This is a genomic window from Polaribacter sp. YIW18 (genome assembly GCF_057219325.1).
Window position 1 is genome coordinate 1 of sequence record NZ_JBXVVE010000004.1, and the last position, 57671, is coordinate 57671.

Annotated in this window: 56 protein-coding genes, 2 tRNA genes and 2 rRNA genes (1 of these 60 running past the window's edge); 37 read left to right on the forward strand and 23 right to left on the reverse strand. The window is 29.5% G+C overall.

Annotation, left to right across the window (positions count from 1 at the left end):
* The 4 genes from AC2D6T_RS05420 to cmk form a co-directional block, all read left to right on the forward strand.
* Nucleotides 1-88 (forward strand): 23S ribosomal RNA (locus AC2D6T_RS05420); the annotation flags it as partial.
* A 193-nt stretch (nucleotides 89-281) separates the two neighbouring features.
* A 5S ribosomal RNA gene (gene rrf, locus AC2D6T_RS05425) occupies nucleotides 282-391 on the forward strand.
* Nucleotides 392-581: 190 nt separating this feature from the next.
* Complete coding sequence (gene porQ, locus AC2D6T_RS05430; RefSeq protein WP_484680740.1) at nucleotides 582-1613, forward strand: type IX secretion system protein PorQ; 1032 nt, start codon at nucleotides 582-584, stop codon at nucleotides 1611-1613.
* Between the two features lies 1 nt (nucleotide 1614).
* Nucleotides 1615-2304 carry a (d)CMP kinase gene (gene cmk, locus AC2D6T_RS05435; RefSeq protein WP_484680741.1) on the forward strand — a complete coding sequence of 230 codons (690 nt, stop codon included), beginning with the start codon at nucleotides 1615-1617 and terminating at the stop codon, nucleotides 2302-2304.
* 146 nt (nucleotides 2305-2450) lie between these two features.
* On the opposite strand, the gene AC2D6T_RS05440 is transcribed toward cmk, so the two are convergent.
* On the reverse strand, nucleotides 2451-3080 hold the full coding sequence (locus AC2D6T_RS05440) for a 7-carboxy-7-deazaguanine synthase QueE (protein ID WP_484680742.1): 630 nt from the start codon (nucleotides 3078-3080) through the stop codon (nucleotides 2451-2453).
* Between the two features lie 482 nt (nucleotides 3081-3562).
* Between AC2D6T_RS05440 and rpsA the strand changes: the two genes are divergently transcribed.
* From rpsA to AC2D6T_RS05455, 3 genes are all read left to right on the forward strand, one after another.
* Nucleotides 3563-5398, forward strand: a complete 1836-nt coding sequence (rpsA, locus tag AC2D6T_RS05445; RefSeq protein WP_484680743.1) for a 30S ribosomal protein S1 — start codon at nucleotides 3563-3565, stop codon at nucleotides 5396-5398.
* A 323-nt stretch (nucleotides 5399-5721) separates the two neighbouring features.
* Nucleotides 5722-7110 carry a phosphoglucosamine mutase gene (gene glmM, locus AC2D6T_RS05450; protein WP_484680744.1) on the forward strand — a complete coding sequence of 463 codons (1389 nt, stop codon included), beginning with the start codon at nucleotides 5722-5724 and terminating at the stop codon, nucleotides 7108-7110.
* Nucleotides 7111-7120: 10 nt separating this feature from the next.
* Nucleotides 7121-8587 carry an aminotransferase class V-fold PLP-dependent enzyme gene (locus AC2D6T_RS05455; RefSeq protein ID WP_484680745.1) on the forward strand — a complete coding sequence of 489 codons (1467 nt, stop codon included), beginning with the start codon at nucleotides 7121-7123 and terminating at the stop codon, nucleotides 8585-8587.
* Between the two features lies 1 nt (nucleotide 8588).
* On the opposite strand, the gene AC2D6T_RS05460 is transcribed toward AC2D6T_RS05455, so the two are convergent.
* Nucleotides 8589-9479: a lysophospholipid acyltransferase family protein gene (locus tag AC2D6T_RS05460; RefSeq protein ID WP_438988186.1), complete on the reverse strand. Its 891-nt coding sequence runs from the start codon at nucleotides 9477-9479 to the stop codon at nucleotides 8589-8591.
* 83 nt (nucleotides 9480-9562) lie between these two features.
* Here AC2D6T_RS05460 and AC2D6T_RS05465 point away from each other — a divergent pair, with 83 nt between their 5' ends.
* Nucleotides 9563-10219 carry a rhomboid family intramembrane serine protease gene (locus AC2D6T_RS05465; RefSeq protein WP_484680746.1) on the forward strand — a complete coding sequence of 219 codons (657 nt, stop codon included), beginning with the start codon at nucleotides 9563-9565 and terminating at the stop codon, nucleotides 10217-10219.
* Between the two features lie 47 nt (nucleotides 10220-10266).
* Here the strand turns inward: AC2D6T_RS05465 and AC2D6T_RS05470 are convergent.
* Nucleotides 10267-10339, reverse strand: a tRNA-Gly gene (locus AC2D6T_RS05470).
* A 311-nt stretch (nucleotides 10340-10650) separates the two neighbouring features.
* Nucleotides 10651-10724: transfer RNA gene (locus tag AC2D6T_RS05475), tRNA-Met, on the reverse strand.
* Between the two features lie 108 nt (nucleotides 10725-10832).
* Between AC2D6T_RS05475 and AC2D6T_RS05480 the strand changes: the two genes are divergently transcribed.
* Complete coding sequence (locus AC2D6T_RS05480) at nucleotides 10833-11216, forward strand: START-like domain-containing protein (RefSeq protein WP_484680747.1); 384 nt, start codon at nucleotides 10833-10835, stop codon at nucleotides 11214-11216.
* Nucleotides 11217-11316: 100 nt separating this feature from the next.
* Entirely contained in the window at nucleotides 11317-12150 is an 834-nt protein-coding gene (locus tag AC2D6T_RS05485) for an aminotransferase class IV (protein ID WP_484680748.1), read from the forward strand.
* Here the strand turns inward: AC2D6T_RS05485 and AC2D6T_RS05490 are convergent.
* From AC2D6T_RS05490 to AC2D6T_RS05510, 5 genes are all read right to left on the reverse strand, one after another.
* Nucleotides 12147-12704: a YqgE/AlgH family protein gene (locus tag AC2D6T_RS05490; protein ID WP_273518658.1), complete on the reverse strand. Its 558-nt coding sequence runs from the start codon at nucleotides 12702-12704 to the stop codon at nucleotides 12147-12149. The genes AC2D6T_RS05485 and AC2D6T_RS05490 overlap by 4 nt on opposite strands.
* A gap of 90 nt (nucleotides 12705-12794) precedes the next feature.
* On the reverse strand, nucleotides 12795-13094 hold the full coding sequence (locus tag AC2D6T_RS05495; protein WP_273518661.1) for an HU family DNA-binding protein: 300 nt from the start codon (nucleotides 13092-13094) through the stop codon (nucleotides 12795-12797).
* Nucleotides 13095-13255: 161 nt separating this feature from the next.
* A complete protein-coding gene (gene fmt / locus AC2D6T_RS05500) occupies nucleotides 13256-14200 on the reverse strand; it encodes a methionyl-tRNA formyltransferase (protein ID WP_484680749.1) in 945 nt (314 codons plus the stop codon).
* A gap of 2 nt (nucleotides 14201-14202) precedes the next feature.
* Nucleotides 14203-16098, reverse strand: a complete 1896-nt coding sequence (locus tag AC2D6T_RS05505) for a RecQ family ATP-dependent DNA helicase (RefSeq protein ID WP_484680750.1) — start codon at nucleotides 16096-16098, stop codon at nucleotides 14203-14205.
* Nucleotides 16095-16634, reverse strand: coding sequence for an AAA family ATPase (locus tag AC2D6T_RS05510; protein WP_484680751.1), 540 nt, complete (start codon nucleotides 16632-16634; stop codon nucleotides 16095-16097). The genes AC2D6T_RS05505 and AC2D6T_RS05510 overlap by 4 nt, the downstream gene beginning before the upstream one ends.
* Nucleotides 16635-16720: 86 nt before the next feature.
* On the opposite strand from AC2D6T_RS05510, the gene AC2D6T_RS05515 reads away from it, so the two are divergent.
* From AC2D6T_RS05515 to AC2D6T_RS05535, 5 genes are read left to right on the forward strand one after another with little or no spacing between them, the layout of a single operon-like run.
* Complete coding sequence (locus AC2D6T_RS05515) at nucleotides 16721-17002, forward strand: DUF493 family protein (RefSeq protein WP_484680752.1); 282 nt, start codon at nucleotides 16721-16723, stop codon at nucleotides 17000-17002.
* Nucleotides 17003-17010: 8 nt separating this feature from the next.
* A complete protein-coding gene (locus AC2D6T_RS05520) occupies nucleotides 17011-18642 on the forward strand; it encodes a peptidylprolyl isomerase (protein WP_484680753.1) in 1632 nt (543 codons plus the stop codon).
* A gap of 6 nt (nucleotides 18643-18648) precedes the next feature.
* A complete protein-coding gene (locus AC2D6T_RS05525; RefSeq protein WP_484680754.1) occupies nucleotides 18649-19494 on the forward strand; it encodes a hypothetical protein in 846 nt (281 codons plus the stop codon).
* A gap of 28 nt (nucleotides 19495-19522) precedes the next feature.
* Nucleotides 19523-20842, forward strand: coding sequence for a peptidylprolyl isomerase (locus AC2D6T_RS05530; RefSeq protein ID WP_484680755.1), 1320 nt, complete (start codon nucleotides 19523-19525; stop codon nucleotides 20840-20842).
* Nucleotides 20842-21795, forward strand: a complete 954-nt coding sequence (locus AC2D6T_RS05535) for an AAA family ATPase (protein ID WP_484680756.1) — start codon at nucleotides 20842-20844, stop codon at nucleotides 21793-21795. Before AC2D6T_RS05530 ends, AC2D6T_RS05535 begins: the two co-directional genes overlap by 1 nt.
* A gap of 3 nt (nucleotides 21796-21798) precedes the next feature.
* On the opposite strand, the gene rsmD is transcribed toward AC2D6T_RS05535, so the two are convergent.
* From rsmD to AC2D6T_RS05550, 3 genes are read right to left on the reverse strand one after another with little or no spacing between them, the layout of a single operon-like run.
* Nucleotides 21799-22353 (reverse strand): 16S rRNA (guanine(966)-N(2))-methyltransferase RsmD, encoded by a 555-nt coding sequence (gene rsmD / locus AC2D6T_RS05540; RefSeq protein WP_298949309.1) that lies wholly within the window; start codon nucleotides 22351-22353, stop codon nucleotides 21799-21801.
* Complete coding sequence (locus AC2D6T_RS05545; RefSeq protein ID WP_438988197.1) at nucleotides 22350-23171, reverse strand: DUF3822 family protein; 822 nt, start codon at nucleotides 23169-23171, stop codon at nucleotides 22350-22352. Before AC2D6T_RS05545 ends, rsmD begins: the two co-directional genes overlap by 4 nt.
* A complete protein-coding gene (locus AC2D6T_RS05550; RefSeq protein WP_484680757.1) occupies nucleotides 23155-23883 on the reverse strand; it encodes a hypothetical protein in 729 nt (242 codons plus the stop codon). Before AC2D6T_RS05550 ends, AC2D6T_RS05545 begins: the two co-directional genes overlap by 17 nt.
* Before the next feature lie 102 nt (nucleotides 23884-23985).
* On the opposite strand from AC2D6T_RS05550, the gene AC2D6T_RS05555 reads away from it, so the two are divergent.
* On the forward strand, nucleotides 23986-25404 hold the full coding sequence (locus tag AC2D6T_RS05555; protein WP_484680758.1) for an ATP-dependent DNA helicase: 1419 nt from the start codon (nucleotides 23986-23988) through the stop codon (nucleotides 25402-25404).
* A gap of 4 nt (nucleotides 25405-25408) precedes the next feature.
* On the opposite strand, the gene AC2D6T_RS05560 is transcribed toward AC2D6T_RS05555, so the two are convergent.
* The gene (locus AC2D6T_RS05560) at nucleotides 25409-26359 is read right to left on the reverse strand and encodes a lipid A deacylase LpxR family protein (protein ID WP_484680759.1); all 951 of its coding nucleotides are present in this window, start codon (nucleotides 26357-26359) and stop codon (nucleotides 25409-25411) included.
* Between the two features lie 92 nt (nucleotides 26360-26451).
* Here AC2D6T_RS05560 and ppk2 (AC2D6T_RS05565) point away from each other — a divergent pair, with 92 nt between their 5' ends.
* Both ppk2 (AC2D6T_RS05565) and ppk2 (AC2D6T_RS05570) read left to right on the forward strand, forming a co-directional pair.
* Entirely contained in the window at nucleotides 26452-27312 is an 861-nt protein-coding gene (ppk2, locus tag AC2D6T_RS05565) for a polyphosphate kinase 2 (RefSeq protein WP_347186789.1), read from the forward strand.
* 5 nt (nucleotides 27313-27317) lie between these two features.
* Nucleotides 27318-28103: a polyphosphate kinase 2 gene (ppk2, locus tag AC2D6T_RS05570; protein ID WP_484680760.1), complete on the forward strand. Its 786-nt coding sequence runs from the start codon at nucleotides 27318-27320 to the stop codon at nucleotides 28101-28103.
* On the opposite strand, the gene AC2D6T_RS05575 is transcribed toward ppk2 (AC2D6T_RS05570), so the two are convergent.
* Complete coding sequence (locus AC2D6T_RS05575) at nucleotides 28100-28732, reverse strand: low molecular weight phosphatase family protein (protein WP_438988202.1); 633 nt, start codon at nucleotides 28730-28732, stop codon at nucleotides 28100-28102. The genes ppk2 (AC2D6T_RS05570) and AC2D6T_RS05575 overlap by 4 nt on opposite strands.
* Before the next feature lie 64 nt (nucleotides 28733-28796).
* Here AC2D6T_RS05575 and AC2D6T_RS05580 point away from each other — a divergent pair, with 64 nt between their 5' ends.
* Nucleotides 28797-29345 (forward strand): Smr/MutS family protein, encoded by a 549-nt coding sequence (locus AC2D6T_RS05580; RefSeq protein ID WP_484680761.1) that lies wholly within the window; start codon nucleotides 28797-28799, stop codon nucleotides 29343-29345.
* Nucleotides 29346-29369: 24 nt separating this feature from the next.
* On the forward strand, nucleotides 29370-30506 hold the full coding sequence (locus AC2D6T_RS05585) for a cysteine desulfurase family protein (RefSeq protein WP_484680762.1): 1137 nt from the start codon (nucleotides 29370-29372) through the stop codon (nucleotides 30504-30506).
* A 101-nt stretch (nucleotides 30507-30607) separates the two neighbouring features.
* Here AC2D6T_RS05585 and yidC read toward each other — a convergent pair whose 3' ends face one another.
* Together yidC and pyrG are read right to left on the reverse strand one after the other, a co-directional pair.
* On the reverse strand, nucleotides 30608-32491 hold the full coding sequence (gene yidC, locus AC2D6T_RS05590; protein ID WP_484680763.1) for a membrane protein insertase YidC: 1884 nt from the start codon (nucleotides 32489-32491) through the stop codon (nucleotides 30608-30610).
* 156 nt (nucleotides 32492-32647) lie between these two features.
* Nucleotides 32648-34261, reverse strand: a complete 1614-nt coding sequence (gene pyrG / locus AC2D6T_RS05595) for a CTP synthase (RefSeq protein ID WP_298949289.1) — start codon at nucleotides 34259-34261, stop codon at nucleotides 32648-32650.
* A 226-nt stretch (nucleotides 34262-34487) separates the two neighbouring features.
* Here pyrG and rpmH point away from each other — a divergent pair, with 226 nt between their 5' ends.
* Together rpmH and carB are read left to right on the forward strand one after the other, a co-directional pair.
* Entirely contained in the window at nucleotides 34488-34649 is a 162-nt protein-coding gene (gene rpmH / locus AC2D6T_RS05600) for a 50S ribosomal protein L34 (protein WP_298949287.1), read from the forward strand.
* A gap of 111 nt (nucleotides 34650-34760) precedes the next feature.
* Nucleotides 34761-37616: a carbamoyl-phosphate synthase large subunit gene (gene carB / locus AC2D6T_RS05605; RefSeq protein WP_484680764.1), complete on the forward strand. Its 2856-nt coding sequence runs from the start codon at nucleotides 34761-34763 to the stop codon at nucleotides 37614-37616.
* Between the two features lie 265 nt (nucleotides 37617-37881).
* Here carB and AC2D6T_RS05610 read toward each other — a convergent pair whose 3' ends face one another.
* A complete protein-coding gene (locus tag AC2D6T_RS05610; RefSeq protein WP_484680765.1) occupies nucleotides 37882-38802 on the reverse strand; it encodes a DUF2911 domain-containing protein in 921 nt (306 codons plus the stop codon).
* 105 nt (nucleotides 38803-38907) lie between these two features.
* Between AC2D6T_RS05610 and AC2D6T_RS05615 the strand changes: the two genes are divergently transcribed.
* Both AC2D6T_RS05615 and AC2D6T_RS05620 read left to right on the forward strand, forming a co-directional pair.
* Entirely contained in the window at nucleotides 38908-39573 is a 666-nt protein-coding gene (locus AC2D6T_RS05615) for an MIP/aquaporin family protein (protein ID WP_298949281.1), read from the forward strand.
* Between the two features lie 18 nt (nucleotides 39574-39591).
* Nucleotides 39592-40356: a Rossmann-fold NAD(P)-binding domain-containing protein gene (locus tag AC2D6T_RS05620; RefSeq protein WP_484680766.1), complete on the forward strand. Its 765-nt coding sequence runs from the start codon at nucleotides 39592-39594 to the stop codon at nucleotides 40354-40356.
* A gap of 16 nt (nucleotides 40357-40372) precedes the next feature.
* Here AC2D6T_RS05620 and gldG read toward each other — a convergent pair whose 3' ends face one another.
* Genes gldG through AC2D6T_RS05640 form a run of 4 tightly spaced genes read right to left on the reverse strand, consistent with a single transcriptional unit; the run spans nucleotide 40373 to nucleotide 43909 of the window.
* The gene (gene gldG, locus AC2D6T_RS05625) at nucleotides 40373-42013 is read right to left on the reverse strand and encodes a gliding motility-associated ABC transporter substrate-binding protein GldG (protein ID WP_484680767.1); all 1641 of its coding nucleotides are present in this window, start codon (nucleotides 42011-42013) and stop codon (nucleotides 40373-40375) included.
* A complete protein-coding gene (gldF, locus tag AC2D6T_RS05630) occupies nucleotides 42006-42722 on the reverse strand; it encodes a gliding motility-associated ABC transporter permease subunit GldF (protein WP_484680768.1) in 717 nt (238 codons plus the stop codon). The genes gldG and gldF overlap by 8 nt, the downstream gene beginning before the upstream one ends.
* A gap of 27 nt (nucleotides 42723-42749) precedes the next feature.
* Nucleotides 42750-43046, reverse strand: coding sequence for a putative quinol monooxygenase (locus AC2D6T_RS05635; protein WP_484680769.1), 297 nt, complete (start codon nucleotides 43044-43046; stop codon nucleotides 42750-42752).
* A gap of 2 nt (nucleotides 43047-43048) precedes the next feature.
* Entirely contained in the window at nucleotides 43049-43909 is an 861-nt protein-coding gene (locus AC2D6T_RS05640) for an SAM hydrolase/SAM-dependent halogenase family protein (protein WP_484680770.1), read from the reverse strand.
* A gap of 126 nt (nucleotides 43910-44035) precedes the next feature.
* Here AC2D6T_RS05640 and AC2D6T_RS05645 point away from each other — a divergent pair, with 126 nt between their 5' ends.
* The 6 genes from AC2D6T_RS05645 to AC2D6T_RS05670 all read left to right on the forward strand — a co-directional run bounded on the left by AC2D6T_RS05645 (nucleotide 44036) and on the right by AC2D6T_RS05670 (nucleotide 48541).
* Entirely contained in the window at nucleotides 44036-44989 is a 954-nt protein-coding gene (locus AC2D6T_RS05645; protein ID WP_484680771.1) for a PhoH family protein, read from the forward strand.
* Between the two features lie 76 nt (nucleotides 44990-45065).
* Entirely contained in the window at nucleotides 45066-45383 is a 318-nt protein-coding gene (locus AC2D6T_RS05650; protein WP_484680772.1) for a hypothetical protein, read from the forward strand.
* Between the two features lie 49 nt (nucleotides 45384-45432).
* Complete coding sequence (locus AC2D6T_RS05655; protein ID WP_484680773.1) at nucleotides 45433-46380, forward strand: phosphoribosylaminoimidazolesuccinocarboxamide synthase; 948 nt, start codon at nucleotides 45433-45435, stop codon at nucleotides 46378-46380.
* Between the two features lie 64 nt (nucleotides 46381-46444).
* Nucleotides 46445-47638, forward strand: a complete 1194-nt coding sequence (fabV, locus tag AC2D6T_RS05660) for an enoyl-ACP reductase FabV (RefSeq protein WP_484680774.1) — start codon at nucleotides 46445-46447, stop codon at nucleotides 47636-47638.
* 56 nt (nucleotides 47639-47694) lie between these two features.
* Nucleotides 47695-48177, forward strand: a complete 483-nt coding sequence (locus AC2D6T_RS05665) for a hypothetical protein (protein WP_298949261.1) — start codon at nucleotides 47695-47697, stop codon at nucleotides 48175-48177.
* A complete protein-coding gene (locus tag AC2D6T_RS05670; RefSeq protein WP_484680775.1) occupies nucleotides 48170-48541 on the forward strand; it encodes a glyoxalase in 372 nt (123 codons plus the stop codon). Before AC2D6T_RS05665 ends, AC2D6T_RS05670 begins: the two co-directional genes overlap by 8 nt.
* Before the next feature lie 213 nt (nucleotides 48542-48754).
* Here the strand turns inward: AC2D6T_RS05670 and AC2D6T_RS05675 are convergent, their stop codons facing one another.
* Complete coding sequence (locus AC2D6T_RS05675; protein ID WP_484680776.1) at nucleotides 48755-49546, reverse strand: TerC family protein; 792 nt, start codon at nucleotides 49544-49546, stop codon at nucleotides 48755-48757.
* A gap of 76 nt (nucleotides 49547-49622) precedes the next feature.
* The gene (locus tag AC2D6T_RS05680; RefSeq protein WP_484680777.1) at nucleotides 49623-50381 is read right to left on the reverse strand and encodes a sulfite exporter TauE/SafE family protein; all 759 of its coding nucleotides are present in this window, start codon (nucleotides 50379-50381) and stop codon (nucleotides 49623-49625) included.
* Between the two features lie 113 nt (nucleotides 50382-50494).
* Between AC2D6T_RS05680 and AC2D6T_RS05685 the strand changes: the two genes are divergently transcribed.
* The 7 genes from AC2D6T_RS05685 to AC2D6T_RS05715 form a co-directional block, all read left to right on the forward strand.
* Entirely contained in the window at nucleotides 50495-50914 is a 420-nt protein-coding gene (locus AC2D6T_RS05685; protein ID WP_298949254.1) for an IS1/IS1595 family N-terminal zinc-binding domain-containing protein, read from the forward strand.
* 102 nt (nucleotides 50915-51016) lie between these two features.
* On the forward strand, nucleotides 51017-52240 hold the full coding sequence (locus AC2D6T_RS05690) for a hypothetical protein (RefSeq protein ID WP_484680778.1): 1224 nt from the start codon (nucleotides 51017-51019) through the stop codon (nucleotides 52238-52240).
* Between the two features lie 11 nt (nucleotides 52241-52251).
* The gene (locus AC2D6T_RS05695; protein WP_298949250.1) at nucleotides 52252-52512 is read left to right on the forward strand and encodes a DUF4212 domain-containing protein; all 261 of its coding nucleotides are present in this window, start codon (nucleotides 52252-52254) and stop codon (nucleotides 52510-52512) included.
* Between the two features lie 31 nt (nucleotides 52513-52543).
* Nucleotides 52544-54310 (forward strand): sodium:solute symporter family protein, encoded by a 1767-nt coding sequence (locus AC2D6T_RS05700; protein ID WP_298949249.1) that lies wholly within the window; start codon nucleotides 52544-52546, stop codon nucleotides 54308-54310.
* A gap of 246 nt (nucleotides 54311-54556) precedes the next feature.
* Nucleotides 54557-57241, forward strand: coding sequence for an ATP-binding protein (locus AC2D6T_RS05705; protein ID WP_484680779.1), 2685 nt, complete (start codon nucleotides 54557-54559; stop codon nucleotides 57239-57241).
* Between the two features lie 2 nt (nucleotides 57242-57243).
* Nucleotides 57244-57606 carry a response regulator transcription factor gene (locus AC2D6T_RS05710; protein WP_298949245.1) on the forward strand — a complete coding sequence of 121 codons (363 nt, stop codon included), beginning with the start codon at nucleotides 57244-57246 and terminating at the stop codon, nucleotides 57604-57606.
* 5 nt (nucleotides 57607-57611) lie between these two features.
* Nucleotides 57612-57671 carry the 5' end (the start) of a hypothetical protein gene (locus AC2D6T_RS05715; protein ID WP_484680780.1) on the forward strand. It continues 168 nt past the right edge of the window, so only the first 60 of its 228 coding nucleotides appear in the window; the start codon lies at nucleotides 57612-57614; its stop codon lies beyond the right edge, outside the window.

Below are 57671 nucleotides of genomic sequence, written 5' to 3' on the forward strand. Positions count from 1 at the left end.
CGTTGGAGATGACAACGTTGATAGGCTATAGGTGTAAAGGCAGTAATGTCATAGCCGAGTAGTACTAATAACCCATAGACTTATGTACGCTTCCCGAGCTTCGGCTCGGGAGACACTCTTTTTTTCTTGTACTGAACTTGTTTTAGTATCTAATGAAACTTACAATATTATTTTACCATATGTTAACTTATTGCAAGCCTAGCTTGCAGTTGTTAGCTTTTAGTCTTTAGACGTTAGTTTTTTACTAACGACTATCAACCAATAACTAATAACCAAATTCTTAGGGTGGTTATAGCATTGGGGCTCACCTCTTCCCATACCGAACAGAGAAGTTAAGCCCAATAGCGCCGATGGTACTGCATTTTTGTGGGAGAGTAGGTCGCTGCCTTTCTTTAAGTTTCTGACTTATCAGAAATTACAAAACCTCATATCATACGATATGAGGTTTTTTTTTTAAACTCCTTTTTAGTTTTTGTTATCGTAGCTTTATTATATACATTAGTATAATTAAATTAAGTATTTAAAATATATTGATTTATTTTCGTTACTATTATAATACTTTGTTTCTTTGTTATAGGTTTATGAAATTACCTTTATTTTTTCTGTTTATAAGTATTCTTTTTATTTTTCCTACAAATGGACAAGTTGGAGGGGAACAGGCTTACCAGTTTTTAAATGTTTCTACTTCTGCAAGACAAATTGCTTTAGGAGGTAAAACAATTAGTATTAAAGATGATATTAATCAACCTATTTGGAATCCTTCTTTTATAAATAGTAATTTAGATAGAAAATTGTCTGTAAATTACTCTAGTTATTTAGCAGGAATCAATATTGGATCTATTTCTTATGCAAGAGAAATATCTAGAAGATTTGGTACCATTCACGCTAATATAAAATATTTGAATTATGGTTCTTTAATAGGTGCTGATGCACAAGGAAACGAAACAGGTAGTTTTAGTGCAAATGATATTGCTTTATCCGTTGGTTATGCTTATAATTTACCAAATACTAATTTTTATTTTGGAACTAATTTAAAGTTAATTACTTCTACAATTAGTAATTTTAATTCTACAGGTGTAGCGTTAGATTTTGCATTATTATATTCTAACCCATTTAAACCTTTTTCTGTTACTTTAGTTGCTAGAAATATTGGTACACAGATTACCTCTTATCATACAGTGAAAGAAAAATTTCCATTAGAAATTTCTTTAGGTGGAAGTTATCAGCTACTGTATGTTCCTTTAAAATGGTATTTTACATTAGATAATTTACAAAAATGGGATGTTTCAGTACCTAATCCTTCAGAACAAATAACAGATTTACAAGGTAATGTAACATCAGAAAAAATAGGATTTATTAATAATACATTAAGACATTTGGTAATTGGTGCCGAATTATTTCCAGAAAAACTTATAAATATTAGAATGGGCTATAATTTTAGAAGAGCTGCAGAATTAAAGTTACAAAATGCAAGAACTTTTAGTGGCATTTCTTTTGGATTTGGTATAAAAATGAATAGATTTAAATTTAACTATGCAAATTCTAGATTTCATGCTGCTTCAAATGTAAGCACATTTAGTTTAGAAATTGATTTAGATAGTAGAAGAAGATAATATGAATAAAAAAATAACGATTGCTATAGACGGGTTTTCATCAACTGGAAAAAGTACTATTGCTAAATTAATTGCAAAAAAATACAATTTTATTTATGTAGATACTGGTGCTATGTATAGAGCTGTTACTTTATATGCATTAGAAAATAACTTTATTGGATCTGATTTTTTTAATGTAGATTCATTGGTTTCAAACCTTAAAAAGATCTCTCTTAAGTTTATTTTTAATGAACATTTAAGTTTTGCAGAAATGTACTTAAATGATATAAATGTTGAAAAAGAAATTAGAAGTCTTAAAGTTTCTCAATTTGTAAGTAAAATTGCTGAAATTACTGCAGTTAGAAAAAAACTTGTTTTAGAACAACAAAAAATGGGAGAAAATGGTGGTATAGTAATGGACGGAAGAGACATTGGAACCGTTGTTTTTCCTAATGCAGATATAAAGTTATTTATGACTGCATCTGCTGATAAAAGAGCTACAAGACGTTACAAAGAGCTTATAGATAGAGGAGATAATGTTAGTTTTAAAGACATTTTATTTAATGTTCAAGAAAGAGATCGTATAGATTCTACTAGAAAAGATTCGCCATTAGTAATGGCAGAAGATGCTATTGAGTTTGATAATTCTGATATGGGAATTGATGAGCAATTTGAAAGAATTTGTATTTTAATTGACAAAAAAATATCTTAAATCGAATTAGATACAAACAGATTAAACCTTTCACCGAGCCTCAAACAGGCTATTTATTTGAAATCTTTTTTGATTTTTCTTTAAAAAGACTGAGGACTGAAAGCAAGATAAAGTTTTGATAAAACTAGCTAAACAATTTTATTATGTTAAGGAATCTGCAAATATTTATGGGTTTGTAAAGAAATTTTCCATTTTGGATTTTTCATTACATACTCAACAATTTGCTCTGTTATTTTTTCTTTTTTACTCCATTCTGGTTGCAAAAAAAGTTGACATTTTCTGCCTACCTTTACTGCTTCTTGTTCTGCAAAATCAAAATCAGATTTGTTATGAATAATCATTTTTAATTCATCTGCTTCTTTGTAAACTTCATCTAAAGGTAACTTTGTTTTTTTAGGAGAAAGACAAAACCAATCCCATTTTCCAGAGAAAGAGTAAGCACCAGAAGTTTCTATATGGGTTTTTATGTTGTTTTTTTGAAGTAATTCTGTAATATAATCCATAGACCACATTAGTGGCTCACCACCAGTAATAACCACAGTATTTGCATATTTTTTAACATTTTCTACAATGGTGTCTGCCAAAGTTGGTGGGTGCAAATCTGCATTCCAACTCTCTTTTACATCACACCAATGGCAACCAACATCGCAACCACCAACTCTAATAAAATAAGCAGCTGTACCTGTGTGAGAACCTTCACCTTGTATGGTGTAAAATTCTTCCATTAATGGCAACATTATTCCTTTATCTACTAAATCTTGTGTTTTTTTATCCATGCTTTACTTTCTTGCAGCAACTATTTAAATCTTAATTTGTGCAGCTCCAACCAAATAGATTGCAAAGGTAGTTCTTGCGGGTATATTATCCTTAAAAAAGTACGATAAATTACATTCGTTATAGAAAAATCATTATTATTTATTAGTAAAACTTTATGTTTTTCAACATCTTTAAAACTTAACTTATGTTGCTTTATACAGCTTCAATTTTTTTAAAGTTTGTTTTATTTCTGCTTCTGTTTTACCTTTAATTCTTTACATGTGGTATAATTTTTACCAATTTTTCTTTCAGAAAAACACAAATTATGAGATTTTTTTAAAAGTAAGTCTTTAAAAATCAAGTATTTTTTGTAAATTTGCACTCCTTTTTACGAGAACAGATAAAGAAAAGGAAACAAAGAAAATAATTTATAAAAACATCTCTTTGCGTTTTAATCGTTAATAATCTGTAAAACAAAAAGATACAAATTTAATTTAGACATATGTCTGAAGAAACAAAAAACACTGAAGAGCAGGTTGCTGCTACAGAAGTACAAGAAACAGCAACTCCTGCTGTAGAAGAAAAACAAGACCCAAAACAATTTTTAGCAGACTTTAACTGGCACAAATATGAGCAAGGTATAGAAGCTGTTGATGAAGCAAAGTTACAAGAGTTTGAAAAAGCTTTAGAAGGAACTGTAGGTTTTGTAAACGAGCGTGATGTAATCGAAGGAACTGTAATTAGAATTACAGATAGAGATGCAATTATAGATATCAACTCAAAATCAGAAGGAGTTATCTCTTTAAACGAATTTCGTTACAACCCAAATTTATCAGAAGGAGATACAGTAGAAGTATTAGTAGACAAAAGAGAAGATTCTTCTGGTCAATTAGTATTATCTCATAAAAAAGCAAGAGTAATTAAAGCTTGGGAGCGTGTAAACAACGCACATGAAACTGGTGAAGTAGTTAACGGTTTTGTTAAGTGTAGAACTAGAGGTGGTATGATTGTAGATGTTTTCGGTATCGAAGCATTTTTACCAGGTTCTCAAATTGATGTAAAACCAATTAGAGATTACGATCAGTATGTAGAAAAAACAATGGAATTTAAAGTTGTGAAAATCAACCACGAATTTAAAAACGTTGTAGTTTCTCATAAAGCTTTAATTGAAGCAGATATTGAATTACAGAAAAAAGAAATCATTGGCCAATTAGAAAAAGGACAAGTATTAGAAGGTGTTGTTAAAAACATTACTTCTTACGGTGTGTTTGTAGATTTAGGTGGTGTAGATGGTTTAGTACATATTACCGATTTATCTTGGTCTAGAATTAATCATCCTAATGAGGTTGTAGAATTAGACCAAAAATTAAACGTTGTTATTTTAGACTTTGATGATAACAAATCTAGAATTCAATTAGGTTTAAAACAATTATCTGCTCATCCTTGGGAAGCTTTAGATAACGAATTAAAAGTTGGCGATAAAGTAACAGGAGAAGTTGTTGTAATTGCAGATTATGGTGCATTTGTAGAAGTAGAACAAGGAGTAGAAGGTTTAATACACGTTTCTGAAATGTCTTGGTCTACACACTTACGTTCAGCTCAAGATTTCGTAAAAGTTGGAGATAAAGTAGAAGCACAAGTTTTAACTTTAGATAGAGAAGACCGTAAAATGTCTTTAGGTATGAAACAATTACACCCAGATCCTTGGACAGACATTACCACTAAATATCCAGTTGGCTCTACACACACAGGTACCGTAAGAAATTACACAAACTTTGGTGTATTTGTAGAATTAGAAGAAGGTATAGACGGTTTAGTGTATATTTCAGACTTATCTTGGACTAAGAAAATTAAGCACCCATCAGACTTTGTAACTGTTGGAGACCAATTAGAAGTACAAGTATTAGAGTTAGATGTAGAAAACAGAAAATTAAACTTAGGTCATAAGCAAACACAAGATAACCCTTGGGATGCACATGAAGCTACCTACACAATAGGTTCTACACACGAAGGTACTATTAAAGACAAGAACGATAAAGGAGCAGTGGTAACTTTTGTAGATGGCGTAGAAGGTTTTGCACCAACTCGTTTCTTAGAAAAAGAAGACGGTTCTAAATTAGGAAAAGGAGATACAGTAGACTTTATTGTAATGGAATTTTCTAAAGAATATAGAAGAGTTGTAGTTTCTCATACTTCAATCTTTAGAGAAGAAGAAAAGAGAAATATTAAAGCTGCTGCTAAAAAATCTGCAGATGCAGAAAAAACTACGTTAGGAGATATTGGAGGTTTAGCAGACTTAAAAAAGCAAATGGAAGCTGGCGCAAAAAAGAAAAAATAATTTTCTTCCAGTTGTCATTCCTGTGTAAACAGGAATCTAAATATCCAAAAAGCCGATACAATTTTGTATCGGCTTTTTTGTATTCTGAACTCGTTTCAGAATCTATAAATAACTAATAACTATAATTTGGGCGTTCCCTAAAGGTCGGGCTTTACGTACTCGCTTCACGCAAAAAAGCGTGAGAGCTCAAACAAACACTTCAATCCCTAACGCTCTTATTTAGAAACTAAAAGCAATTGAAACTTACTACTTGTTAATTTATTTTAAAGACTCATTTAATAGAATTATCTTTGTGAAATCGATAAAAAAAGACAACCAAAATAATGACATTAATAAAATCAATTTCAGGAATTAGAGGAACCATTGGAGGCAAAACAGCAGACAATTTAACACCAATAGACGCAGTAAAATTTGCATCTGCTTATGGTGCCTTTATTAAAGAAAGAAATAAAGGAAAAGAAAGTATTAAAGTTGTAATTGGTAGAGATGCACGTATTTCTGGTAAAATGATTTCGAGCTTGGTTGCTAATACTTTAGTTGGTTTAGGGATAGATGTTGTAGATTTAGGTTTATCAACCACCCCAACTGTAGAAGTGGCTGTACCCTTAGAAAAAGCAGATGGTGGTATTATTTTAACAGCATCTCACAACCCAAAACAATGGAATGCCTTAAAATTATTGAACGAAAAAGGAGAATTTCTAAATGGAGCAGAAGGAGAAAAAATTTTGGCACTAGCAGAAAGTGAAGATTTTGAATTTGCAGCAGTAGACGATTTAGGAGTTTATACTAAAGACACAACTTATTTACACAAACATATACAAGAAGTTTTAAATTTAGAATTAGTAGATGTAGAAGCTATTAAAAAAGCAAATTTTAAAGTAATTGTAGATGGTGTAAATTCTACAGGAGGTATTTTTATTCCAGCTTTGCTGAAAGAATTGAATGTAGAATGTGTAGAGTTATATTGTACCCCTAATGGGCAATTTCCACACAACCCAGAACCATTAAAAGAACATTTAACAGATATTTCTAATTTAGTTGTAAAAGAAAAAGCAGATTTTGGTATTGTTGTTGATCCAGATGTAGATAGATTGGCTTTAATTTCAGAAGACGGTTCTATGTTTGGAGAAGAATATACTTTAGTAGCGTGTGCAGATTATGTGTTAGGTAAATTAGGAGGTGGAAACACCGTTTCTAACTTATCATCCTCTAGAGCATTAAGAGACGTTACCCAAAAACATGGAGGAACTTACTCTGCATCTGCAGTTGGTGAAGTAAACGTGGTTATCAAAATGAAAGAAACCAATACCGTAATTGGTGGAGAAGGTAATGGAGGAATCATTTACCCAGCTTCTCATTATGGAAGAGATTCTTTAGTGGGAGTTGCTTTATTTTTATCGCATTTAGCTCATAAAAAAATCTCTTGTAAAGCATTAAGAGATTCGTATCCAAGTTATTTTATGAGTAAAAATAAAATTACGTTAACACCAGCAATAGATGTAGATAGTATTTTAGAAACTATGGCGTCTAAATACGCTAATGAAGAAGTGAATACAATAGATGGTGTAAAAATAGATTTTGCAGATGAGTGGATTCATTTAAGAAAATCGAACACAGAACCTATTATTAGAATTTATACAGAAGCAAAATCGCAACAAGCTGCAGACGATTTGGCAAATAGATTTATTGCAGAAATAAAAGAACTTATTTAAACATTCTTATATGGATTTAGAAAAGTATTTTAATCAATTTAGAAAAAATATAGTCGGTATCAATCAAACTTTTACATCTCCTTATGGAGAGCAAAAATTAATGTATACAGATTGGACTGCCAGTGGTAGACTATATAGACCTATTGAAGGAAAAATGCTTGAAAAATTCGGTCCATTTGTAGCCAATACACATACAGAAACTTCTACTTCTGGTGCAGCTATGACTTTGGCTTATCACGAAGCTAGAAAGATTATAAAACGTCATGTAAATGCCAATGAAAATGATGTCTTAATCACCTCAGGTTCTGGTATGACAGGAGTTGTAAATAAATTTCAACGTATTTTAGGATTAAAAGTTACCGAAAATTTAAAAAACCATACAGCCATTCCAGAAGATATAAAGCCAATTGTATTTATATCTCATATGGAACATCACTCTAACCAGACCTCTTGGTTAGAAACCATTGCAGATGTAGTTGTTGTACCTTGTAATGATGACGGTTTAGTTTGTTTAAAAAACTTCGAAAATTGTATTAAGAAACACAAACATCGTAAAATTAAAATAGCTTCAATAACTTCTTGTTCTAATGTAACAGGCATAAAAACGGACTATCATAAAGTAGCAAAATTAATACACAGTTACAAGGGCTTGTGTTTTGTAGATTTTGCTTGTTGTGCACCTTATGTAGATATAAATATGCATCCAGAAAATGAGGATGAATATTTAGATGCTATTTTCTTTTCTCCCCATAAATTTTTAGGAGGTCCTGGTTCTTCAGGGGTTTTAATTTTCAACAAAAAATTATACAAAAATACCATTCCAGATAATCCTGGAGGTGGTACTGTAAGCTACACAAATCCTTGGGGACAACATGATTATTTTGATGATGTTGAAACTAGAGAAGATGGTGGTACCCCAGCTTTTTTACAAACCATTAGAGTTGCTTTGGCTATTCAATTAAAAGAAGAAATGGGAGTAGAAAATATAAAAAATAGAGAAAAAGAAATAAATAAGGTAATTTTTAAAACTTTAGAAAGTTTACCAGAAGTTAAAATTTTAGCTCCACAGCATAAAAATAGGCTAAGTATTTTTTCTTTCTACTTTACAAAATATCACTTTAATTTAGTGGTAAAATTATTAAATGATCGTTTTGGAATACAAACTAGAGGTGGATGTTCTTGTGCAGGAACTTATGGACATTTTTTACTGAATGTAGACCAAAAAACTTCTAACAAAATAAAAGATCAAATTTTGCATGGTTGTAATACTGAAAAACCTGGTTGGATTCGTTTGTCTGCGCATCCTACTATGACAAATAAAGAGTTAGATTTTATTTGCAGATCGTTAAAAGAATTAGCAAATAATATAGAAACTTGGGCTAAAGATTACGAGTATAACTCCATTAAAAATGATTATGCACACAAGTCTATTGCACCTGTTGAACATTTATTAGTTAAAAGCTGGTTTGGGTTGTAATTTATAGAAATTCCGCAGGAACATTATTGCTATGTTTAAATCTTTTATGAGACCATAAGTAGAATTCTGGTTGCTCTAAAATGTTTTTTTCTGTTAACTCGGTATAGCGATCTGTAACTTGATAATTTTCAAACTCTTTAGGTTGGTCTGTTATAAGCTGAAACTCCACTTCATAATGTCCTCTTTTTACTTTTTTGGCAACATAGTTTATTACTACCAAATCAAAACGTTTAGATAGCATTTCTGCACCTGTATGTACTGGAACTTTTATGTTAAAAAACTCTCGCCAATAATACGTTTTATGAGGTTGTGGAGATTGATCACTCAATAAAATATAAGCTCCTTTTTCTTTTTTAGAAAAGCGTTGTTTCATTCCCTTAATCATATCTGAGGTTTTGTAACCAATGACTCCAAATTTTTCTCTAGATTTTCTAACTGCTTTTTCAAAATATTTGTTGTTTAATTTGGTATAAGCACCCAATACATCAATATTTAAAACCAATGCCAAACTAGTTGACCACTCCCAATTTGCTTGATGTGCCCCTACTAAAGCAATATTTCTTCCTTCTTCTGCATATTTATTTACCAATTCTGGATTTTTATATGTGTACCTTTTTAAAATTTCTTTCTCAGAAATAGAAAACGCTTTTACACTTTCCATTAATAAATCCATTAAATGTTTAAAGAATTTTTTTCTGATACGTAGCAATTCTTGTTCAGGTTTATTGGGAAAAGCAAGTTTTAAATTTTCTAAAACAACTGTTTTTCTGTATCCAATTACATGATAAATCAAAAAGAAAAAAATATCAGATTTCATATATAAGATTCGCATAGGAAGTCTAGATAAAACCCAGATGATAGGATAGGTAATTGCAAAAACAATAAACTGCATAATCTAATTTTGTTCTTGCAAATATCGTATATAAATTTAAAACGAAAAGAGATATAGTAAACAGATTTTATTATGTTTGTGATATGATAGGAAATATAAATCAAGCAGTTTTGTTAATAATTGTAGCCAATGTTTTGGTTTCTATGAAAGGTTTTAGCGATTACTCTTTTTTAAATAAATATAAATTTCAAGTAAGTAGTATTTTATCTGGCGAAAAAATTAGAATGTTTACCTCTGGTTTTTTACATGTAGATTGGATTCACCTTGGGTTTAATATGTATACACTATACCTTTTTGGAAGCATTGTTGCAAACAGATTAGGGATGCCAAACTTTTTAATCATTTATTTTGCTAGCTTACTGTCAGGTAGTTTATACGCTTTAAAGTATCATAAAAAAGAACTTTATTACAGTGCTGTTGGTGCCTCTGGCGCAGTTTCTGGTATTGTTTATTCGTCTATTTTACTTTATCCAGGTATGAACTTATATTTATTTTTTATACCTATAGCCATACCTAGTTATATTTTTGGTTTAGGCTATTTGTTATATTCTATTTATGGTATGAAAAATAAAGTAGGTAATATAGGGCATGCAGCACACTTAGGTGGCGCTATGGGTGGCTTTGTGTTAACTTTAATTTTAAGTCCGTCTGTGTTTAATACCCATAAATTAATCATACTTCTTTTAGCAATTCCTATTCTTTTCTTACTAATTTTTGGCGATAAATTAAATAAAAACTAAATTTTGGGCATAAAAAAAGACCTTATTATTTCTAATAAAGTCTTTAGAGCGAAAGACCAGGTTCGAACTGGCGACATTCAGCTTGGAAGGCTGACGCTCTACCAACTGAGCTACTTTCGCATGGTAAAGAGCTACAAATATAAAATGTTTTTTAACTTCTGCAATGATTTTTTTTACAAAAAATAATCACTCTTTCGATTGCGCTTAAAATGAAATACTTAGTAGATATTTACGGAATTTTTTTTGGAATTTATATGTTTTTACTAACCACTAAATATTATTTTTTCTATTTAAAGCATAATCATATTCATTTAATTTTATAGGTGAATTTTGTACTATACTATTTTCTTTTTAAAAACGGCAAGAAAAATGAAGACATAAAAAAACGAATTGTGAGACACAATTCGTTGATTTTATTAACTTTAAGTTTGTAGCGAGGAGCAGATTTGAACTGCCGACCTCAGGGTTATGAATCCTGCGCTCTAACCAACTGAGCTACCTCGCCATTGGTTTGCGGGTGCAAATATAATTACTTTTTAGAGATAAGCAACAAGTGTTTTTAATTTTTTTTAAATAGAATTAATACCTATCTTGTCAACCTAACTAATCAACAATGGAAAAAGTTAAATTCGAATTAGAAATCCCTGTACATGCATCTCCAAACATGCTTTATCAATACATTTCTTCTCCATCTAATTTGCAAGAATGGTTTGCAGATAAAGTAAACTCTAGAGGTAAAATATTTAGTTTTATTTGGGATGATACTGAAGAAAAAGCCGAGTTAATAACTAAGAAAACAGATGATAGAATTCGCTGGAAATGGTTAGAAAGTGAAAATGATGAAAGTTATTTTGAAATAAAGATACAAGTAGACTCTTTGACAAAAGATGTTTCTTTGATTGTTACAGATTTTGCAGATGATGAAGATGAAGTAGAGGAGTCTAAACAACTTTGGGAAAATCAAATAGACGAATTAAAGCATACTATAGGTGCTTAATTAATAATATTACAAAATAAAAGCCAGCATAATTGCTGGTTTTTTTATGCTTTAAATCTATCTATTTATAGTAATTTTGTTTTTTTTAAAATAATGAAGAATGATAAATTTTAATGGAGAGTTATTGTTTAAAGAAAACGTAAAGTTAACCACGAATAACAGAGGTTTTAAATACGGAGATGGTATTTTTGAAACCATAAAAGTGGTAAACAATAAAATTATTTTTTGGGAAGATCATTACTTTAGACTAATGGCATCTATGAGAATGCTGCGTATGAAAATTCCTATGAAGTTTACTTTAGAATTTTTAGAAAAAGAAATTTTAAAAACAACTGCAGTTTTAGAGAATGTTACAACAAATAGGGTTCGTTTAAATGTGTTTAGAAAAGATGGTGGTTTATACACTCCAGAAACAAATCAAATAGATTATTTAATAGAAGCTTCTGCAGCAAATTATAAGGTAAAAGAAAACTATCATGTAGATGTTTTTAAAGATTTTTATAATTATTCTGGTTTGTTATCAACCATAAAAACAAACAACAGAATGCTAAATACATTAGCTAGTATTTTTGCTGATGAGAATGACTTAGACAACTGTATTCTTTTAAACGAAAGAAAAGGAGTCGTAGAGGTAACAAACGGAAATATCTTTGTAATCAAAGATTCAGTTATTAAAACACCAGCATTAACAGAAGGGTGTATTAAAGGGATTGTTAGAAAAAAATTAATTGATATTATTACAAAACATAAAGACTTTACATTAGAAGAAACAGCCATATCTCCTTTTGAAATTCAAAAAGCAGATGAGGTTTTTATAACCAACGCAATTATGGGAATACAGCCTGTTACTAAATATAAAAAGAAAAACTTTATAGTTAATTTTAGTAAAAAATTAGCAGCTAACTTAAAAGTATTAGAAATTGCAGGGAATTAATTTAAATTGATATTATTTGGTGCATTTGCCCAAAGTTTGTAGGCACCTCCTTTTTGTAACAGTTTGTTTTTCCAAAGTGTTTCTTCGTCTTTAGAAAAAATATTTTCAAAATCATTTTTTGCCACAAACCAAGAGTTTTCTTGTAGTTCTGTATTTAATTGATTTTTATCCCAACCAGCATATCCAAGAAAAAAACGAATGTCAGTTTCTTGTAACAAACCTTCGTTTAGCAATTGTTTTAATTGTTTAAAATTACCTCCCCAAAACACACCATTGGCAACTTCTATGCTATCGGCTAATAATTGAGGTATTCTATGAATAAAATATAAGTTGTCTTGCTCTACAGGTCCACCTTGATATATATTGAAAAAGCAATTTATTTCTGGTAACAAATCGTTAATGCTATAAGAAAGGGGTTTATTTAGAATAAATCCTACAGAATTATTTTCTGTATGCTCTGTCAAAAGAACAATTGCTCTGTTAAAAGAATCATCACTCAAAATAGAGGGTTCTGCAACTAATAACCTTCCTTTTTTAGGGTTTAGCATAGTCATTTGTTTTTCTTTAAATATAAAAAAAAATATAAAATAAAAAAAAACTCTCTTTAAAAAAGAGAGTTTTTATATTGTCTTAAACTAGAACGACTAGTTTACAGCATCGCTTAATCCAGCACCAGCTTTGAATTTTGCTACATTTTTAGCAGCAATTTGGATAGTTTTTCCTGTTTGAGGATTTCTACCAGTTCTTGCAGCTCTGTTAGATACAGAAAAAGTACCAAAACCAACTAAAGCAACTTTTTCACCTTTTTTTAATGAAGAAGTTACGTTACCTGTAAAAGACTCTAAAGCTGCTTTTGCTGCTACTTTAGAAATTCCTGCGTCAGCAGCCATTGCATCGATTAAATCAGATTTGTTCATAATAAATAAATTTTTAAATTGTTTAATAAATTTTTTTTTGCTTAAAAGCTAAACAAATATAGTAGGATTGTGGTTTTACGCAAATTCTAGTACCTAAAAAGGCCCTTTTTGTTAATAAAAGCATATCAATTGTTAATAAACCATACTTTGAAAAACCAAAAACGCTATAAACCACACCAATAAAGGCTTTACAACATTTTGGCTTCCTCAGAAAAAGAATAGCCATTTAGCAAACTTTTTGTATCCATTTTTTTCTTGCTAGAAAGTTTAATTTCATCAATAATAATAAATCCTTGTTTTACAGCAACCTTTAGTTCTTTTTTAGTTGTTATAATTTTTCCAGGCTTATTATTATGCATGGTAGTTTCTTTTTTTATAGCATATAATTTTGCAGTAATTTCTTCACCATTATTGTAAATAATCGTCCAAGCTGCAGGAAAAGGGTTTAAACCTCTAATTTTATTATAGATATTTTCTAAACTGTCGAACCAATCTATTTTTGTGTTTTCAGGATTTAATTTGGGCGCAGATTTTTGCTCTAACTCAGGCTGTTTTTCTGTTTTAATATCATCAATACTTATATAGTCTACAGTTTTGGTAACTAATTTAGCGCCTAAATCCATCAATTTATCATGTAAAGTGCCTACAGTTTCTGTGTTTAAAACAGGTATTGCTTCTTGTAAAATTATTTCGCCAGTATCAATTTTATCATCAATAAAAAAAGTAGTTACACCAGTTTTGGTTTCGCCATTAATAATTGCCCAATGTATTGGTGCTGCCCCTCTATATTGTGGTAACAAAGACGCATGTAAGTTAAAGGTACCATGTTTAGGCATTTGCCAAACTACTTTTGGTAACATTCTAAAAGCAACTACTATTTGTAAATTGGCGTTTAAACTTTTTAAATCTTCTAAAAATGTTTTATTTTTTAAGTTAGTTGGTTGTAAAATTGGTAAGTTTTCTTGTAAAGCATATTTTTTTACAGCAGACTCGTTTAGTTTTCGTCCTCTACCAGCAGGTTTATCTGGTGCGGTAATTACACCTACTACATTATAATTATTGTCTACCAAATGTTTTAGAATGGCTACAGCAAAATCTGGTGTACCCATAAATACGATACGTAAATCTTTCATAATTATTTTTTTAGATGATATTTGTTTTGGTGATTTATAAGTATTTTATCTTGAGATAATAGTAATTGCAAATGTATTAAAATGTCTTGTTCTGCAATTTGTAATTGGTTGCTTATTTCTTTAGAAGATAAGTCTACTTCTTTGATAAGAAGATGTATAATTTGGTTTGATACATCTACTAAAACTCTTTTTTTATTTGCAATACAAACATCACAAATGCCACAGTTTTTTGATGTTTTTTCATTAAAATAGCTTAGTATTTGTTTGCTTCTACAAATGTTATGATTAGTTATAAAATTAACAAAGTCAATCGCTTTTTCCTTTCTTTGAGCCAAAAAATGTTGCATTTCTTTAGAATGCCTGTTAATTGTTTTATTATCTTCTCTTGGTACTAAAAAAGTTAATAAACTATCAGAAGTAACAGCATGGTATTTTACCAAACCTAAAGCATCTAAATTTTGTAGGTTTTTTATTACTTGTGTAGAGGTTATATGGGCTTTTTTGGCTAGTACAAATTCATTTATTTTTATTTCATTTTCAAAAACACCACCATAAGTTCTTAAAACGGTATGTACAAAATCTTTTAGTTTTTTGTTTTTTTGGGTAAAGTTTAAAATACTTTGATGACTGCCAATAAAAGTTAATGTAGATTTATTTTGAAAACTATTTTGCAACTCAATAATGCCATAATTTGATAATAAAGTAATGGTAGTTGCTGTTTTTAGAGGATGTAACTTATATTTTCTACAAAATTCTTGAAAGTTAAATTCGTAAATAATTTCTGAAATCTCGCCATAAGCAACACTAAAATTTTGATATAATTTTTGATGTATTTTTTTAATTTCTGCAATAGAAGGAATGCTGTTTTCTGTTTGTTTTTTATGCAGAAAAATATCATTTTCATTATATAATAAAACACCAAAAGCTTTTTTAGTATTTCTACCAGCTCTACCTGTTTCTTGCACGTAGTTTTCTATGTTATTAGGTATGTTATAATGTATAACCAAACCAACGTTTGCTTTGTCTATACCCATACCAAATGCATTTGTAGCAACAATTATGGGTGTTTTTTCTGTAAGCCAATTATTAAAAGCAGTTTGTTTTTCTAAGGCGGTTAAACCTGCATGATAATAGGTACTTTTATATTGGTTTGCATTTAAAAAATTAGATAACTCCACTGTTTTTTTTCTAGAATTTACATAAACAATAGCAGGTGTTTTTGTTTTATAAAAAATCTGCTTTAAGCGTTCTAATTTGTCTTCTATTTTAAAAACTTGATACGCTAAATTTTCTCTATAAAACGATTTTTTAAACGTAACAGGCTTATCTAATTGTAAGTTATTGGCAATATCTTCTAAAACTTTTTTATTGGCTGTTGCTGTTAGCGCAATAAATTTTACGTTTTCTAATTGCTTTTTAAGTATGGCTATGTTTCTATAGGATGGTCTAAAATCATGGCCCCATTCAGAAATACAATGTGCTTCATCTATAGCTACTAAATTTACATTTAGTTCTTTTATTTTTTGCTGAATTAAGCTAGACTGTAATCTCTCTGGAGAAATGTATAAAAACTTTACATCACCAAATTTAATGGCATCAAAAATAGCAACAATTTCATTTTGATTACTCCCAGAAGGTATTGTAACCGCCTTAATATTTCTTTGCTTTAAATTTTCTACTTGGTTTTGCATCAAAGCAATTAGTGGAGAAATTACAATACAAACGCCGTCTTTAACTAAAGCTGGTATTTGAAAACAAATAGATTTACCACCACCGGTAGGTAATAAAACAATGACATCTTTTTGATTTAAGACAGTAGTTATGATTTCTTTTTGAGGAGACCTAAAAGAGCTATGTCCCCAATTTTTTTCTAATATTTTTTCTAAGTGGAAACTCATTCGCGAGAAAGCGAATTTAAAATGAAATGTGCACGTTGTTCAATATCGCCAAAAGGAACATTAATTAATTGATATCCTAAATTTGTATAAGCCTTGGTTAAAAAAGTGTCAATTTTTACAGCTTCTTCAAAAGATTCGTAGCGCTCATTATCTGTAGTGTGTATTTCTTTCCAAGGGGCAAAATGAAAAACTTTAGAATAGGTAAAAGCGTTACTTTTTTGTTTAAATTTTTTAGGATAATCGGTGTTGTAATAATCCATGTAGGCAAAAACATCAGGAATACCTCTATCAAAAAAAACGATATTGTTATTTAGTTCAGATGCTTTTTTATGTTGTTGTATTCTGCCTTCTAAAAGCATTTCACTAAATAATAAAGGTTTTGTTAAGAAAAGTTGTTCTATCCCTTTTTTTTGCGCCTCTATAGTTACTTCTCTAGATATTTCTGGCATGCAGTTAAAACCTTTATTAGCAAGATAATTTATTACAGTTGTTTTGCCTGTTCCTGGGCCACCAATAAGCACAATTTTTTGTTGCATGTTACAAAAATAAATCATTCCCTTTATAAAACTAATATTTAATGTAATTTTGTGATTAGCTATTTATAAAAATTTTAGTAGTTAATATGAGTAATAAAGACGAATTTTATACCAAATTAAAAGTACAATTAGAAGATACGACTAAGTTTCCTGCAGATTATTTGTATAAATTTATTGTACCAACTACAGAGAACCAGGTTGCTGAAGTAGAGGGCATATTTGATAAAACGGGTGCTGTAATAAAAACAAAAAAATCTAAAACAGGTAAATATGTTAGTGTTTCTATTATGCTAAAGTTAAAAAATTCAGACGAAGTTATTTCATATTATAAAAAAGCTGAAAAAATAAAAGGAATCATATCTTTATAATCAATCTTATGAAAATTAAAATTTTATCTATTTGTGTTTTATTAATATCAATGAGTATTTTTTCTCAGAAAAAATCAAAAACACTAGTAACCATTAACGAAGAAAATATAACAGTTGCAGATTTTAAAAGGGTTTACGAAAAAAACTTAGATGCTATTGATAATAAAGAAGCGAAAGATGTAACTAATAATTTAGAATTATTTATCAATTATAAATTAAAGGTTAAGGAAGCATATCAACTAAAATTAGATACTTTACCTTCTTACAAGAAAGAAATTGAAACCTATAAAAACCAATTAGCGGCTCCTTATTTACAAGATACTACTTTTCTAGATAAAATGGTAAAAGATGTTTATTTTAGAGTAAAAAATAAGGTAAAAGCTAAACATATCTTAATTAGAACTGCTAAAGATGCAAGGCCAAAAGATACTATAAAAGCCTATAATAAAATTCTAAAAATTAGAAATAGAATCCTTGCTGGCGAGGATTTTGAAAAAGTTGCTCAAGAAACATCCGAAGACAATTCTGCTAGAGACGATGCAAAATCAGGAAGAAAAGGAAACAAGGGTAATTTAGGGTATTTTGATGCTTTTAAAATGGTAACCCCTTTTGAAGATGCTGCTTACAATACAAAAGTAGGGCAGGTATCTAAACCTTTTAGAACCCAATTTGGTTATCATATTTTAAAAGTAGACGATTTAAAACCTTCTGAAGGTGAGATAGAAGCAGCTCATATTTTAATTCTAGATACGACCGATGTTGGTAAAAAGAAAATTTTTGAAGTATATGAAAAATTAATTGTTAATAACAGTTTTGAAGAATTAGCCAAACAATATTCAGAAGATAATGGCTCTAAAAATAGAGGAGGTAAATTAGGTAAATTTGGTACTGGTAGAATGGTAAAACCTTTTGAAGATGCCGCTTTTTCTCTACAAAAAGAAGGTGCATTTTCTAAACCTTTTAAAACCCGTTTTGGTTGGCATATTGTAAAGTTGATTAAGAAACATCCTGTAAAACCATTTAAAGAATTAGAAAAAGAGTTAAGAAATAAAATTAAAAATAGCGCTAGAATGCAAATGTCTGAAACAGCTGTAATCAATAAGTTAAAAGCGACTTATAATATTGTAGAAAATGAGGCGGCTAAAAAAATATTAGACAGAAAAAATATTAGAGCTATTCCTAAAGATTCTTTACAAATAATGATGTTTTCTATCAACGATAAAAAGATAAAGCAAGAAGATTTTATAGATTACATTAAAAACAGAAGAAACCAACCTATATTTACCTTGTTTGAAATGTTTAAAAATCAAGAAATACTTACTTATTACAAAGAAAACTTGGTAAACACAGAACCAGAATATGCATACATTTTAAAAGAATATGAAGATGGATTGTTGTTGTTTGAATTAATGCAAGATAAAATTTGGAATAAGTCTACAAAAGATACTCTAGGTTTACAAAACTATTTTGAGAAGCATAAAGCTAATTATAGTTCTAGAAAATTAGAGGATAATAAAGGTGAGGTAATGAACGATTATCAAAATTATCTAGAAAAAAAATGGATTGCTGATTTAAGAAAAAAAAGCAATATTAAAATTCGTAAAAGACAATTAAAAAAACTAATTAAATATTACAATTAATTACAAATGAGATTGGTTATCGCTTTTTTTTGTGTACTCTTATTTTTTTCTTGCGATTATCTTACGGTACAAGAAAAACAAGTAAATTCATCTGAAATTATTGCTATTGTAGATACAGAAAAGCTTTTTAGAGAAGATGTAAAAGATATTTTACCTCAAAATATAGCTAAAGAAGATAGTTTGCTTTTAGTAAAAAGTTATATACAAGACTGGGCAATTAAAAAGCTGCTATTAAAAAATGCAGAAAAAAACAATTCTTTAGAAGCTTTAGAAAATATTAAAAAACTGGTACAAGATTACAGAGAAAGTTTATTGATAAATAATTATAAAGAAGAACTTATAAAACAGCAATTAGATACTATCATTTCTCAAGATGAAGTAGAAAGTTATTACGACTTTAATAAAGAAAATTTTAAATTGAATGAGGTATTATTAAAATTAAAATACTTGCATTTTGATGATAATATCAAAGATAAAAAAGAGATTATAAAACTTTTTAAATTGGATGATATAGAAGCAGCAGAGCAATTAGAACAAATGCAATTGAGCTTTAAAAAATATCAATTAAACGATTCTGTTTGGGTACAATTAGACAAGATTTTGTTAAAACTACCTGTTTCTAAAGAAAATTTGTTAAAAAAAACAAAATTCATTCAAAAACAAGACTCATTAGGTTTATATTTGGTCGCTGTAAAAGATATTTTAAATAGAAACGATATAGCGCCTCTAAGTTATATAGAACCTACTATAAAAGAAATGATTTTACACAAGCGTAAAATCGAACTAATTAGAGAAATAGAAAAAATAATAGTAAAAGATGCCACAGAAAAAAATAACTTTAAAATATATTAAACTACTTTTTACTTTCACCTTAGTTTTAATGAGTGTATTTCAAACAAATGCACAAAAAGTAAAAATTGATGGTGTAGCCGTTGTTGTAGGTAAAAATATTGTACTAGATTCTGATATTGAGAAGTTTAAGCAAGAAGTAGAGCTAAGAAGTGAAGGTAAAATTACCATTTCTAATTGCGAAATGTTAGAAGAATTAATGCAACAAAAATTACTATCTCATCACGCAATAATTGATAGTGTTACAGTTTCCGATCCAGAAATAAATGCTAGAGTAGATAGAAGTGTTCAATTTTTTACACAACAATACGGGTCTTTAGACAAAGTTATACAAGCTTATGGTTTTAATGATTTAACAGATTTAAAAGAAGAATTATACGCGGTACAAAAAGAAAATCTTTTGGTAGAAAAAGAACAACTAAAAATTACTGAAAAAGTAGATGTTACTCCAGAAGAAGTACGTTTGTATTACAATGGTTTAAAAGAAAAAGGAGAATTACCAGAATTTGCTGCAGAAATAGAATTGGCACAATTGGTAATGAATGCAGAACCAACCCCAGAAGAAAATAAAAAAGTAATAGATAAATTAAAAGAAATTAGACAAGAAGTTTTAGAGGGTGCAAGTTTTAGACTAAAAGCTATTATAAATTCTAAAGACCCTGGTGTTACTAGAGATAATGGGAGAATTGTAGTAACTAAAGAAGCTAGTTTAATTAAAGAGTTTAAAGAAGTTTCTTTCTCTTTAGAAAAAGGACAAATATCTGAGCCTTTTAAAACAATGTATGGTTATCATATTATTTTATTGCATGAAATTAAAGGAAACACAAGAATTGTATCTCATATTTTAATGCAACCAGAAATACCAGAAGCTAGATTACAAGAAATTAAGTTTAAGGTAGAAGAAATTAAAAGAGATATAGAGGCTGGTAAACTAACGTTTGAAGAAGCTGTAAAAAAGTTTTCAGACGATAAGGAATCTAAAAATAACAATGGTTTAATTATAAACCCATATACAGGAGAGTCTAGATTTGAATTAACAAGAATGGACCCAGCAATGTATGCTAGGGTAAATGAACTTGAAACAGGAGAGTTCTCAGATGTGTTTTATGATCAATCCTCTGGAGGAGAAAAAATGTACAAATTTATTTTAATGAGAGATAAAAATGATACTCATAAAGCAGGTTTTGTTGATGATTATGTAAAAGTTCAAGATTTAGCTTTAAAGAAAAAGAAAGAAGAGGCAATAGAAAAATGGGCAAAAGACAAAATTAAAGACACCTATATAAAAATTGGTGAAGATTATAAGAACTGTACTTTTGAAAAGAACTGGAAAAAAGAAGTAAATAAATAATGTCAGACGTTAGAGCCGTAAACGAATTAGTAGCAAAGTTTGATTTACTAAAAGCAGAAATTGGCAAAGTAATTATCGGACAAAAAGAAGCCGTAGATTTTACTTTATTATCTATTTTTTGTGGTGGTCATTCTTTATTAATTGGTGTGCCAGGTTTGGCAAAAACCTTATTAGTAAATACGGTTTCAGATGTTTTAGGCTTACACTTTAACAGAATACAATTTACACCAGACTTAATGCCTTCAGACATTTTAGGTAGCGAAATTTTAGACGAAAACAGAAAGTTTAAATTTATAAAAGGGCCTATTTTTTCTAACATTATTTTAGCAGACGAAATTAACAGAACCCCTCCAAAAACTCAGGCTGCTTTGTTAGAAGCAATGCAAGAGCGATCGGTAACCGTTTCTGGAAATCATTATAAATTAGATTTACCGTTTTTTGTGTTAGCCACACAAAATCCAATTGAGCAAGAAGGTACGTATCCTTTACCAGAAGCACAGTTAGATAGATTTATGTTTTCTATCAATTTAGCATATCCAACTTTTGCAGAAGAAATTCAAGTTGTAAAAAGTACCACGTCTATTTTAAATCAGAACATAAATGCGATATTTAATGGCGACGAAATTGTAGAAATACAAAAATTGATTCGTAAAATACCTGTAGCAGATAATGTTATAGAATATGCGGTTGGTTTGGTAGGAAAAACAAGACCAAAATCTGATAAAGCTACAGAAATGGTAAAAAGTTATTTAGATTGGGGTGCAGGACCAAGAGCGTCACAAAACTTAATTTTAGCAGCTAAAGCTCATGCAGCAGTTAATGGTAAATATTCTCCAGATATAGAAGATGTAAAAGCAGTGGCTATACCAATTCTTTCTCATAGAATTGTTAAAAATTATAAGGCAGAAGCAGAAGGTATTACCATTTCAGATATTATAACTTCTTTACTATAGTAATTAGTTTTCTTTTTCTAAATTATTTTCAAAAAAACTAAATACATTACCACCATAACGTTTATCGTAACTATGTTTTGTATGGTTAGATAAATCTGTGTGTTTAGAGTGTTCTACAATTAAAATACCATCTTCATGTAAAAGATTGTTTTCAAAAACTAAGTCTACAATTTTTAAAAATTGCTCGGTTTCAAAATCATAAGGTGGGTCTGCAAATATAACGTCTGCACTTAAATTGGTTTTCTCTAAAAATTTATAAACGTCACTCTTATAAGTATTAATATCTAATTCTAAAGTTTTAGCGGTGTTATTTATAAACTTAATGCAACCAAAGTTAGCATCAATAGCATAAATAGTTTTAGTACCTCTAGAAGCAAATTCGTAGCTAATATTTCCAGTTCCTGCAAATAAATCTATTACAGAAATAGCATCAAAATAATAGGTATTGTTTAAAATGTTAAACAAAGACTCTTTTGCCATGTCTGTCGTTGGTCTAACAGGTAGGTTTTTTGGTGCTTGTATTCGCCTAGATTTGTATTTGCCAGAAATGATTCTCATGTGCCTAATAATATGTAATTGGTGTGCTTTTGCATGTTTAAATTCGCAAAAATAGCATTGTTACTTTCTAAAAAATAAATATTTCTAATGTAGGTAAACGCTATTTTGTAAACATCACTATTAACAGATATGGCTCCTGTAAAATAAAGAGAAAGTGCATCTGTATCTAATTGTAGTTGTTCTGCAACAAATAAAATATAATATATAAAATCTTCTTTACTATTGTATTGAAAACTATTAGCTAAAAGAAGGGTATTGTTCTCTGTAACTAAAATATCGATACTGCTTTTAGATACATTTACAAACATTGTTTTTTCTTTAGCCATAGATAATTTTACAATTTTTTCTATCAATGCTGTTATATGGTGTTTGTATTCAAACTCACCAAAATGCTGAAAAAAATAATTATTAATATTTACATATGGGATGTAAACATTATTAGCCCCTATGGTTTTAATTTCATCAAAAGTTATAAAGTCTGTAGCAAGTGTTTTTATGTTACCATTTAAATAGGTTTTTAAATGAGTTTCTTTAAAAAACATATTTGGTACTAAAGTGTTTAAGTTATTTTGATGAATTACTATAACCTCAGAAAAATCTTTTTGTAAAATGGTATCCTTTTTAAAGGTTTCTTTAATTTTTTCTAATAACTCTTCAGGAGTTTTAAGTGTTTCTTCAAAAGCATATTCAGAAAAATAAACATCTTTTTTTATACCTGGGTTGTGTATACAAAAAGAAAATCCATCCAAATTAAATTGGATGGATAATTTATTTTCTTTGGATTTGTTTAAAGGGATACTACTATTCTTTATTTTCACCTTTCTTATCGTAAGATGGTGGCCAGTTACCACCTGTTGTTACTTCTTCTAAAGAGCCAACAGAAACATATTCTCCTTTAATTTGGTCTGTTGCTATTGCTTCTAATTCTTGTTTTACTAAAGATTCATTCATACCTTTTAAAAGGGTTTCTTTAGAAGTTCTTGCTCTAAAAGTTGGTACTACCAAACCAGGTATTTTTTCTACAGTTCCAGTTTCTAATTCAAATTCTTTGTCTGAACCAGTTACTTTAAACATATTTTTATAATCTCTGTCTTTAAAGTATTTTAATACAGGTTCATACCCAATAGTATCTGTTACTCTAACTTCAACTTCATCAATAATACCACCACCTCTGTTAACTTTTTCTACAATAGTTTTTGTATTAGTAAGAGCTAACTTAGCAGAATCTATAAATTGAATTAAAATATTTTTGTCTGCTGTATAATTACCAGTAGCTTCATTAAATTTAATTTCAGCATCTCTAATAATTTTAAGTTTTTTAATTACTGGAGCATATCTTTTAACTTTATCATTGTTAAAGTTGATAGGTTCCATAATACCCATATAAATTTTATAACCTAGAAATATTGCTAAAAATAACAATAGTAAGGATGCTATCCATCTTAATTTTAAAGGTAAAAACTTAACTATAACAATAGCTAAGAGTACAGCAACTAATACTGCAGCCAAAATCATTCCAATTAATCCCATTTTTAAATTTTTTTAATAGTCTTATCGCAAATCTACAATTTTTTTTTAATGATAAAAACTTTTATTTACAAATCAATGTATCTTTGATGTTTTAATTAAAATATGATAGAAACTGCAGCTAAATTTTATACAGAATTATTAAAAAAATTTCCTTTTAAACCTACTACAAAACAACGGGATTTATTAGGTTTATTAAGTAGTTTTGTTTTTGATAAAGAGAAAGATAGCTTATTTTTGTTAAAAGGTTATGCAGGTACAGGTAAAACCACAACCATTGGTGCTTTTGTAAATTCTTTATGGACAGCTGGAAAAAAATCAGTTTTATTGGCACCAACAGGAAGAGCTGCAAAAGTAATTGCTGTATATTCTAAAAAACCAGCTTTTACAATTCATAAAAAGATTTATTTTCCTAAAAAGCAAAGTAATGGCTCTGTCGCTTTTGTTTTACAGCCCAATAAACACAGAAATACTATTTTTATTGTAGATGAAGCTTCTATGATACCAGATGGAAAACAACATCAACAATTGTTTGATAGTAGCTCTCTTTTAGAAGATTTAATTTCTTACGTATATTCTGGGATAAACTGTAAATTAATTTTTATGGGAGATACAGCGCAATTGCCTCCTGTAAAATTAGATGTTTCTCCTGCATTAGAGAAAGATACGTTAGCTTACCAATTTAACAAAACTGTTACAGAAATTGAGCTTGATGAAGTAATGCGTCAGCATGAAAATTCTGGTATTTTGGCAAATGCTACTTTTTTAAGACTGTTTTTAAAAAATGAGCCTAATAATTTTTCCTTTGATTTAAATTATCCAGATATTAAAAGATTAGAGGATGGTTATGATATTGAAGATGCTATTGTTTCTGCATATGATAATTTTGGTGTAGAAGACACTGCTTTTATTGTGCGCTCTAACAAACGCGCTAACCAATATAATCAGCAAATTAGATACAATATCAGAGGGCAAGAAAATGAGATTTCTTCAGGTGATTATATAATGATTGTTAAAAATAATTATTATTGGTTAACAGAATCCTCAAAAGCAGGTTTTATTGCCAATGGAGATATTTGTGAGGTCTTAAAAATTTTCTCGATAAAAGAATTATATGGTTTTAAGTTTGCAGAGGTAGAAATTAGAATGATTGATTATCCAGAGATGCATCCTTTTGAAACAGTATTACTTTTAGATACCCTAACAAGTGAGAGCCCGTCTTTAACTTACGAGGAATCCAATAAATTATACCAGGCTGTAAAAGAAGATTATGCTGACGAAAAATCTAAATACAAACAGTTTTTAGCAATTAAAAAGAACAAGTATTTTAATGCATTGCAAGTAAAGTTTTCTTATGCAATGACCTGTCATAAATCTCAAGGTGGCCAATGGAAAACGGTTTTTATAGAACAACCTTATTTGCCAGATGGTGTTTCTAAAGAATACTTTAGGTGGTTGTATACAGCCATTACAAGAGCGCAAGAAAAATTGTATTTAATAGGCTTTAAAGACGATTTTTTCTAGGTATTTACTTTAGTAAATAATTAATGCCAATGGTACCATACGTATGGCCATTAGTAGCGTTTAAGTTGTTAGATTTGTTTGAGTGATAATTATAAATATAGGCAAAATTGAATCTGTTTGCAGTAAACTGATATCCTACTTGTAGATTAAAAACAAAAGGTTTTAGTGTATTTGTAACTAAACTACCTGTATTTAAAAAACTACCTTGTAAAGTAGCATCGTATAAAGTATATTTTAGGGTTGGTTTTATAAAAAGAAACGATTCTACAGCTCTAAAGTAAGCGGTTTTTGTATTGTTGATGTTGGTTTTAAAAGCTATAGAATTAGCTAGTTTTTGCAAAGGTTTAAAACCTATTCTAGTTAAAAAACCCGAAGAGATGTTTGTATCAATTGTGCCAATTTTTCCTCTGTTTGTCCAAAAAACATCAAAAAAATTTTCTGTTTTATTAAAAAGTTTTTGGGTATACGCTACATTAAAATTTAAACCAATAGCATTTTTAATTTGATATTTCCAGCCTACAGCTTCTTTAAAACCGTAAATATTGTGTATAAAATCTTGTAAGTTTTTACCAAATGCACTTGGACCTATAACACCAATCTGAAAAGTGGTTTTTAAAGCATTATTTTTTTTAAATACTTTTTGTATGCCAAAACTACCATAAAAATAGGCTGCAAAAGGCCTATCATGATTTTCTATATTTACTAAGATCGCTTTAAAAGGAGTGTACATTTTATGGCCAACAGTAAACTCAAATATTTTTTTTTCTAAATTTTTATGACCTTCCTTTGCTACATACCTATAAGATAAAAACAGCCCATTTGTATAGTATCTATCATAGTAGGTGGAAGTATATAAATCATTTTCTGTGATAATGCTAATTTCTTTTGTGTATTTTTTTTGTGAAAAAATAACAACACTTATCAGAAAAAATAAAACCGAAAAGTTTTTTTTCATAAAAAACAAATATAAAAATTCTTCTTTAAAATGATCTTTTTTAATCGAATTAACAAAAAAAATTAATATTTTTAAACTTCGAAATAATATATATGAGTAAAAAAAATAATATTACTGCAGAAGATTTTCAGAGTATAGAAAATAATTCAGAATTACTCGATTTAATTAAAGATAAAAGCCCATTATACAACAAAGTAAAAAAAACACTTTATTACGAAGAAGAGCTTAAATTATTGCAAATAGAATTGGTAAAATTACAACGTTGGATTTCTAAAGAAAAAAAACGTGTTGCTGTTATTTTTGAAGGAAGGGATGCCGCAGGAAAAGGAGGAAATATTAGACGCTTTATGGAGCATTTAAATCCGCGTTCATCAAGGTTGGTAGCTTTAAATAAACCTACAGAAATAGAAAAAGGCCAATGGTATTTTCAGCGTTATATAAAAGAATTACCCAATCCAGGAGAAATTGTTTTTTTTGATAGAAGTTGGTACAATAGAGCTGTAGTAGAACCCGTTATGGGCTTCTGTACAGAGCAACAATACAAAGAGTTTTTAGTGCAAGTGCCAGAGTTTGAACATATGATGTATGAAGATGGCGTAATTATTATAAAATTTTGGCTATCTATTACTAAAGATGAGCAATTAAAACGATTTGAAGATCGTAAAGAAAATCCATTAAAAAGATGGAAATTTAGTCCTGTTGATAAGCAAGGACAATTACTCTGGGATAAGTATACCCATTACAAGGCAGAAATGTTTTCTAAAACACATACTTCTTACAGCCCTTGGATGATGATTAAAACAAATGACAAACAAGTAGCAAGATTAGAAGCTATGAGGCACGTTATTTCTCAGTTTGATTATGATGATAAACAAGGCGCAAAAATAACTTTAACACCAGACCCAAACGTAGTAATGCGTTACTATAGGTCTAGTAGTAAACATATAGACTAAATTTTATGGTTGATAAACTTACTGAAAAACAAGTAAATAAATTAAATACAAAAAAAGGACTTTTGGCATTATTGTCTAAAGAACCCTTTAATATAGAAAGAGGTTTGCGTTATGTAAACTATCAGAAAAAATTAAAAAAATTACAAGTAGAATTAATACGATTGCAAACTTGGGCTATAGATAATAACGAAAGAATTATTATTGTTTTTCAAGGAAGGGATGCTGCAGGTAAAGGAGGTGCCATTAGAAGATTAACAGAACGTATAAACCCACGTCATATGCGTATTGTTGCGTTGCCAAAACCCACAAAAGATGAGCAGTCTCAATGGTATTTTCAACGTTATGTAGAGCAGTTTCCAAAAGCAGGAGAAATTGTTTTTTTTGATAGAAGTTGGTATAATAGAGCAGTCGTAGAACCTGTAAATGGTTTTTGTACACAAGAAGAATATCAAATTTTTATGAATCAAGTAAATGATTTTGAAAAAATGATTTTACAATCAGGTATTCATTTGGTGAAAATATACATGTCTATTTCTAAAAAAGAACAAGCCAAGCGTTTTGAAGATATTAAAAGAAATCCGCTTAAACAGTGGAAAATGACCAAGTTAGACGAAAAAGCGCAGCTACTTTGGGATCAATATACAGAGTATAAAGATGCTATGTTTAAAAAAACGAATACAAAAATTTCTCCTTGGAAAATAATTAGAGCAAATAGAAAAACAGAAGCTAGAGTTAACGTAATAAATCACGTTTTAGAGAGAATACCTTATGACAAAAATTTAGAAGTTTAACGCGCTAATTTCTCAACATTCTCGAAAATAAAATACACTTCTGCAGCAATTTGCTGGTTTGTTTTTAAATAAGTTTCTTCTTGTGCTTCTGTGCCATCAGATGCTTTTGGATCTACAAAAGGCAAATGAAATCTTTCTAAAGCAGTGGGTATAAAAGGGCAATTTGCATCCGCATTATTACAAGTTGTAATTGCAATAAAAGGATCTTTGTTAATAGGATCGTCAAATCTTTTAGAAAAACCTAAAATACTATTTTTGCTTCCATCAAAAGAAATAATATATTTTGGGTTCTGATGAGAAAAATCTCCTATTTTAAAATCGAAACCTACTTTTTGTAAGGTCTTTACAGTGTTTCTATAAAAAGCAGTAACCTCTGTACCGCCAGAAAGTGCGTTAATATTTAAGTCGAAAAATTGTGCTGCAAAAAATGCCCAAACTTGACCAAGTTGACTTCTTCTAGAGTTATGTGTGCAAATAAAATTAATATTTACAACCTCTTTTTTTGTGTATTCTTTTGCAATACTTTCAGAAATTCTAAGCAATAGTGTTTTTCGATCATCAGTCAAACTTACTTTTTTATTTGCTTCTTTAAAGAAATTTTCTGTAGAAATAGATGAAGTGTGTGCCATACTATGTATTTTTGTAGCAAAAGTAAGCTGTTATTTAGTATTTTGAATTAAAATAATGTTAACAATGCGTTTAGAAATTGGTAATAAAGTAGCTGTTTTAGATGATGTTTTAAAAGGAAAGGTTATCGCTATCAATAAAAATACTATCGTTGTAGAAACTACAGATGGTATGGTGTTTAATTTTGATGAAAAAGAATTGGTTAAAATTGAAAAAGAACAATACGAATTATCGAAATATTCAGACATAAATAATGCGCTTTTAAAAGAAAAAATTAGCGTAAATAAACCCAAAGAAAGTTTATTTAAGAAACAAAAACAAGAAATTGTTTTGGAGGTAGATTTGCATATCAATCAATTAGTAAAATCTGTAAAAGGTTTAGATAATTACGATATGTTAAACCTGCAATTAGATACTGCAAAAAGAAAAGTAGTATATGCCATACAAAAAAGAATTTCTAAAATTGTGTTTATACATGGTGTAGGAGAGGGTGTTTTAAAAACCGAATTACAAAATTTATTAAACAAATATCCAGTTAAATATTACGATGCTTCTTACAAAAAATATGGTTTAGGAGCTACAGAGGTTTATGTTTATCAAAATGTAAAAGAGTAAAAATAGAAAACGTATTTTTGTACAATGAAAACAGTGTATTTAGATAATGCTGCAACTACACCAATAGACAAAGAAGTTATTGCAACCATGCAAACTTCTATGTCAGAAAACTTTGGTAATCCATCCTCTACACATCAATTTGGCAGAAAAGCAAAATCAGCAGTAGAAACTGCTAGAAAAAATATTGCTCGTTTTTTTAATGTTACTGCGCAAGAAATTATTTTTACTTCTAGTGGTACAGAAGCAGATAATTTAATTTTAAATAATGCTGTTTTAAATTTAGGCATCCAAAGAGTTATTACTTCTAAAATAGAACATCATGCAGTTTTGCATACCTGTAATCACTTGCAAGAAACTTATAATATTGTTTTAGACTTTGTAGAGCTTGATGAAAATGGGGGTATAAATATCAACCATTTAGAGCGTCTTTTACAAAACTCTAAACAAAAAACGTTGGTTAGTTTAATGATGATTAACAACGAAATTGGGAATCTCTTACCTTTAGAAAAAGTAAGTTTATTGTGTAAAAAGTACAATGCCTTGTTACATTCTGATACTGTACAAGCTATTGGACATTATGCGATTGATTTGCAAAAAAATCCTTTAGATTTTATAGTGGCTAGTGCACATAAATTTCATGGCCCCAAAGGTGTAGGTTTTGCTTTTTTTAGAAAAGGTTTTGGTATTTTACCAATGATACATGGTGGAGATCAGGAAAGAGGAGCAAGGTCTAGTACAGAAAATGTACATGCAATTTTAGGCATGGAAAAAGCTTTAGAAATAGCAATTAAAAATTTACAAAAAGATAAAAATTACATAGATAGCTTAAAAGTGTATTTTATTTCTGAGCTAAAAAAAATATCTGATAAAATACAATTTAACGGGTTGTCATCTCATTTAGATGAAAGTAGTTATACAATTTTAAATGTTCGTTTTCCTGTTAAAAATACAATGTTACTTTTTAGTTTAGATCTTGCAGGAATAGCTGTTTCAGGGGGTAGTGCTTGTCAAAGTGGAAGCCATAAAGGGTCACATGTACTCTCAGAAATTTTATTAAATGGAGAAGAAGATAAAACCTCTGTACGATTTTCTTTTTCTAAATTTACTACAAAACAAGATTTAGATACCACTATTACAAAATTAAAAGAGCTGTTACAGTAGAAAGTAACTCTTTTAAATTTACCTTTACTTATTTCAAATAACAAATTATTTTTTTATCGCATAAAAAAAACCGAAATTTTAAAATTTCGGTTTCTTTATTTTTATTTTCTTTTTTGTTTAGCTTGTTGCTCTTGTGCTTGTTTCATCGCATCGTCTATACGTTGTCTAAACTTAGATTTTTTCTTTTCTGGACGCTTTTTGTTCTCTTCTATTTGTGCGTGGATTTTTTCTTCATCAATTACAAAGTTTTTAATAACCAACATAATAGCAATGGTTAATAAGTTAGATATAAAGTAATACAAACTTAAAGAACTTGCATAGTTATTAAAGAAAAATAACATCATAATTGGAGAGAAGTAAATCATGTACTTCATCATTTTACTCATATCAGGCATCCCTTCTTGTGTGGGGGCTTGCATGTTGGCTTGTTGGCTTTGATTCATTTTCATGTAAAAGAAAATAGCAACAGAGGCCAAAATTGGAAATAAACTTACGTGGTCTCCATAAAATGGAATTTTAAAAGGCAACTTAAAAATGGTATCGTATGAAGATAAATCGTTTGCCCATAAAAAGCTTTCTTGTCTTAAAGAGATGTTTGTTGGGAAAAATTTAAACAACGCAAAGAAAACTGGCATTTGCAATAATGCGGGTATACAACCAGACATCATACTTACACCTGCTTTTCGTTGAATAGCCATGGTTTCTTGCTGACGTTTCATAGCGTTTTCTTTACCTGGATATTTTTCATTTAAGGCAGTTAATTCAGGTCTAATTACCTTCATTTTTGCACTCGATAAATACGATTTATATACTAATGGAGACATGATGATTCTAACAACAATCGTCATTAAAATGATAATCAATCCATAGTTAGATAAAAAACCTTTTAAGAAGTTAAATACTGGATAAAAAATAGTTCTGTTTAAAAAACCAAAAATTCCCCAACCTAAATCAGCAGATTCTGCTAAATCTGTACCTTCATAAGTTTTTAGTAAATTATAATCACTTGGGCCGTAAAACCATTTCATGTTATAATTTAATTCACCATTAGATAATGATAAAGGTGTTTTTAATTCGAATTTTTTTGTAAAAACCGTATCAATTTCTTCATTTAAAACTAAATCTGTAGAGGTAATTGTTGCGTTGCTAAAAGGTTTTTCTGTTAGTAAGTTAGACGTAAAAAAGTGTTGTTTATAAGCAACCCAATCTACCTCATTTAAAACTTCAGATTTACCGGCATTTATATAGTCTACTTCATCATCTGCTTTGTAATAAAAGTAGGTATACATGGTGTTTTCTGTTTTCAAGCTTTTTTCATGCCTGTAACCATTTAAGCTCCAATCTAAATTAATTGGATTTGATGAATTGATAACATTACTTAAACCTTGAGATCGAATAGCAAAATCAACCATGTAATTGTCTTTTGGTTTCATCTCATATCTGTATTCTAAATACTTTGTCTCAGATACTTTTAATTTCATAGAAAGTATCTGGTTTTCTCCGTTTTTAGATAAAGACGGTTTAAAAAATAAATTTTTCGTATTTAAAATTCTATTGTCTGTAGTGCCAAAATTAATGTTAAAAGAAGCATTATTATCTTTTATCATATATAAAGGTAAAGAGTCATATGTTTTATAATTCTTAATTAAGGCTTCTTTAATTTGCCCACCTTTATTATTAATCGTAAGTTTTAAAACGCTGTTTTCTAAAACAGTAACCCCTTCTGAACCTGTGATTGCACTCTGTGCAAAAGCGCCTAATTTATTTGTAAGCGCTAACTTTTTAATTGAATCGTTTTCAAAAGCAGTTTTGTTAACAACTGTATTTGTAAGGGTATTTGTTTTTGTAGAATCTACAACTTGACTAGTTTTGGTATCTGTAGTAGTTTCTGTTTCTGGTTGATTGGTGTTCATCCACCAAAGAATAATACCTCCCAATAAAATCATTCCAATAAAAGAATTGAAGTCGAATTTTTTTTGTTCCATGTGTATATTTAAATGTCAATCTGTCATTAATAACTTCTTATTAGAAGTAAAAACCGACAAATGTAGCAAAACTGTATTGTTTTTAATTGATTTTGCTGTGATTTTTGTTGATGACTTTAATAGTTCAAATTGTGTTCCGTTTTTAAGCTATGAACTTTAGATTGTCGAATATTTAAGTGCTGCTTTTATAAAATCTACAAATAAAGGATGAGGTTTTAACACCGTACTTTTATATTCTGGATGATATTGTACACCCACAAACCAAGGGTGAGTTGGTACTTCTACTACTTCTACCAAACCAGTTGCTGGGTTTATACCTGTAGCTTTCATACCTTTTAGCTCTATTTGATCTAAGTAATCGTTATTAAATTCATATCTATGTCTGTGTCTTTCGCTAATTTTAGTAGCTTTATAAGCTTTGTGAGCGTTAGAGTCTTCCATTAAATTACAATCCCAAGCACCTAAACGCATGGTGCCACCTTTTTCTGTAACATCTTCTTGGCTTTCCATTAAGTTGATCACAGGATTTTTACAATCTTGTTTCATTTCTGTAGAAAAAGCATCTACCAAACCAAGTACATTCTTAGCAAACTCAATAACTGCCATTTGCATTCCTAAACAAATCCCAAAGAAAGGGATGTTGTTTTCTCTTGCATATTTTACAGCATTTATTTTTCCGTCAATTCCTCTATCACCAAAACCAGGAGCCACTAAAATACCATGTACACCTTTTAATTTTTTCTCAAAATTCTTTGCTGTTAAGTTTTCAGAATGTACCCAACGTACGTTTACTTTGGTTTCGTTAGAAGAACCAGCATGTATAAAAGCCTCTGTTATAGATTTGTAAGAATCTTGCAGCTCTATATATTTACCAATTAAAGCGATTTCTACTTCAGAAATTGGGTTTTTATGTTTTCTTAAGAACTCATTCCAAACTTTTAATTTAGGTTCTCCTTTAGAAGACAGTTTTAATTTATTAAGTACAACTCTATCTAAACCTTGGTCCAACATTAAATTGGGTACATCATAAATAGTTTCTGCATCTATAGATTGTATAACATCTTCTTTTTTAACATTACAAAATAAAGCAAGTTTTCTTTTAATGTCGTCAGAAATTTCGTGTTCTGTTCTACAAACCAAAATATCTGGACTAACACCACTTTGCATTAACATTTTTACAGAGTGCTGTGTGGGTTTTGTTTTTAACTCGCCAGCAGCAGCTAAAAAAGGGATTAATGTTAAATGAATAACAATAGCATTATCTTCGCCTTTTTCCCAAAGCATTTGTCTTACAGATTCTACATAAGGTAAAGATTCTATATCGCCAACTGTACCACCAATTTCTGTAATTACAATATCATATTCGCCAGTTTCTCCTAAAAGCTGAATTCTACGTTTTATTTCATCGGTAATATGAGGGATAACTTGAACTGTTTTACCTAAAAACTCTCCTTTACGCTCTTTATTTATTACAGATTGATAAATTCTACCAGTTGTAACATTGTTAGCTTGCGATGTTGGAATGTTTAAATAACGTTCATAATGCCCTAAATCTAAATCGGTTTCTGCACCATCATCAGTAACATAACATTCGCCATGTTCATATGGATTTAAAGTTCCTGGGTCTATATTGATATAGGGGTCTAATTTTTGTATGGTTACAGAAAAGCCTCTCTCTTGCAAAAGTTTTGCTAAAGATGCTGCAATAATTCCTTTTCCAAGCGATGAAGTTACGCCTCCTGTTACAAAAACGTATTTAGTATTACTCATGGTGTTCTTAGGTTTGCGCAAAAGTACTAACTCTAAATTTTCTGTCAAATAAAAAAGGTAAAAACATTTTTATATTTTAACTTTTATGGAGGTGAAAAAATATTTTAATTTTTTTTAAAATAGTATTTGTCAAAAATAAAAACAGTTGTATATTTGCACACGCTTTTAAAAGGATAAAAACTAAGAAGCACAAAAAACTAAAGAAGTCATTTAAAAATATATTATAATGCCGAAAAGAACTTATCAGCCATCAAAGAGAAAGAGAAGAAACAAACACGGTTTCAGAGAAAGAATGGCTTCTGCAAACGGAAGAAAAGTTTTAGCTAGAAGAAGAGCTAAAGGAAGAAAGAAAATATCTGTGTCTTCAGAAACTAGACATAAAAAATAATATAATGATTAACAATTGTTAATAATTAAGGTGTTACTATTTTTAGTAACACCTTTTTTTATATTCAAGCACTAATTATTTTTACAAACTCATAAAACACAACTATTTACCATGCCAAAAAGAGAAGACTTAAAATCAATTTTAATTATTGGATCTGGACCTATTGTTATAGGACAAGCCTGTGAATTCGATTATTCTGGTTCACAATCTTTACGTTCTTTAAGAGAAGATGGAATAGAAACGATACTTATCAACTCTAATCCTGCAACAATTATGACAGATCCTTCCATGGCAGATCATGTTTATTTGTTGCCATTAACAACAAAGTCTATTATACAAATATTAAAAGAACATCCACAAATTGATGCAGTCTTGCCAACTATGGGTGGGCAAACAGCATTAAACCTTTGTATAGAGGCAGATGACAAAGGAATTTGGAGAGATTTTGACGTAAAATTAATTGGTGTAGATATAGATGCAATAAATATTACTGAAGATAGAGAGCAATTTAGAGAATTAATGGGTAAAATAGGTGTTGATATGGCACCACAAGCTACAGCTACATCTTTCTTAAAAGGAAAAGAAATTGCACAAGAATTTGGTTTTCCATTAGTTATTAGATCTTCTTATACATTAGGAGGAGCAGGTGCATCTATTGTTTATAAAGCAGAAGATTTTGACGAATTGTTAAGCAGAGGTTTGGAAGCATCTCCAATCCACGAAGTGATGATTGACAAAGCAATGATGGGTTGGAAAGAATATGAATTAGAATTATTACGAGACAAGAATGACAATGTAGTAATTATCTGTTCTATAGAAAATATGGATCCTATGGGAATTCATACGGGAGACTCTATTACTGTTGCTCCAGCAATGACACTTTCTGATAAAACTTATCAGAAAATGCGAGATATGGCTATACATATGATGCGTTCTATTGGAGATTTTGAAGGTGGTTGTAATGTGCAATTCGCAGTTTCTCCAGATGAAAAAGAAGACATTATTGCAATTGAAATTAACCCAAGGGTTTCTCGTTCTTCTGCATTAGCCTCTAAAGCAACAGGTTACCCAATTGCAAAAGTAGCTACAAAATTAGCAATTGGTTATAGTTTAGATGAGTTAGAAAACGGAATTACAAAATCTACATCAGCTTTATTTGAGCCAACACTAGATTATGTAATTGTAAAAATACCACGTTGGAATTTTGATAAATTCGAAGGTTCAGACAGAACTTTAGGTTTACAAATGAAAGCTGTTGGAGAAGTAATGGGTATTGGACGTTGTTTCCAAGAAGCATTGCACAAAGCAACACAATCTTTAGAAATTAAAAGAAATGGTTTAGGTGCAGATGGTAAAGGGTATACAGATTATAATCAAATTATAGAAAAATTAACCAATGCAAGTTGGGATCGTGTTTTTGCTATATATGATGCTATTGCTATGGGAATTCCATTAAGCAAAATTTACGATATCACTAAAATAGACATGTGGTATTTAAAGCAATATGAAGAATTATTTCAACTAGAAAAAGAAATTTCTACCTATAATATAGATACTATAGAAAGAGATTTATTGTTGGAAGCAAAACAAAAAGGATATGGTGATAGACAAATAGCACACATGCTAGATTGTCTAGAAAGCCAAGTATACACTAAAAGAGAAGAATTAAAAGTACAACGTGTTTACAAATTGGTAGATACTTGTGCTGCAGAATTTAAAGCAAAAACACCTTACTATTATTCAACTTTTGAGAACGAAATAGAAACGGCAAGTGGAGAAATTACCATTGCAAATGAAAGTGTAGTTACCAATAAGAAAAAAGTAATTGTTTTAGGTTCTGGACCCAACAGAATTGGACAAGGTATCGAATTTGATTACTGTTGTGTACATGGAGTTTTAGCCGCAGCAGAATGTGGTTACGAAACCATTATGATTAACTGTAACCCAGAAACGGTTTCTACAGATTTTGATACAGCAGATAAATTATATTTTGAGCCTGTTTTTTGGGAACATATTTACGATATCATTCGTCATGAAAAACCAGAAGGAGTAATAGTACAATTAGGTGGACAAACAGCATTAAAATTAGCTGAAAAACTAACAAAATACGGTATTAAAATTATTGGTACTTCTTTTGAGGCTCTAGATATTGCAGAAGATAGAGGCCGTTTTTCTAGTTTATTAAAAGATAATAACATTCCTTATCCAGAGTTTGGTGTAGCAGAAACAGCAGACGAAGCTTTAGAATTATCAGATCAATTAGATTTTCCTATTTTGGTAAGACCTTCTTATGTTTTAGGTGGTCAGGGAATGAAAATTGTAATCAACAAAGAAGAATTGGTACAACATGTTGTAGATTTATTACACAAAATACCTAATAATAAATTGTTGTTAGACCATTATTTAGATGGAGCTATAGAAGCAGAAGCAGATGCAATTTGTGATGCAGATGGAAATGTGTACATCATTGGAATTATGGAACATATAGAACCTTGTGGAATACATTCTGGAGATTCTAATGCAACTTTACCTGCTTTTAATTTAGGAGATTTGGTAATGCAGCAAATTATAGATCATACACATACAATTGCTAGAGAATTAAAAACAGTTGGTTTAATAAACATACAATTTGCCATTAAACATGATACTGTGTATATTATAGAAGCCAATCCAAGAGCTTCTAGAACGGTACCATTTATTGCAAAAGCATACAAAGAACCTTATGTAAATTATGCTACAAAAGTAATGTTGGGCGAAAAGAAAGTAACAGACTTTACATTTAATCCTCAATTAGATGGTTATGCAATTAAACAACCTGTTTTTTCATTTAACAAATTCCCGAATGTAAATAAAAAGCTAGGTCCAGAAATGAAATCTACAGGAGAAAGCATCTTATTTATAGATAGTTTAAAAGATGATGAGTTTTATGACTTATATTCAAGACGTAAAATGTATTTAAATAAATAAAATATAGTTTTAAAATTATTAAGACATCCAATTCTTTATTAGAGTTGGATGTTTTTTTGTGAGATATTTTAAATGAATTTGTCGAATAACAACAATCTAAAAAAAATAAAGAAGATTTAAAAGAATCTATTTCTATTTTTAGAGTGAATCAAATAATAAATTAGAAAGTTTAAACATATAGTAATGTCAGACTAAAATACTTATAAGAGTAAGCAAAAAAAAATCCGAAGTAGTATCTTCAGATTTTTTTAAAACAGTTGTCAATTTATTTAGCTCCCCATTCTTTTAAAGAGTCTTCGTTCATTTTTACATAATCTGCATTTCCAGCTTTATTAGCTAATGCTAAAGATAGTTTTGCGGCAGCAATTGCGGTTGCAGTTTTACCCGCTTTTGCATGTATTAAAGATTGTTGCCTTAACATCCAAAATTGAGGATTTTCTTTAGACATCTCTATTGCTTTGTCAATCATTGTTACTGTTTTCTTAATGTCTTTATTTTCAGAATTATAATATACAGCAGCATCATAATAAGCTCTTGCATTTGGTTTTCCACTTAAAACTTCATCAATAGAAGCCATTACAGCTTTATCTGTTGGTACTGTAAAAGGCATACCAACATATACGTTTTCCCATAATAATCCTAAAAGTGCAGAATTGTTTGTAATATCATCTATCGTAATTGTAAAAGTTTCAACATCCATAGGCATTTTAATTACATCTACAGTAGCAGAAGCAACAACCTTATCATCATCCCATTCTTTTGGGTTTCCCCAATTGTTTGAGGCACTGTATAGTATTACATCCCATTTGTTTTTTCCAGGTTTTGTATAAAGTGCGTATGTACCCGCTGCTACATTCTTGTCACCTACCATAACCTCTGTACTAAAAGTTACTTCCGTATTTTTATTAGCGCCAGTTCTCCAAACTTTATCAAAAGGCACTAAATTTCCAAAAATAGCTCTTCCTTTCATTCCTGGTCTAGAATATGTTATGCTAACATCTGTTAAACCTACTTTTTGCTTTAGAGTAGCACTAGGACTTGGTGCAGGAGCAGCGATTTTTGCAGGTAGCGATTTTTTAACCTCTTGTACCACAATTTCTTTAGTGTCTTTATTTTGACAACTGATCATAACTACAAATGTTAAAATTGATAAAATGCTTAAGATTTTTACTAAATATTTTTTCATAATTAATTGATTTTAAATTTATTATAAAATTACAATTTCAAAAAACACTAAACGTTAACAAAAACTTAAAATAAGGAGATGTATCTTTGCTTTTTTATAAGTAATATGAAGAAATATATTTCAGAGTTTTTAGGCACATTTTCAATGATTTTTTGTGGTACAGGAGCCATGACAATTAATGAAGTTACTGGAGGAGAAGTAACTCATGTAGGTATTGGTATTACATGGGGTTTAATTGTAATGGCTATGATTTATGCTTTTGGAGAAACCTCTGGAGCGCACTTTAATCCTGCTGTAACTATTGCTTTTGCTTATGCAAAAAAGTTTGCTTGGAAAGAAGTACCAAAATTTATTATTGCCCAAGTATTAGGTGCATTTGCAGCTAGTTTACTACTACTATTTTTATTTCCTACTAGTGATTTTTTAGGTTCAACCATTCCCACTATTGATGTTTGGCGTGCTTTTGTATTAGAGTTATTACTAACTTTTTTCTTAATGGTTGTAATTATTAATGTGTCTACAGGTAGCAAAGAAATGGGGATTATTGCAGGTATAGCTGTGGGTGGTGTTGTCATGCTAGAAGCGCTTTTTGCAGGTCCAATTACCAATGCATCTATGAATCCTGCACGTTCTATTGCACCCAATATTGTATCTGGAAACGTTCGCAATTTATGGCTATACATTCTTGCGCCAATTTTAGGTGCTTTGTTAGCAGTATTGTCTTGTAAATTAATTAAAGACGATAATTGTTGTGATACACCTAATTGTTAAATAGTAAAGCCTTTAAAATTGAAAAACGTAAGTATTTTAGGTTGTGGATGGTTAGGAAAACCTTTAGCTGTTTCTTTATTAGAAGAAGGTTATTTTGTAAAAGGTTCTACAACTTCTTCTGATAAAATAGATGAATTACAATCTTTAGGTATAGAATCTTACATCGTAAATATTTCTGATTTTGAAGAATATGACGATTTTTTAACTACGGATATTTTAATTATTGCCATTACTTCTAAAGATGTTGATGGTTTTGAAAACTTTATTTCTCAAATTCAAAATTCTCCTGTACAGAAAGTGATTTTTGTTAGTTCTACTTCTGTATATCCTAGAATTAATAAAGTAATGACAGAAGATGATGCTGTTGTCAAAAACCATCCTTTAGTAACTATAGAAAACTTGTTTAGAGAAAATACCTTTTTTGAAACCACAATTTTACGTTTTGCGGGTTTATTTGGTGGGGAAAGACATCCAGCTAATTGGTTTAAAAATGGAAAAAAAATACCACAACCTAAAGGTTTTGTAAATATGATTCACAGAGAAGATTGTATCGAAATTATGCATACAATTATTGCTCAGAATTGTTGGAATATAACTTTTAACGCTTGTTCAAATCACCATCCAACAAGAGAAATGTTTTATGTAAATGCTAGGATTAGAAAAGATCTAGAAGCGCCAGTTTTTGAAGAAAATGAAGATTATCAATGGAAAATTATCAGTTCAGAAAAACTACAACATGTTTTAAATTATGAATTTATTCATGATAATTTATTAAAAATTTAATAGAGATATTCTTTGTTTAAGAATATGTTCTTCGTCTTAAAAAATTAAAAACAAAACCAAAACCAAACAACAAAAGTAACGGTGAAATTACATTTAAAAATTGCCAATAAGTACGTTCTTTAAATGCCTTTTGTTTGTCTAACATTCTAATTTTTAAACTTTTGTTTCTAAGTTGCATCAAGCCGGTGTCATCTAATAAATAATCTATAGTATTTAGTAAAAAATCTTTGTTACCAAATTGTTGATTGGTCCATTTATCTCTAGCCAAATCATATGGTTTTCCCTTTAAAAGTTGATTTTTGCCAACATCACCATCTGCAATAACTACCATTTTATTTGGGGCAGATTGCTCTTTATAAAACTTACTTGTAAATGGTTTTACTCTGTTTTTGTAAGCAGATTTAAACTGTCCTTCTAATAAAACCGCAAATAGTTGATTGCCGTTTTTGTAATCAGTTTCTAGAACTTCTTCAGCAATAGATTGTAACTCTATAAAGACTGGTGTACCTACTTTTTGAGTGAACACAGAGCTTACCAATAAAGGAGTTTTTTTAATATTGTTTTTAAGTGTATCTATTTGATTTGCAAATTGTAACCTAACAGGTGTTACGTTTTTTGTAATTACATTATTTGGGTTTGCACCAGCTAAAGGATGATAAAACCAATCTAAATTTTTAAACTGCGTTTGATTGCCAACTTGCCCAGTTGCAACAGGAATTTCAGCAGCATATAAATCTTTGATTAAACTACTGTTAATACGAACTCCGTAAGAAAATAAGAGGTCAGTAAGGTTTAAATCTCTTGGGTAAGCCAACATTTTATTATTGGTTGCCAAACTATCTTGGTCTGCTTGCACCATGTCTAACATCCAAAGTGTTTTACCACCATTTGCAATAAACTGATCTAAAACTAATTTTTCTTTTTCACTAAATTTTTCAGTAGGTTTGGCAATAACTACCAAATCTAAATTTAACAAGTCGCTTAAAGTTTGTTGTGGGTTTTTTGTAACCGAATCTAAGGTAAATTTTGCCAATCTGTATTTTTTAGCAACTTCACTTAAATAGCTATATTGATACATATCTTGCAATTCTCCATTTCCTATCAAAATAGCCACTTTTTGTTGTATATCTGTATTTACAGTATTGATAGCATTAGAAAAACTATATTCTAAATTTTCTATCGCTTTTTGTAATTGCTCTTTTTGAGAGGCTAACATGGCATTTGGTAATAGAGAAAAAATACTTGTTTTTTTACCATAATTAATTTCTGCCCAAGGAAAAATAATTGCTTCCGTCATTTTACCTTCTTCTTCAACAGTTAATTGACTTGGCATCATCCCTTTTTTTATCAACGCTTCACGTTGGTTATCTGGGTTTTCAAAATTGATGATAATATTGCTGTTCTCAGAAGCAAGTTCTTCTAAATATTGTTGGGTTTCTATTTGTAGTCTTTTAAATTCTGATGGAAAATCGCCCTCTAAATAAACATTTATAAATAAGGTTTTATTAACCTTAGAAATTATATCTAGAGTAGTTTTAGAAAGGGTATACCGTTTATCAGAAGTTAAATCGAATCTTTTGTAAACAGATTGACTTGCATAATTAAATACTATAATGGCTATAATTAAAAGTATAATACTTTTTACTTTTTTATTCATTTTCTAATTGTGTTTTAGTGATGAATAAAAAGAAAACAGTAATACTTAAAAAATAGATAAGATCTCTCGTGTCTATAACTCCTCTAGAAATACTTTTAAAATGCTCATTGATGCCAATTTTTTTGATAGCTAAATTATTATCAAATGTAGCTGAAAGTGCATCAAAACCATAAAATAATAAAAAGGTAATTAGCACCCCTAAAATAAATGCCACAATTTGATTTTTAGAAAGGGTAGAGGTAAATAAGCCAATAGCTGTATAGGTAGCAGCCAAAAAAAACAAGCCAATATAGGAACCAATAATGGTTGCAAAATCTAAATTTCCAACAGGATTACCCAAACTATAAACTGTATACACGTAAGTAAACGTGGGGATAATTGCAATAATTACTAGTAATAAAGATGCCCAAAATTTACCCAAAACAATTTGCCAATTAGTAATGGGTTTGGTTTTTAAAATCTCTATGGTTCCATTGTTAAATTCGTCTGCAAAACTTTTCATGGTAATGGCAGGTATTAAGAATATAAAAACCCAAGGAGCTAAATAGAAAAACGAATTTAAATCTGCAAAACCAGCATTTAAAATATTAAAGTCGTCTTTAAAAATAAATAAGAACAAACCATTTACAAGCAAGAAAACCCCAATTACCAAATAGGCAATTGTAGACGAGAAAAATGAGTTGAATTCTTTTTTTAGTATGGCAAACATATTTTATTTTTCTTATAACTTTTAAACTTATAGTAAAGTTACTTTTTTGTCTACACTCCAAGCCTCTGCTTTGTCATTAAAAAGCGCTTTGGTTTTTGTCCAAACATTTTTAAAAAGTTCAGAGTTTCTGTAATTTTCTAAATCTTGCTCAGTTTCCCAGTATGAATACGTAAAAAAAAGTTCTTTATTATTTTTATCTTGATATAATTCTAAAAGTTTACAACCTTCAGAATTTCTAATAAATTTCTTTTTTTCTTCAAAAATAGCTTTAAAATTTTCTATATGTTCTTGATGAAAACTCATCTTTACAATTCTAACAAACATGTTTAATTTAATATGGTAAATTCTTGGTTTGGTTTATTTTCAAAAGTAATGGTAACAACATCTCTATACTCTAAACCTAAGAGAGAGCTTGCGCCACCAACGGTGTCTAAATTACTTCTATAAATAGCTAGTTCTAAGTATGCTGCAGTGTTAAAAAGCGCTAATTTATGCCCTTCGTACTGTTGATTGCTATAAGCGCTATTACTTGCAACTTTGTTATATTTAGAAAAAATTTTAGTGAATTTATGTTTTTTTGCATTGATCGTAAAGTTTCTTCCTTTACCAATATCTTGAAACATTTTTTTATTAATGTTGGTAATTACATTTCCGTAATTATCAATGTATAAAACACCACCAATTATTTGATCTTGTTGTTGATTGGTTTTTGGCTGTATTTCTATAATTTTCTTAAAATCTTCAATTTCTTTACCTATTACGGTCAAGTTACCCCCTCTAATAATAAAGCAAGCTACTTGTACAAATACATCTAATACAGGAAAACTACTTTCAATTCGATCATGTATATTAATTTCTACAATTTTTTTAGGTTTTACTTCAGAAGCAATCATAGAAATTAAACCATTGTCTGGACAAACAAAAAAATGATCGTCTAATTCTAAAGCAATGTGTTTATTCTCTTCACTTAACTCAGAATCTACCCCCACAATATGTACTGTACCTTTAGGAAAGCTTTTGTAAGAGTTTTTTAAAATATAGGCAGTTTCTGTAATGTTAAAAGGAGAGATTTCATGGGTAATATCAATAATGTTTACTTCTGGTAATTCAGAAAAAATAGCTCCTTTTACAGCCCCCACAAAATGGTCTTTTGTTCCGAAATCTGTTGTAAGTGTTATAAAAGACATAAAAATTACTGTTAATTAAATGTGTAAAAGTTGTTAACTATTTTACGCAAATCTAATCAATTTAGAAATTTTATTCGCTATTTTTAGTTGAAATAAAATAGATATTAAACGTCAAAAAATAAACATTTGAACGAACGCATTATAGAGCTAGAAGAAATAAACCCAAAAGACTTTTTTGGGGCACATAATAGTACCATAGAGCAGTTAAAAAGGTATTTTCCAAAAATTAAAATCGTAGCACGTGGCTCTAAAATGAAAATTTATGGAGCATCTAATTTGTTAGACGAATTCGAAATTCGTTTAGAGCGTTTAATCAAGTATTTTAACAGATATAATAAGTTAGATGAAAATAGTATAGAGCGTATTTTAACATCTACAGGGCATGAAGAAAAAACAACAGCTTCTAAAAACACAAAAGATATTTTAGTTCATGGTGTAAGCGGTAAATTAATTAAGGCACAAACCGAAAATCAACGCAAAATGGTTTCTTTAATGCAAAAAAATGATATGCTTTTTGCTGTAGGGCCAGCAGGTACAGGAAAAACATATACAGCAGTAGCATTGGCAGTAAAAGCATTAAAAGAAAAAGAAGTAAGACGCATTATTTTAACAAGACCAGCTGTAGAATCTGGTGAAAACTTGGGTTTTTTACCTGGAGATCTAAAAGAAAAATTAGACCCATACATGCAGCCATTATATGATGGCTTAAGAGATATGATTCCTCATGAAAGATTAGAATCTCACCTAGAAAAAGGTGTCATACAAATAGCACCTTTAGCTTTTATGCGTGGTAGGACTCTAGATAATGCCTTTGTAATTTTAGATGAAGCACAAAATACAACCCATAATCAAATGAAAATGTTTTTAACAAGAATGGGTAAAAATGCAAAGTTTATCATTACAGGAGATCCAGGTCAGATAGATTTACCAAGAAAACAGGTTTCTGGATTAAAAGAATCTTTGTTAGCACTAAAAGATATAGAAGGTATTGCGCAAGTATACTTAGACGATAAAGACGTTGTAAGACACAGGTTGGTTAAAAAAATTATTACTGCTTATAAAGGTATAGAAACAGAATAGCTTATTGTAAATGGAATATAGAAGTGATTTTATTTAAAGAGAAATACAGAAAATAATACTTCTTATAAGAAATTTAATGGCTAATTTAGGAGAAGAAGGTAATGTTAATCTTAAAGCTTTAGATCAAGAGTTAAAAGAAAAATTAGATTTTGGATTTTTTGAAATTTTTGAATTGAGCAATGAAGATTTAAAAAAGAAAATAAATGGAGTTGATGTTTTAATTTTAGAGGAATTATTAAGAGTATTATATAAAATAACAATTCAAAATGTAACTCATTTAAAATCTAATACACTAAAAAGAGTTTCTTTACAGATAATTGATGAAATTGAAAATAAATCAAGTGTTTATTCTTTTGAAAGACAGCAAATAAAAAACTATTTTAAATCTGAATAAAAAGATATAGAAGACTTATTTTTGCCAAACAAACAACACAATATTAAAAATGAATACAATTAATGAAACAAATTTTAAATTTCCCAATTTAAAATCTGTTTACAAAGGTAAAGTTAGAGAGGTTTACAATATCAATGATGAGCATTTGGTAATGATTGCTACAGACAGATTGTCTGCTTTCGATGTAATTTTACCACGTCAAATTCCTTTTAAAGGCCAAATATTAAATCAGATTGCAACCAAAATGATGAATGATACAGCAGATATTGTTCCTAATTGGTTAATTGCAAATCCAGATGAAAATGTAGCAGTAGGGCATTTGTGTGAGCCTTTTAAGGTAGAAATGGTTATTCGTGGTTATTTATCAGGTCATGCAGCTAGAGAATATAAAGCTGGAAAAAGATTACTTTGTGGTGTATCAATGCCAAAAGGTTTAAAAGAAAATGATCAATTTCCAACACCAATAATTACACCATCTACCAAAGCTGATAATGGCGAACATGACGAAGATATTCCTAGAGAAGAAATTTTAAGTAAGGGTATCGTTTCAGAAGAAGATTATTTAGTTTTAGAAGATTACACACGCAAATTATTTAAAAGAGGTACAGAAATAGCTGCAAAAAGAGGCCTTATTTTAGTCGATACCAAATACGAGTTTGGGAAAACAAAAGATGGTAAAATTGTATTGATTGATGAAATTCATACACCAGATTCTTCACGTTATTTTTATACAGAAGGTTATCAAGAAAGACAAAATAAAGGCGAAGCACAAAAACAATTATCTAAAGAATTTGTAAGACAATGGTTGATAGAAAATGGTTTTCAAGGAAAAGAAAATCAGCAAATACCAGAAATGTCTGATGCGAAAATTATAGAAATATCAAACAGATACATAGAGTTATACGAACAAATTACTGGAGAAACGTTTGTAAAAGCATCTACAGAAAATGTATTAAATAGAATTGAAGAGAATGTAAATTCTTTTTTTAAAAAATAAATCTATTAAATTAAAAGACCTCACAGGTGTCAAAAAACCTGTGAGGTCTTATAAACTGAAAAAAATGATTATAGAACCAAGAACAAGAGGCTTTATTTGTTTAACATCACACCCAACAGGTTGTGCGCAAAATGTAAAAAATCAAATAGAATATGTTAAATCAAAAGGTAAAATAAAAGGACCCAAAAAAGTATTGGTAATAGGTTCGTCAACAGGATTTGGTTTGGCGTCTAGAATCACAAGTGCATTTGGTTCAGATGCTGCAACAATTGGCGTGTTTTTCGATAAACCTGCTTCAGAAGGCAGACCAGCTTCACCTGGTTATTACAATACTGCAGCTTTTGAAAAAGAAGCACACAAAGCAGGTTTGTATGCAAAAAGTATTAATGGAGATGCTTTTTCAAACGATATAAAACAACAAGTTGTCAATTTAATTAAAGAAGACTTAGGCCAAATAGATTTGGTAATTTACAGTTTGGCTTCACCTGTTAGAACACATCCAGAAACGGGTAAACGTTACAAATCGGTTTTAAAACCAATAGGAGAAGTTTTTACCAATAAAACAGTAGATTTTCATACGGGTAAAGTATCAGAAATCTCTATAAGTCCTGCAGAAGGAGAAGATGTAGAAAATACCATTACTGTAATGGGTGGTGAAGATTGGAAAATGTGGATGGATGCCTTAAATGCAGAAAATTTACTATCTGAAGGTACAACAACTGTTGCTTATTCTTACATTGGACCAGAAGTTACCAAGCCAGTTTACAGAAACGGAACTATAGGTACAGCAAAAGATCATTTAGAAGCAACAGCTTTCGAAATTACAGACGCTTTAAAATCTGTAGGAGCTAAGGCATACGTTTCTGTAAATAAAGCATTGGTAACTCAAGCTAGTTCTGCTATTCCAGTAATTCCATTATATATTTCTTTGTTGTATAAGGTAATGAAAGAAAAAGGAACTCACGAAGGTTGTATAGAGCAAATTCAACGTTTATATAGCCAAAGATTGTTTACAGAAGGTACTATTCCTTTAGATGAAAAAGGAAGAATTAGAATTGATGATTGGGAAATGGCTGAGGATATTCAAAAAGAAGTAATTGCGCTTTGGGAGTCTGCAACCACAGAAAATCTTACTGAAATTGGAGATTTAGAAGGTTATAGCAACGATTTTTACAACCTCTTTGGTTTTAAAGTTGATGGTGTAAACTATGATGTAGATGTAAACGAAATGGTAACATTACCAAGTGAAAAGTTATAGTATAACAAATACAAAACCTCAAATATTTCTATAATTATTTGAGGTTTATTTTTTTAATGAAAGCAGTAAACATAAAACAACTTAAAGACGAACTCTCGCACAAATCTGCGAATGAGTTAAAAGAATTGTGTTTGCATTTAGCAAGATTTAAAAAAGAAAATAAAGAACTGTTAACCTATTTATTATTTGAATCTCATGACGAAGAAATTTACATTCAAACCATAAAAGAAGAGGTAGATTTACAATTTGAAGAAATAAATACAAAGAATTTTTTTTATATAAGAAAAAGCACCAGAAAAATATTAACGTCTATAAAAAAACATATTAGATACTCTAAAAAGAAAGAAACAGAAGCAGAATTGCTATTATATTTTTGTAAAAAATTAAAGGATTTTAAACCTTCTATAAAAAGAAGCACTCGTTTGCAAAATATATTTGATATGCAACTAAGAATGGCAAAAAAAGCCATGGATAAATTACATGAAGATTTGCAATATGATTTTCAATTACAAATTGATGAATTGTTAGATAATGTCTAAAGAAAGACCAATTTTAAAGGGTTTGTTTAAAGAAGGTACTACAGATGTAGAAACTTTTCAGAACCAAACTATAAGACCCATTATTAAAATGCAACATGCATTATTAATTGCCTCTTTTGTAAAGTATTTACAAAAAAGAAAAATAGATTTTAGCCGTTTAACAGTTTCAAAAAAAAATCAAAAAATTGTTACTATTTATAAAACAGATCATAATCATAAAAATATTACTCTAGGCCTAATTATTGGCCATTTTACAATTGATGAGTTTGCTTTTTACAATACAAATGCATCAGAGTTAAATAGAAGAATATTACAGATTATTAGCCAAAGATTAATAGATAGTTTTCCAGAAATTACTGCATAAAAAAGCCGCTATCGTGTTAAATAGCGGCCCATCAATCAACCAAAAAACTTCATATTTATATTAAATGCTTCATATAAAAAGAAGTATAACATCAAATTTTATAATACAAAGATACGATATAATTGTTTAATAAAATGTTAAAAAAAATAAACAAAACTGCAGTAGTGTTAAAAAAAAAGGTACTGCAAAAGAACCTTTTTTTATATGATTAGATTATTTCTGGGTCAATAATTTTTTCTGATACTTACCTTGTACAATATCAATAATAACAAGAATAGCTATTACAAAGTAAAAAGTTGTTTTGCTCATAGGTACAATTTCATTGCCAAATAGTTTTAAATGCGCTAAATGGCCACCTTCTGTTACTAGCATTATTCCTACTATAAAAAGGATAAACAGCCCTAAAACTTCATACATTCTGTTTTTAGATAGAAATATCGAAATTTTATTTGCCATTAATAACATTAACAAACCACTTACAATAATGGCAGTTGCCATCACTATAAATGCAGTAGTTTCGTTTTCTATTTCTTTGGTTAAGCCAATAGCGGCTAAAATAGAATCAAAAGAAAAAACTAAGTTCATTAAAACAATGCTAAAAATTACAGCTTTAGAAGATTTGGACCCTTTTTCTGTAGTCATTTCAGAAAACTCTAACCCTTTTGTAGAAATCATGTACCAAATTTCTTTAATGGCAGTATAAATAATAAAACCACCACCAGCTAAAACAATTAAACTATGGCCATTAAATGCAAACTTTATAATATTTTCTATTTCTCCCGTTAAAAAACTAAATGGCTTTTGAAAATATTTAATTAAAGAAACCAATATTAATAACAAAACAATACGGAGTGCAATAGCAATTAAAATCCCTACTTTACGAACCCTTTTTTGGTCGGTTTGTGGCGCCTTTTTAGACTCTAAAGAAATGTATAATAAATTATCGAAACCTAATACAGCTTGCAATAAAATTAACATGATTAACGTAAAAATTACTTGTAACATTTTCTTTTTTTATTTTGTTGATGATTCCAAATATATTTTGATTGCAATGGTTATGCAATAGAAAATGTATTTATTTCTAAAAAAGATTTTCCCAAAGAATTTTAAAACTAACAAAAGCAATTAATACTGCAGTAGTTTTTTTTAATTGAATAGGTGTAAAAAACTGGTTGCTTAACCTGTTTCCAATTTGACCACCTATAAAAACAGTAACTAATAAAATACTCGTAAGTTGCCAATTTATATAAAATTGTGGGTTGCTAATTTGCCCAAATAAACCAGCTGTAGAGTTTACTAAAATGAAAACACTTGCTGCAGCAGCAATTTTTTGGGGTGTATTCCAATTTGTAAGATGTAATAAAGGAGCTAAAAAAATACCGCCACCAATACCCACCATACCCGAGATAAAACCAATAATAGATCCGTAAAAAGCATTTTTTTTATGATTGATTTTTGCTGTTTGTTTTGATGCAATTTTTTTTGAAAGCCACATGCTTAAAGCAGCAAATAAAAGTGTAAAACCAAGTAAGATAAAAAAGAAATTTTGATTTATTTTTAAATATCCACCTAAAAAAGCAAAGGGAAGACTAAACAAAACAATAGGTAGTAATTGTCGCCAATTAATTATTTTCTGCTTTTGAAACAAATACACGTTTCCAGAGACTACCATAATGTTACATAACAAAGCTGTTGCTCTTATTTGATAAAAAGCAATACCAGTTAAAGCCAAAACAGCCAAATAGCTAGAGCCACCACCAAACCCTACAGAAGCATATAATACTGCAACTGTAAAAAAGAGTAAAATAATAAAGAAGTATTCTTGTAATACTATAAGCATTTAGTTTTTTAAAGGCTATCTAAAATACTATTTTATTTTAGAAATTAATTAATATTTTTATTATTATACAATAATATTTGCTAAATTAATATATATATGCTAATTTTATATACATGAAACTAAATAACTGTCCAAATTGTTCTTCAGACAATTGTGTTAAAAGTGGAGTTGTTAACAAAAGACAACGCTATAAATGCAAAAGTTGTAACTATTATTTTACTGTAAATAAGCTTGGAAAAAAAATAGACGATTACTTTGTAAACAAAGCATTACAACTCTATTTAGAGGGGTTAAGTTATCGAGAAATTGAACGAATACTAGGGGTGTCTCATGTTAGTATTTTAAACTGGGTAAAAAGATATGGTATAAAAAGACCACAAAATAAAAATTACCATCCTACCTATAAAATATTAAATGCCAAAGAATTAGGTTTTTACTTTCAAAATGCTGATAATTTAAAAGGAGCAGGAGTAGTAGTTACAGAGTTAGGAGATAAGTTTATGTTAATTAAATGGGAGCGATTTAAGGATTAGATATACTATTTTAACAAAAATATATATAATTTTTTTTTTAACATAAGTTTTTGATGACATTCGTCGAGTGCACAAATCAATTTTTTAATCAATCAATAACTTATGAAACAATTAACTTTAAGATTATATATTTTTCTTTCTATAGTTTCTATATCTGTATTTGCTCAAGGGTCTCCAGATTATAATGGAGGTATTAAAGTAAAGCTAGATGAAGAAGGGAAAAAATATATTAGAATTATTTCCTGGGCTCAAATTTGGGGTCAGAACAATAGCGATGCTGCTCCAACAGCAGCTAAAACCAATTTTAATTTAAGACGTGCAAGAATATTAATGTTTGCTCAAATTAATGAGAAATTTTTAATCTTAACTCACTTTGGATTAAATAGTCTAAAAGGAGCAAATATGTCTCCTTTAGGAAAAGGAGAAAACTCTCAATTATTTTTTCACGACGTCTGGGGGCAATATCAATTGGGTAAAAATCATACTATTGGAGCTGGACTGCATTATTTTAACGGTATTTCTCGTTTAAACAATCAAAGTACATTAAATATGATGACTTTAGATAACAACCGCCAATCTTGGGCAACAATAGGTTTGTCAGATCAATTTGCTAGACATTTAGGAGTTTTCTTAAAAGGAAAATTTGGAAAATTACAATATAGATTGTCAGTTAATGATGCCGTTGTAAACGGGTTGGATGCTAGAACACCAGTAAATAGTGGTGAATCTATTTATGGTGGATCAAGATTATTAGGAACCAAAGAGGCAGGAAAAACTTTTGCAGGCTATTTCGATTATCATTTTTTAGAGCAAGAATCTAATTTTTTACCATATAAAGTTGGTTCTTATTTAGGAGGAAAAAAAGTATTTAACATTGGAGCTGGTTTTTTTGCACATCCTAATGGTTCTGTAGTAGCTAATAGTGCAGGAAACTTATCAGGAGAAAATGTATCTATTTTTGCTGTTGATGCTTTTTACGACACACCACTTTCTGATGATGGTAGTGCTTTAACAGCTTATGCAGTTTATCAAAATAATAATTATGGAAAAGATTATTTATTTAGCGCATATGGAACAGGTACTATGTTATACGGCCATCTTGGGTATGTTTTAGCAGGCGATAAAAACAAAACAAGATACCAGCCTTATATTTCTTATGGAAGTAATTCTTATGATGCCACACCTAATAATCGTAATTTATTTGGTATAGGAGCAAATGCCTATTTCAGTGGTCATAATTCAAAATTAACATTAGAATATAAAAATCAAAAATTTGGAACTATAAACCAAAATACATTAACACTTCAAGCAATGATTTATCTATAAAATTAAAAAATATGTCAGAAAGTAAAAATGCAAAAAAATATTGGAAAGAAAATCTAAAGTACCTAGCCATCTTATTGGTAATCTGGTTTGTAGTTTCCTATGGATGTGGAATTCTTTTTAGAGAAGAATTAAATCAATATAGATTAGGAGGCTTTAAACTAGGTTTTTGGTTTGCCCAACAAGGATCAATTTATGTATTTGTGATACTCATTTTCGTATACGTAAGATTGATGAATAAACTAGATAAAAAATACGGTTACGATGAAGAGTAATCAAATAAAATCAACTAAAAAATAAAAAATTATGAGCGTTCAAACTTGGACTTGGATTATAGTAGGAATAACTTTTGCACTCTATTTTGGAATTGCAATTTGGGCAAGAGCAGGTTCTACAAAAGAATTTTATGTTGCTGGTGGTGGTGTTTCTCCATTAGCAAACGGAATGGCAACAGCAGCAGACTGGATGAGTGCAGCTTCATTTATATCTATGGCAGGTATTATTTCCTTTGCAGGATACGATGGTTCTGTGTATTTATTAGGTTGGACAGGAGGTTATGTACTTCTAGCACTTTTATTAGCTCCTTATCTTCGAAAATTTGGAAAATTTACCGTTCCAGATTTTATTGGAGACAGATATTATTCAAATGGAGCAAGAACAGTAGCTATAATTTGTGCGTTAATTGTATCATTTACATACGTAGCTGGTCAAATGAGAGGTGTAGGAATTGTATTCTCGCAATTTTTACAAGTAGAAATTATTTGGGGTGTAGCTATTGGTATGTGTATTGTATTGGTTTTTGCCTTTTTAGGGGGTATGAAGGGAATAACATATACGCAAGTAGCACAATATTGTGTTTTAATTTTTGCATTTATGGTGCCAGCTTTTTTTATTTCTTTTCAAATGACAGGAGATGTAATTCCTCAAATAGGAATGGGAGGCACCTTAGAAGATGGAACATATCTTTTAGATAAATTAGATAGCTTACACACACAGTTAGGTTTTAAAGAATATACAACTGGTTCTAAATCAACTTGGGATGTTTTTGCAATTACATTAGCATTAATGGTAGGTACAGCAGGATTACCTCATGTAATTGTGCGTTTTTTTACTGTACCTAAAGTAAAAGATGCACGTAAATCTGCTGGTTATGCCTTGTTTTTAATTGCAATCTTATATACAACAGCTCCAGCTATTTCAGTTTTTTCTAGAACAAACTTAATTGAAACTGTTAGTGAAACTAAATACTCTGAAATTCCTGAATGGTTTAAAAATTGGGAAAACACAGGTTTAATAGCTTGGACAGATAAAAATGGCGATGGTAAAATACAATATATTGCAGGGAATGCTTTAGATGGTAAAAAACCAGTTTACACAGAAACAAGAGGTATTTATGGCGAACGAATGATTGCGAATGCAAGTGCAGCCAGAAATGAGTTGTATGTTGATAGAGATATTATGGTTTTGGCCAACCCAGAAATTGCAGGCTTACCAAATTGGGTAATTGCGTTGGTGGCTGCAGGTGGTTTGGCAGCAGCATTATCAACAGCAGCAGGTTTGTTATTAGTAATATCAACTTCTATTTCTCATGATTTAATTAAAAAACAAATCAAACCAGATATTTCAGATAAAGGAGAGTTAATGTGGGCAAGAGCTTCAATTTTTGTAGCAATTTTAATTTCTGGATATTTTGGTATCAATCCACCAGGGTTTGTCGCCGCAACTGTAGCATTGGCTTTTGGTTTGGCAGCAGCATCCTTTTTTCCTGCAATCATACTGGGTATTTTTGATAAAAGAATGAATAAAGAGGGAGCCATTTCAGGTATGGTTGTTGGAATCATTTTAATGTTGTTTTACATGATGAAATATAAATTAGACATGTTTGGAGGAGGTACAAAAGAAGATTGGTGGTTTGGCACATCACCAGAAGGTTTTGGTACAGTTGCTATGATTGTAAATGTTGTAATTTCTTTAGTGGTTTCTAGAGTTACAGCAGCACCCCCAAAAGATGTGGTAGACATCGTAGAGAGTATTAGAATTCCTTCTGGAGCAGGAGAGGCTTCAGTACATTAACCATAAAAACCAGCACTTTTTTTAAAGTGCTGGTTTTTAAAAATAGATGAAAATTAATTTTGAAAAAAAGACACGAACAAAAATTAGTATTATTATCTTTAGGATTATTTATTGTTTTAAATATTCCTTTTTTGTTAGTATTTAATAGTGCTAATACTGTTTTTGGGGTTCCTGTTTTTTATTTTTCAATATTTATAATTTGTTTACTATCGGTTTTAATATCTTATTATATCTTAAAGCGTTTTTATGAGTAATTGGTTGCTAACCTTAATAATACTTTTTTATTTAGGGTTGCTTTTTTATGTAGCCTATTTTGTAGAAAAAAAGACCAAGAATAAGTGGTTAAATAGCCCATTTATTTACGCTTTGTCTTTTGCTGTATATTGCTCTGCATGGACTTATTATGGTAGTATTGGCGTTGCTGCCAATAAAGGGGTAAATTTCTTAACCATTTATTTAGGACCAGTCATCGCAGCACCCTTATGGATTATTGTTTTAAGAAAAGTAGTTCGTATTTCTAAGCAACATAAAATATCATCGTTAGCAGACTTTATCTCATTACGTTATGGTAAAAACAGGTTTTTAGGAGCTTTAGTCACTTTAATTTGTCTTGCTGGTATTTTACCCTATTTGTCACTGCAATTAAAAGCAATTTCAGAAACTTTTAAAATAATGACAACTAAAAGCAATTATGAATCAGGTTCAATTTTTGATGATTCTACATTTTATATCGCTTTAATTTTAGCCGTTTTTGCTGCGTTTTTTGGAACACAAACTACAGATGCATCGCAAAAACACAGAGGAATTATTGTTTCAATTGCTTTAGAATCTGTTTTAAAATTAGTCTTTTTTCTAATTATAGGTATTTATGTTACATATTATTTATTTGATGGAATGTCAGATATTATCACTCAATTTTCTACAACTAAAAATTTTAATAGGGTTGTTACTCTAGGAGGTTTAGAAGAAGGGTTTAATTGGTTTTTTACCATTATGTTGTCATTTATAGCTATTTTTTTATTACCAAGACAATTTCAAGTTTCTGTTTTAGAAATTAACAAAGAAAGGCATATTAAAACAGCTATTTGGGTATTCCCACTGTATCTTTTATTATTTAATATTTTTGTTGTTTTTATAGCTTATGCAGGTAAAATTAATTTAGGAGATACTGTAAATGCCGAGTATTTCTCTCTACTACTTCCATTAAGTCAAGGGCATACATTTTTGGCAACCTTGGTTTTTTTTGGTGGTTTATCTGCAGTGATTTCTATGGTGATTATTTCATCATTGGCATTATCTATTATGATAAGTAATAACCTTATAATTCCTTATGGGTTTTTATCAAAATTTAGTAAAAGTAAATCTGATGAAAATAATAGGTTCATTAAAAATATTAGACGATTCGCTATTTTCTTTATTATTATTGTAGCTTATGCTTTTTATTACAATTTTTCTGTTCAACTTTCATTGTACTCTATAGGTTTAACAGCTTTTGTTGTTATTGCACAATTGGCTCCATCATTTTTTATCGGTTTATTCTGGAATAGAGGGGCCTCAAAAGGTGCAATTATTGGTATTATTGGTGGGTTTTTAGTTGCTTTTTATACATTATTATTGCCATTTACTATAGAGGCAATTACTGGTGATACAAGCTTTGTAGAAAATGGGTTATTTTCTGTAAACCTTTTAAAACCTCATGCTTTATTTGGAATTGATTTTTTATCACCAGCTGCACACGCCTTTTTTTGGAGTTTTAGTGTAAACATATTTTTGTATATCTATTTTTCTTTAAATACAGTTGGTAATTATAGAGAACGAAATTATGCTGAAATGTTTGTGGATAGTAAAAACTTTTCAGAGTTACAAGATGGTGCTTATGTGTGGAAAGGTGAAGCTTATGTAGACGATATAAGAGACGTTTTAAATCGTTTTTTAGGAATAAATAAAACAGAAAAAGCGCTTAGAATCTTTTTTAAAAAATATAAAATACCCGAAAACACAAAACTTGCAGATGCAAGGCTTATTAATTTTTCAGAACAATTATTAACAGGTACTATTGGTTCTGCATCAGCAAAAATGTTAATTTCTAATGTAGTAAAAGAAGAAGAATTAAGCTTGTTAGAAGTGCTTAAAGTGTTAGAAGAATCTAAAGAGGCTATTGCACAAAGTAAAATGTTAGAAGAAAAATCTAAAGAACTTTCAACATTAGCAAGGCAACTAAAAAATGCAAATAAAGAATTAATTGAAAATGATTTGCAAAAAGATGAATTTTTAGACACAGTAGCACATGAGCTTAAAACACCATTAACGGGTATTAGAGCATCAACAGAATTATTGTTAGATGATGTAGAAATGCCATCAGAAATGAAAGATAAGTTTTTAAACAATATGCTTCAAGACTCTGAACGGTTATCAAGATTGATTAATAATATTCTTGATTTCGAAAAGCTGGCTACAAATCGTCAAGAGTTAAATTTTAAAGTTAATGATATAAGCAAGACAATAGCAAAAACTGTAAAGGCGTTACAGACCAATGCAAATAAAAAAAGGATTACGATTAAGCAATTAAATAATTATATTTTTAAATTAAAATATGATGAAGATAGAATAGTACAAGTACTTGTCAACCTTATTTCTAACGCTATTAAGTTTTGTCCAGAGGAAACAGGAGAAATAAAAATTGATTATCGATTAGGGAATGATAATATCGAAATTTCTGTTTCTGATAACGGAAAAGGAATTCCAAAAGAAGATCAAGATTTTATTTTTAATAAATTTTATCAGTCAAAAAACCAAAACATTATAAAACCAGAAGGTACAGGTTTAGGACTAGCGATTAGCAAAAGAATTATTGAAAAACATAACGGTAAAATATGGTTGCACAAAACCAGTGAAAATGGTACAGAAATTAAAGTAAAACTGCCTATATAAAGATGAAAAAGATATTAATTGTAGATGATGAACCCAATATTGTAATGACCTTAGAATATGCGTTTAAAAAAAAGAATTTTCAAGTTTTTATTGCTAGAGATGGTAGTGAAGCATTAGAAATAATAAAAACTGAAATTCCTGATGTAATTCTTTTAGATGTTATGATGCCAAAAGTAGATGGGTATAAAACCATTGAACATATTAAAAAAAATAAACTTTTAAAAGAAACAAAAGTAGTATTTCTATCTGCTAAAAGTAAAACTTCAGACATTCAAAAAGGTTTAGAATTAGGAGCTGATAAATATTTTACAAAACCATTTTCTATTCGAAAAATAGTGTTAGAAGTAAATGAATTAATCAATTAAAAAACATGAAATTATCATTAAATTCATTAGCATCAGATATTTTTATTACCATTTATGTGGTAATA

What these genes read in the sequence shown, in the direction of transcription:
- AC2D6T_RS05655 (WP_484680773.1), top strand. Translation starts at nt 45,433, where the DNA reads ATGAATACAATTAATGAAACAAATTTTAAATTTCCCAATTTAAAATCT.
- AC2D6T_RS05635 (WP_484680769.1), bottom strand. Translation starts at nt 43,046, where the DNA reads ATGTTTGTTAGAATTGTAAAGATGAGTTTTCATCAAGAACATATAGAA.
- AC2D6T_RS05670 (WP_484680775.1), top strand. Translation starts at nt 48,170, where the DNA reads ATGTCTAAAGAAAGACCAATTTTAAAGGGTTTGTTTAAAGAAGGTACT.
- AC2D6T_RS05710 (WP_298949245.1), top strand. Translation starts at nt 57,244, where the DNA reads ATGAAAAAGATATTAATTGTAGATGATGAACCCAATATTGTAATGACC.
- gldF (WP_484680768.1), bottom strand. Translation starts at nt 42,722, where the DNA reads ATGTTTGCCATACTAAAAAAAGAATTCAACTCATTTTTCTCGTCTACA.
- AC2D6T_RS05455 (WP_484680745.1), top strand. Translation starts at nt 7,121, where the DNA reads ATGGATTTAGAAAAGTATTTTAATCAATTTAGAAAAAATATAGTCGGT.
- AC2D6T_RS05705 (WP_484680779.1), top strand. Translation starts at nt 54,557, where the DNA reads ATGAGTAATTGGTTGCTAACCTTAATAATACTTTTTTATTTAGGGTTG.
- gldG (WP_484680767.1), bottom strand. Translation starts at nt 42,013, where the DNA reads ATGAATAAAAAAGTAAAAAGTATTATACTTTTAATTATAGCCATTATA.
- AC2D6T_RS05490 (WP_273518658.1), bottom strand. Translation starts at nt 12,704, where the DNA reads ATGACTATGCTAAACCCTAAAAAAGGAAGGTTATTAGTTGCAGAACCC.
- AC2D6T_RS05615 (WP_298949281.1), top strand. Translation starts at nt 38,908, where the DNA reads ATGAAGAAATATATTTCAGAGTTTTTAGGCACATTTTCAATGATTTTT.
- AC2D6T_RS05550 (WP_484680757.1), bottom strand. Translation starts at nt 23,883, where the DNA reads ATGGGATTAATTGGAATGATTTTGGCTGCAGTATTAGTTGCTGTACTC.
- cmk (WP_484680741.1), top strand. Translation starts at nt 1,615, where the DNA reads ATGAATAAAAAAATAACGATTGCTATAGACGGGTTTTCATCAACTGGA.
- AC2D6T_RS05530 (WP_484680755.1), top strand. Translation starts at nt 19,523, where the DNA reads ATGAGTGTATTTCAAACAAATGCACAAAAAGTAAAAATTGATGGTGTA.
- AC2D6T_RS05610 (WP_484680765.1), bottom strand. Translation starts at nt 38,802, where the DNA reads ATGAAAAAATATTTAGTAAAAATCTTAAGCATTTTATCAATTTTAACA.
- rpmH (WP_298949287.1), top strand. Translation starts at nt 34,488, where the DNA reads ATGCCGAAAAGAACTTATCAGCCATCAAAGAGAAAGAGAAGAAACAAA.
- ppk2 (WP_347186789.1), top strand. Translation starts at nt 26,452, where the DNA reads ATGAGTAAAAAAAATAATATTACTGCAGAAGATTTTCAGAGTATAGAA.
- AC2D6T_RS05650 (WP_484680772.1), top strand. Translation starts at nt 45,066, where the DNA reads ATGGCTAATTTAGGAGAAGAAGGTAATGTTAATCTTAAAGCTTTAGAT.
- AC2D6T_RS05640 (WP_484680770.1), bottom strand. Translation starts at nt 43,909, where the DNA reads ATGTCTTTTATAACACTTACAACAGATTTCGGAACAAAAGACCATTTT.
- AC2D6T_RS05695 (WP_298949250.1), top strand. Translation starts at nt 52,252, where the DNA reads ATGTCAGAAAGTAAAAATGCAAAAAAATATTGGAAAGAAAATCTAAAG.
- AC2D6T_RS05680 (WP_484680777.1), bottom strand. Translation starts at nt 50,381, where the DNA reads ATGCTTATAGTATTACAAGAATACTTCTTTATTATTTTACTCTTTTTT.
- AC2D6T_RS05700 (WP_298949249.1), top strand. Translation starts at nt 52,544, where the DNA reads ATGAGCGTTCAAACTTGGACTTGGATTATAGTAGGAATAACTTTTGCA.
- AC2D6T_RS05665 (WP_298949261.1), top strand. Translation starts at nt 47,695, where the DNA reads ATGAAAGCAGTAAACATAAAACAACTTAAAGACGAACTCTCGCACAAA.
- fabV (WP_484680774.1), top strand. Translation starts at nt 46,445, where the DNA reads ATGATTATAGAACCAAGAACAAGAGGCTTTATTTGTTTAACATCACAC.
- AC2D6T_RS05585 (WP_484680762.1), top strand. Translation starts at nt 29,370, where the DNA reads ATGAAAACAGTGTATTTAGATAATGCTGCAACTACACCAATAGACAAA.
- yidC (WP_484680763.1), bottom strand. Translation starts at nt 32,491, where the DNA reads ATGGAACAAAAAAAATTCGACTTCAATTCTTTTATTGGAATGATTTTA.
- AC2D6T_RS05535 (WP_484680756.1), top strand. Translation starts at nt 20,842, where the DNA reads ATGTCAGACGTTAGAGCCGTAAACGAATTAGTAGCAAAGTTTGATTTA.
- AC2D6T_RS05575 (WP_438988202.1), bottom strand. Translation starts at nt 28,732, where the DNA reads ATGGCACACACTTCATCTATTTCTACAGAAAATTTCTTTAAAGAAGCA.
- AC2D6T_RS05580 (WP_484680761.1), top strand. Translation starts at nt 28,797, where the DNA reads ATGCGTTTAGAAATTGGTAATAAAGTAGCTGTTTTAGATGATGTTTTA.
- AC2D6T_RS05690 (WP_484680778.1), top strand. Translation starts at nt 51,017, where the DNA reads ATGAAACAATTAACTTTAAGATTATATATTTTTCTTTCTATAGTTTCT.
- AC2D6T_RS05440 (WP_484680742.1), bottom strand. Translation starts at nt 3,080, where the DNA reads ATGGATAAAAAAACACAAGATTTAGTAGATAAAGGAATAATGTTGCCA.
- rsmD (WP_298949309.1), bottom strand. Translation starts at nt 22,353, where the DNA reads ATGAGAATCATTTCTGGCAAATACAAATCTAGGCGAATACAAGCACCA.
- AC2D6T_RS05555 (WP_484680758.1), top strand. Translation starts at nt 23,986, where the DNA reads ATGATAGAAACTGCAGCTAAATTTTATACAGAATTATTAAAAAAATTT.
- AC2D6T_RS05480 (WP_484680747.1), top strand. Translation starts at nt 10,833, where the DNA reads ATGGAAAAAGTTAAATTCGAATTAGAAATCCCTGTACATGCATCTCCA.
- AC2D6T_RS05485 (WP_484680748.1), top strand. Translation starts at nt 11,317, where the DNA reads ATGATAAATTTTAATGGAGAGTTATTGTTTAAAGAAAACGTAAAGTTA.
- AC2D6T_RS05465 (WP_484680746.1), top strand. Translation starts at nt 9,563, where the DNA reads ATGATAGGAAATATAAATCAAGCAGTTTTGTTAATAATTGTAGCCAAT.
- porQ (WP_484680740.1), top strand. Translation starts at nt 582, where the DNA reads ATGAAATTACCTTTATTTTTTCTGTTTATAAGTATTCTTTTTATTTTT.
- AC2D6T_RS05520 (WP_484680753.1), top strand. Translation starts at nt 17,011, where the DNA reads ATGAAAATTAAAATTTTATCTATTTGTGTTTTATTAATATCAATGAGT.
- rpsA (WP_484680743.1), top strand. Translation starts at nt 3,563, where the DNA reads ATGTCTGAAGAAACAAAAAACACTGAAGAGCAGGTTGCTGCTACAGAA.
- ppk2 (WP_484680760.1), top strand. Translation starts at nt 27,318, where the DNA reads ATGGTTGATAAACTTACTGAAAAACAAGTAAATAAATTAAATACAAAA.
- AC2D6T_RS05460 (WP_438988186.1), bottom strand. Translation starts at nt 9,479, where the DNA reads ATGCAGTTTATTGTTTTTGCAATTACCTATCCTATCATCTGGGTTTTA.
- pyrG (WP_298949289.1), bottom strand. Translation starts at nt 34,261, where the DNA reads ATGAGTAATACTAAATACGTTTTTGTAACAGGAGGCGTAACTTCATCG.
- AC2D6T_RS05525 (WP_484680754.1), top strand. Translation starts at nt 18,649, where the DNA reads ATGAGATTGGTTATCGCTTTTTTTTGTGTACTCTTATTTTTTTCTTGC.
- fmt (WP_484680749.1), bottom strand. Translation starts at nt 14,200, where the DNA reads ATGAAAGATTTACGTATCGTATTTATGGGTACACCAGATTTTGCTGTA.
- AC2D6T_RS05505 (WP_484680750.1), bottom strand. Translation starts at nt 16,098, where the DNA reads ATGAGTTTCCACTTAGAAAAAATATTAGAAAAAAATTGGGGACATAGC.
- AC2D6T_RS05675 (WP_484680776.1), bottom strand. Translation starts at nt 49,546, where the DNA reads ATGTTACAAGTAATTTTTACGTTAATCATGTTAATTTTATTGCAAGCT.
- glmM (WP_484680744.1), top strand. Translation starts at nt 5,722, where the DNA reads ATGACATTAATAAAATCAATTTCAGGAATTAGAGGAACCATTGGAGGC.
- AC2D6T_RS05510 (WP_484680751.1), bottom strand. Translation starts at nt 16,634, where the DNA reads ATGCAACAAAAAATTGTGCTTATTGGTGGCCCAGGAACAGGCAAAACA.
- AC2D6T_RS05560 (WP_484680759.1), bottom strand. Translation starts at nt 26,359, where the DNA reads ATGAAAAAAAACTTTTCGGTTTTATTTTTTCTGATAAGTGTTGTTATT.
- carB (WP_484680764.1), top strand. Translation starts at nt 34,761, where the DNA reads ATGCCAAAAAGAGAAGACTTAAAATCAATTTTAATTATTGGATCTGGA.
- AC2D6T_RS05685 (WP_298949254.1), top strand. Translation starts at nt 50,495, where the DNA reads ATGAAACTAAATAACTGTCCAAATTGTTCTTCAGACAATTGTGTTAAA.
- AC2D6T_RS05515 (WP_484680752.1), top strand. Translation starts at nt 16,721, where the DNA reads ATGAGTAATAAAGACGAATTTTATACCAAATTAAAAGTACAATTAGAA.